At 64.9% G+C, this 54145-nt stretch carries 59 protein-coding genes and 2 pseudogenes (1 of these 61 cut by a window edge); 29 read left to right on the forward strand and 32 right to left on the reverse strand.

Annotated features, from left to right (window positions below; genetic code table 11):
* Window positions 1–244, reverse strand: a 244-nt coding sequence (locus ACOXXX_RS12335) for a transposase (RefSeq protein WP_422826898.1), incomplete at its 3' end; no start/stop codon positions are given.
* Window positions 245–367: 123 nt separating this feature from the next.
* Between ACOXXX_RS12335 and ACOXXX_RS12340 the strand changes: the two genes are divergently transcribed.
* Window positions 368–568: a hypothetical protein gene (locus ACOXXX_RS12340; RefSeq protein ID WP_422826899.1), complete on the forward strand. Its 201-nt coding sequence runs from the start codon at window positions 368–370 to the stop codon at window positions 566–568.
* Window positions 569–584: 16 nt separating this feature from the next.
* Here the strand turns inward: ACOXXX_RS12340 and ACOXXX_RS12345 are convergent, their stop codons facing one another.
* The 3 genes and pseudogenes from ACOXXX_RS12345 to ACOXXX_RS12355 all read right to left on the reverse strand — a co-directional run bounded on the left by ACOXXX_RS12345 (window position 585) and on the right by ACOXXX_RS12355 (window position 2782).
* Complete coding sequence (locus tag ACOXXX_RS12345) at window positions 585–1616, reverse strand: tyrosine-type recombinase/integrase (RefSeq protein WP_422827100.1); 1032 nt, start codon at window positions 1614–1616, stop codon at window positions 585–587.
* Window positions 1617–1688: 72 nt separating this feature from the next.
* Window positions 1689–1937 (reverse strand): annotated as a pseudogene (locus ACOXXX_RS12350) (Arm DNA-binding domain-containing protein); the annotation flags it as partial.
* Window positions 1938–2212: 275 nt separating this feature from the next.
* The gene (locus ACOXXX_RS12355; protein WP_422826900.1) at window positions 2213–2782 is read right to left on the reverse strand and encodes a YcbK family protein; all 570 of its coding nucleotides are present in this window, start codon (window positions 2780–2782) and stop codon (window positions 2213–2215) included.
* Between the two features lie 319 nt (window positions 2783–3101).
* On the opposite strand from ACOXXX_RS12355, the gene ACOXXX_RS12360 reads away from it, so the two are divergent.
* Genes ACOXXX_RS12360 through ACOXXX_RS12375 form a run of 4 tightly spaced genes read left to right on the forward strand, consistent with a single transcriptional unit; the run spans window position 3102 to window position 7344 of the window.
* Complete coding sequence (locus tag ACOXXX_RS12360; RefSeq protein ID WP_422826901.1) at window positions 3102–4718, forward strand: L,D-transpeptidase family protein; 1617 nt, start codon at window positions 3102–3104, stop codon at window positions 4716–4718.
* Between the two features lie 31 nt (window positions 4719–4749).
* Entirely contained in the window at window positions 4750–5841 is a 1092-nt protein-coding gene (gene lpxD, locus ACOXXX_RS12365; protein WP_422826902.1) for a UDP-3-O-(3-hydroxymyristoyl)glucosamine N-acyltransferase, read from the forward strand.
* A 37-nt stretch (window positions 5842–5878) separates the two neighbouring features.
* Entirely contained in the window at window positions 5879–6139 is a 261-nt protein-coding gene (locus ACOXXX_RS12370; RefSeq protein ID WP_422826903.1) for an acyl carrier protein, read from the forward strand.
* The gene (locus ACOXXX_RS12375; protein WP_422826904.1) at window positions 6136–7344 is read left to right on the forward strand and encodes a beta-ketoacyl-[acyl-carrier-protein] synthase family protein; all 1209 of its coding nucleotides are present in this window, start codon (window positions 6136–6138) and stop codon (window positions 7342–7344) included. Before ACOXXX_RS12370 ends, ACOXXX_RS12375 begins: the two co-directional genes overlap by 4 nt.
* Window positions 7345–7653: 309 nt before the next feature.
* Here ACOXXX_RS12375 and mnmA read toward each other — a convergent pair whose 3' ends face one another.
* Complete coding sequence (gene mnmA / locus ACOXXX_RS12380) at window positions 7654–8796, reverse strand: tRNA 2-thiouridine(34) synthase MnmA (RefSeq protein ID WP_422826905.1); 1143 nt, start codon at window positions 8794–8796, stop codon at window positions 7654–7656.
* A gap of 121 nt (window positions 8797–8917) precedes the next feature.
* Here mnmA and ACOXXX_RS12385 point away from each other — a divergent pair, with 121 nt between their 5' ends.
* The 5 genes from ACOXXX_RS12385 to ACOXXX_RS12405 all read left to right on the forward strand — a co-directional run bounded on the left by ACOXXX_RS12385 (window position 8918) and on the right by ACOXXX_RS12405 (window position 14551).
* Window positions 8918–9196 carry a DUF1153 domain-containing protein gene (locus tag ACOXXX_RS12385; RefSeq protein ID WP_422826906.1) on the forward strand — a complete coding sequence of 93 codons (279 nt, stop codon included), beginning with the start codon at window positions 8918–8920 and terminating at the stop codon, window positions 9194–9196.
* Between the two features lie 94 nt (window positions 9197–9290).
* On the forward strand, window positions 9291–10007 hold the full coding sequence (ctrA, locus tag ACOXXX_RS12390) for a response regulator transcription factor CtrA (protein ID WP_422826907.1): 717 nt from the start codon (window positions 9291–9293) through the stop codon (window positions 10005–10007).
* An 89-nt stretch (window positions 10008–10096) separates the two neighbouring features.
* A complete protein-coding gene (gene ligA, locus ACOXXX_RS12395) occupies window positions 10097–12220 on the forward strand; it encodes an NAD-dependent DNA ligase LigA (protein WP_422826908.1) in 2124 nt (707 codons plus the stop codon).
* Complete coding sequence (gene recG, locus ACOXXX_RS12400; protein WP_422826909.1) at window positions 12217–14307, forward strand: ATP-dependent DNA helicase RecG; 2091 nt, start codon at window positions 12217–12219, stop codon at window positions 14305–14307. Before ligA ends, recG begins: the two co-directional genes overlap by 4 nt.
* A gap of 121 nt (window positions 14308–14428) precedes the next feature.
* Window positions 14429–14551 carry a hypothetical protein gene (locus ACOXXX_RS12405; protein ID WP_422826910.1) on the forward strand — a complete coding sequence of 41 codons (123 nt, stop codon included), beginning with the start codon at window positions 14429–14431 and terminating at the stop codon, window positions 14549–14551.
* 204 nt (window positions 14552–14755) lie between these two features.
* Here ACOXXX_RS12405 and ACOXXX_RS12410 read toward each other — a convergent pair whose 3' ends face one another.
* Window positions 14756–15208: an iron-sulfur cluster assembly scaffold protein gene (locus ACOXXX_RS12410; RefSeq protein ID WP_422826911.1), complete on the reverse strand. Its 453-nt coding sequence runs from the start codon at window positions 15206–15208 to the stop codon at window positions 14756–14758.
* A gap of 68 nt (window positions 15209–15276) precedes the next feature.
* Between ACOXXX_RS12410 and hisI the strand changes: the two genes are divergently transcribed.
* On the forward strand, window positions 15277–15645 hold the full coding sequence (hisI, locus tag ACOXXX_RS12415; protein WP_422826912.1) for a phosphoribosyl-AMP cyclohydrolase: 369 nt from the start codon (window positions 15277–15279) through the stop codon (window positions 15643–15645).
* Here the strand turns inward: hisI and gluQRS are convergent.
* The 4 genes from gluQRS to ACOXXX_RS12435 are packed head-to-tail and all read right to left on the reverse strand — an operon-like array spanning window position 15642 to window position 19322.
* Complete coding sequence (gene gluQRS / locus ACOXXX_RS12420; protein ID WP_422826913.1) at window positions 15642–16502, reverse strand: tRNA glutamyl-Q(34) synthetase GluQRS; 861 nt, start codon at window positions 16500–16502, stop codon at window positions 15642–15644. The two genes, hisI and gluQRS, sit on opposite strands and share 4 nt — an antisense overlap.
* A complete protein-coding gene (locus ACOXXX_RS12425) occupies window positions 16499–17113 on the reverse strand; it encodes a class I SAM-dependent DNA methyltransferase (protein ID WP_422826914.1) in 615 nt (204 codons plus the stop codon). Before ACOXXX_RS12425 ends, gluQRS begins: the two co-directional genes overlap by 4 nt.
* A 12-nt stretch (window positions 17114–17125) precedes the next feature.
* The gene (gene trmFO, locus ACOXXX_RS12430; RefSeq protein WP_422827101.1) at window positions 17126–18490 is read right to left on the reverse strand and encodes a methylenetetrahydrofolate--tRNA-(uracil(54)-C(5))-methyltransferase (FADH(2)-oxidizing) TrmFO; all 1365 of its coding nucleotides are present in this window, start codon (window positions 18488–18490) and stop codon (window positions 17126–17128) included.
* Window positions 18491–18533: 43 nt separating this feature from the next.
* Window positions 18534–19322: an enoyl-CoA hydratase gene (locus ACOXXX_RS12435; RefSeq protein WP_422826915.1), complete on the reverse strand. Its 789-nt coding sequence runs from the start codon at window positions 19320–19322 to the stop codon at window positions 18534–18536.
* Window positions 19323–19378: 56 nt separating this feature from the next.
* Here ACOXXX_RS12435 and ACOXXX_RS12440 point away from each other — a divergent pair, with 56 nt between their 5' ends.
* Entirely contained in the window at window positions 19379–19801 is a 423-nt protein-coding gene (locus ACOXXX_RS12440; RefSeq protein ID WP_422826916.1) for a PaaI family thioesterase, read from the forward strand.
* A 94-nt stretch (window positions 19802–19895) separates the two neighbouring features.
* Here ACOXXX_RS12440 and ACOXXX_RS12445 read toward each other — a convergent pair whose 3' ends face one another.
* Window positions 19896–20123, reverse strand: a complete 228-nt coding sequence (locus ACOXXX_RS12445) for a DUF1127 domain-containing protein (RefSeq protein WP_422826917.1) — start codon at window positions 20121–20123, stop codon at window positions 19896–19898.
* A 95-nt stretch (window positions 20124–20218) separates the two neighbouring features.
* On the opposite strand from ACOXXX_RS12445, the gene ACOXXX_RS12450 reads away from it, so the two are divergent.
* The 4 genes from ACOXXX_RS12450 (at window position 20219) to ACOXXX_RS12465 (ending at window position 23491) form a co-directional block, all read left to right on the forward strand.
* The gene (locus tag ACOXXX_RS12450) at window positions 20219–21640 is read left to right on the forward strand and encodes a PLP-dependent aminotransferase family protein (RefSeq protein ID WP_422826918.1); all 1422 of its coding nucleotides are present in this window, start codon (window positions 20219–20221) and stop codon (window positions 21638–21640) included.
* 246 nt (window positions 21641–21886) lie between these two features.
* Window positions 21887–22345, forward strand: coding sequence for a 50S ribosomal protein L13 (rplM, locus tag ACOXXX_RS12455; protein ID WP_422826919.1), 459 nt, complete (start codon window positions 21887–21889; stop codon window positions 22343–22345).
* Between the two features lie 2 nt (window positions 22346–22347).
* Window positions 22348–22836, forward strand: coding sequence for a 30S ribosomal protein S9 (gene rpsI, locus ACOXXX_RS12460; protein ID WP_422826920.1), 489 nt, complete (start codon window positions 22348–22350; stop codon window positions 22834–22836).
* 103 nt (window positions 22837–22939) lie between these two features.
* A complete protein-coding gene (locus ACOXXX_RS12465; RefSeq protein ID WP_422826921.1) occupies window positions 22940–23491 on the forward strand; it encodes an antibiotic biosynthesis monooxygenase family protein in 552 nt (183 codons plus the stop codon).
* On the opposite strand, the gene ACOXXX_RS12470 is transcribed toward ACOXXX_RS12465, so the two are convergent.
* The 5 genes from ACOXXX_RS12470 to ACOXXX_RS12490 form a co-directional block, all read right to left on the reverse strand.
* The gene (locus tag ACOXXX_RS12470; protein ID WP_422826922.1) at window positions 23488–24342 is read right to left on the reverse strand and encodes a sulfotransferase family protein; all 855 of its coding nucleotides are present in this window, start codon (window positions 24340–24342) and stop codon (window positions 23488–23490) included. The two genes, ACOXXX_RS12465 and ACOXXX_RS12470, sit on opposite strands and share 4 nt — an antisense overlap.
* Before the next feature lie 28 nt (window positions 24343–24370).
* Window positions 24371–24988 carry a TetR/AcrR family transcriptional regulator gene (locus tag ACOXXX_RS12475; RefSeq protein ID WP_422826923.1) on the reverse strand — a complete coding sequence of 206 codons (618 nt, stop codon included), beginning with the start codon at window positions 24986–24988 and terminating at the stop codon, window positions 24371–24373.
* Complete coding sequence (gene ppk2, locus ACOXXX_RS12480) at window positions 24981–25850, reverse strand: polyphosphate kinase 2 (protein ID WP_422826924.1); 870 nt, start codon at window positions 25848–25850, stop codon at window positions 24981–24983. The genes ACOXXX_RS12475 and ppk2 overlap by 8 nt, the downstream gene beginning before the upstream one ends.
* Window positions 25851–25954: 104 nt before the next feature.
* Entirely contained in the window at window positions 25955–26935 is a 981-nt protein-coding gene (locus ACOXXX_RS12485; protein ID WP_422826925.1) for an alpha/beta fold hydrolase, read from the reverse strand.
* Window positions 26919–27839 (reverse strand): homoserine O-succinyltransferase, encoded by a 921-nt coding sequence (locus ACOXXX_RS12490; RefSeq protein ID WP_422826926.1) that lies wholly within the window; start codon window positions 27837–27839, stop codon window positions 26919–26921. Before ACOXXX_RS12490 ends, ACOXXX_RS12485 begins: the two co-directional genes overlap by 17 nt.
* Before the next feature lie 354 nt (window positions 27840–28193).
* Here ACOXXX_RS12490 and ACOXXX_RS12495 point away from each other — a divergent pair, with 354 nt between their 5' ends.
* Window positions 28194–28763 (forward strand): hypothetical protein, encoded by a 570-nt coding sequence (locus ACOXXX_RS12495; protein WP_422826927.1) that lies wholly within the window; start codon window positions 28194–28196, stop codon window positions 28761–28763.
* Here the strand turns inward: ACOXXX_RS12495 and ACOXXX_RS12500 are convergent.
* The 7 genes from ACOXXX_RS12500 to guaA form a co-directional block, all read right to left on the reverse strand.
* Complete coding sequence (locus ACOXXX_RS12500) at window positions 28760–29617, reverse strand: ATPase (protein ID WP_422826928.1); 858 nt, start codon at window positions 29615–29617, stop codon at window positions 28760–28762. The two genes, ACOXXX_RS12495 and ACOXXX_RS12500, sit on opposite strands and share 4 nt — an antisense overlap.
* A gap of 61 nt (window positions 29618–29678) precedes the next feature.
* Entirely contained in the window at window positions 29679–30590 is a 912-nt protein-coding gene (locus ACOXXX_RS12505) for a DMT family transporter (RefSeq protein WP_422826929.1), read from the reverse strand.
* A 241-nt stretch (window positions 30591–30831) separates the two neighbouring features.
* A complete protein-coding gene (locus ACOXXX_RS12510; RefSeq protein WP_422826930.1) occupies window positions 30832–32115 on the reverse strand; it encodes an outer membrane protein transport protein in 1284 nt (427 codons plus the stop codon).
* 111 nt (window positions 32116–32226) lie between these two features.
* Window positions 32227–33096: a DMT family transporter gene (locus ACOXXX_RS12515; protein WP_422826931.1), complete on the reverse strand. Its 870-nt coding sequence runs from the start codon at window positions 33094–33096 to the stop codon at window positions 32227–32229.
* A gap of 31 nt (window positions 33097–33127) precedes the next feature.
* Window positions 33128–33400, reverse strand: a complete 273-nt coding sequence (locus tag ACOXXX_RS12520) for a putative quinol monooxygenase (protein WP_422826932.1) — start codon at window positions 33398–33400, stop codon at window positions 33128–33130.
* A 462-nt stretch (window positions 33401–33862) separates the two neighbouring features.
* Window positions 33863–34000, reverse strand: a complete 138-nt coding sequence (locus ACOXXX_RS12525; protein ID WP_422826933.1) for a hypothetical protein — start codon at window positions 33998–34000, stop codon at window positions 33863–33865.
* 19 nt (window positions 34001–34019) lie between these two features.
* Window positions 34020–35582 (reverse strand): glutamine-hydrolyzing GMP synthase, encoded by a 1563-nt coding sequence (gene guaA, locus ACOXXX_RS12530; protein WP_422826934.1) that lies wholly within the window; start codon window positions 35580–35582, stop codon window positions 34020–34022.
* A 68-nt stretch (window positions 35583–35650) separates the two neighbouring features.
* Here guaA and ACOXXX_RS12535 point away from each other — a divergent pair, with 68 nt between their 5' ends.
* The 3 genes from ACOXXX_RS12535 (at window position 35651) to ACOXXX_RS12545 (ending at window position 38061) form a co-directional block, all read left to right on the forward strand.
* Window positions 35651–35995 carry a Lin0512 family protein gene (locus ACOXXX_RS12535; protein WP_422826936.1) on the forward strand — a complete coding sequence of 115 codons (345 nt, stop codon included), beginning with the start codon at window positions 35651–35653 and terminating at the stop codon, window positions 35993–35995.
* Window positions 35992–36348 (forward strand): Lin0512 family protein, encoded by a 357-nt coding sequence (locus tag ACOXXX_RS12540; protein ID WP_422826937.1) that lies wholly within the window; start codon window positions 35992–35994, stop codon window positions 36346–36348. Before ACOXXX_RS12535 ends, ACOXXX_RS12540 begins: the two co-directional genes overlap by 4 nt.
* A gap of 168 nt (window positions 36349–36516) precedes the next feature.
* Complete coding sequence (locus ACOXXX_RS12545) at window positions 36517–38061, forward strand: trimethylamine methyltransferase family protein (RefSeq protein WP_422826938.1); 1545 nt, start codon at window positions 36517–36519, stop codon at window positions 38059–38061.
* A gap of 66 nt (window positions 38062–38127) precedes the next feature.
* Here the strand turns inward: ACOXXX_RS12545 and ACOXXX_RS12550 are convergent, their stop codons facing one another.
* Window positions 38128–38424, reverse strand: coding sequence for a DUF6477 family protein (locus ACOXXX_RS12550; RefSeq protein WP_422826939.1), 297 nt, complete (start codon window positions 38422–38424; stop codon window positions 38128–38130).
* A gap of 228 nt (window positions 38425–38652) precedes the next feature.
* On the opposite strand from ACOXXX_RS12550, the gene ACOXXX_RS12555 reads away from it, so the two are divergent.
* On the forward strand, window positions 38653–39765 hold the full coding sequence (locus ACOXXX_RS12555; RefSeq protein ID WP_422826940.1) for a DUF6456 domain-containing protein: 1113 nt from the start codon (window positions 38653–38655) through the stop codon (window positions 39763–39765).
* 143 nt (window positions 39766–39908) lie between these two features.
* Window positions 39909–40862: a lipoyl synthase gene (gene lipA, locus ACOXXX_RS12560; RefSeq protein WP_422826941.1), complete on the forward strand. Its 954-nt coding sequence runs from the start codon at window positions 39909–39911 to the stop codon at window positions 40860–40862.
* A gap of 82 nt (window positions 40863–40944) precedes the next feature.
* Here lipA and ACOXXX_RS12565 read toward each other — a convergent pair whose 3' ends face one another.
* The 4 genes from ACOXXX_RS12565 to hpt all read right to left on the reverse strand — a co-directional run bounded on the left by ACOXXX_RS12565 (window position 40945) and on the right by hpt (window position 43127).
* Entirely contained in the window at window positions 40945–41832 is an 888-nt protein-coding gene (locus ACOXXX_RS12565) for a c-type cytochrome (protein ID WP_422826942.1), read from the reverse strand.
* Between the two features lie 9 nt (window positions 41833–41841).
* A complete protein-coding gene (locus ACOXXX_RS12570) occupies window positions 41842–42297 on the reverse strand; it encodes a c-type cytochrome (protein WP_422826943.1) in 456 nt (151 codons plus the stop codon).
* Between the two features lie 94 nt (window positions 42298–42391).
* Complete coding sequence (locus tag ACOXXX_RS12575) at window positions 42392–42577, reverse strand: hypothetical protein (RefSeq protein WP_422826944.1); 186 nt, start codon at window positions 42575–42577, stop codon at window positions 42392–42394.
* Window positions 42578–42581: 4 nt separating this feature from the next.
* A complete protein-coding gene (hpt, locus tag ACOXXX_RS12580; protein WP_422826945.1) occupies window positions 42582–43127 on the reverse strand; it encodes a hypoxanthine phosphoribosyltransferase in 546 nt (181 codons plus the stop codon).
* A 69-nt stretch (window positions 43128–43196) separates the two neighbouring features.
* On the opposite strand from hpt, the gene ACOXXX_RS12585 reads away from it, so the two are divergent.
* Window positions 43197–43640 (forward strand): type II toxin-antitoxin system RatA family toxin, encoded by a 444-nt coding sequence (locus ACOXXX_RS12585; RefSeq protein WP_422826946.1) that lies wholly within the window; start codon window positions 43197–43199, stop codon window positions 43638–43640.
* Window positions 43641–43679: 39 nt separating this feature from the next.
* Here ACOXXX_RS12585 and ACOXXX_RS12590 read toward each other — a convergent pair whose 3' ends face one another.
* The 4 genes and pseudogenes from ACOXXX_RS12590 to ispF all read right to left on the reverse strand — a co-directional run.
* On the reverse strand, window positions 43680–44858 hold the full coding sequence (locus ACOXXX_RS12590) for an ammonium transporter (protein ID WP_422826947.1): 1179 nt from the start codon (window positions 44856–44858) through the stop codon (window positions 43680–43682).
* A gap of 156 nt (window positions 44859–45014) precedes the next feature.
* Window positions 45015–45494 (reverse strand): CinA family protein, encoded by a 480-nt coding sequence (locus tag ACOXXX_RS12595; protein WP_422826948.1) that lies wholly within the window; start codon window positions 45492–45494, stop codon window positions 45015–45017.
* On the reverse strand, window positions 45491–45976 hold the full coding sequence (locus ACOXXX_RS12600) for a phosphatidylglycerophosphatase A (RefSeq protein ID WP_422826949.1): 486 nt from the start codon (window positions 45974–45976) through the stop codon (window positions 45491–45493). The genes ACOXXX_RS12595 and ACOXXX_RS12600 overlap by 4 nt, the downstream gene beginning before the upstream one ends.
* Window positions 45973–46446 (reverse strand): annotated as a pseudogene (gene ispF / locus ACOXXX_RS12605) (2-C-methyl-D-erythritol 2,4-cyclodiphosphate synthase); the annotation flags it as partial. The gene ACOXXX_RS12600 and the pseudogene ispF, both read right to left, overlap by 4 nt.
* Window positions 46447–46682: 236 nt before the next feature.
* On the opposite strand from ispF, the gene dusB reads away from it, so the two are divergent.
* From dusB to ACOXXX_RS12635, 6 genes are all read left to right on the forward strand, one after another.
* Window positions 46683–47666 (forward strand): tRNA dihydrouridine synthase DusB, encoded by a 984-nt coding sequence (dusB, locus tag ACOXXX_RS12610; RefSeq protein ID WP_422826950.1) that lies wholly within the window; start codon window positions 46683–46685, stop codon window positions 47664–47666.
* Window positions 47663–48745, forward strand: a complete 1083-nt coding sequence (locus tag ACOXXX_RS12615) for a two-component system sensor histidine kinase NtrB (RefSeq protein ID WP_422826951.1) — start codon at window positions 47663–47665, stop codon at window positions 48743–48745. Before dusB ends, ACOXXX_RS12615 begins: the two co-directional genes overlap by 4 nt.
* Window positions 48745–50115, forward strand: coding sequence for a response regulator (locus ACOXXX_RS12620; protein WP_422826952.1), 1371 nt, complete (start codon window positions 48745–48747; stop codon window positions 50113–50115). The genes ACOXXX_RS12615 and ACOXXX_RS12620 overlap by 1 nt, the downstream gene beginning before the upstream one ends.
* A 100-nt stretch (window positions 50116–50215) precedes the next feature.
* Complete coding sequence (locus ACOXXX_RS12625; RefSeq protein WP_422826953.1) at window positions 50216–52513, forward strand: ATP-binding protein; 2298 nt, start codon at window positions 50216–50218, stop codon at window positions 52511–52513.
* 15 nt (window positions 52514–52528) lie between these two features.
* The gene (locus ACOXXX_RS12630; protein ID WP_422826954.1) at window positions 52529–53947 is read left to right on the forward strand and encodes a sigma-54-dependent transcriptional regulator; all 1419 of its coding nucleotides are present in this window, start codon (window positions 52529–52531) and stop codon (window positions 53945–53947) included.
* A gap of 19 nt (window positions 53948–53966) precedes the next feature.
* A protein-coding gene (locus tag ACOXXX_RS12635) for a lipoprotein (RefSeq protein WP_422827102.1) crosses the window boundary here: on the forward strand, window positions 53967–54145 show its beginning. The gene runs 415 nt beyond the window's last position; 179 of the gene's 594 nt are visible here — the first part of the coding sequence; its start codon is at window positions 53967–53969; the stop codon falls past the right edge of the window.

Below are 54145 nucleotides of genomic sequence, written 5' to 3' on the forward strand. Positions count from 1 at the left end.
CCTTCAGCACGACGTTGTCCAGCATCGTGTCGGCCAGCAGCCGCTTGAGCTTGGCATTCTCGTCTTCCAACGACCTCAGTTTGGCTGCGTCGGACACCTCCATGCCCCCATACTTCGATTTGAACTTGTAGAACGTGCCCTGGCTGAGACCGTGCTTGCGGCACACCTCGGCCGTCGGCATTCCAGCTTCCTGTTCCTTGATCATCCCGATGATCTGCGCCTCGGTGAAACGGCTCTTTCGCATTCGTTTGCTCCTTCAGAAGGTTGAGCAAACTCTACATCACAACGAGGGAAGTTTCGGGGGGCAGGTCATCCACGCTACAACATCTACAAGGAGGGTGCCCTCAAACCAACGCCGTCGCCGCTCTTGCTGCGACGTTTCTCTGGAGATGGCGGCTGGCATGAAACTGTCAACGGCATCCTCGCGCTGACCAAAATGGATTGGAACAACAATACACTCTATAAGAAACTGCCGGTGACGATGGTGTATTCGGGCCGTTTCGCAGAGATCATTCAGCAAAACCCTGAGCTTGTAGACCAGGTGTTCGACTTCCGGTGCTTCATGTGAAGGGCGTCCTGTCAGGCTACACGCTCGATTGCGCTATAAAGCTGGATAGAGCTTCGCGTCGCGCAGTCCGATCAAGCGCATAGGCGGTTCGCTCGAACTGAGCGCCGTCGAGCAAGCCTTGAATATATCCAGCCACGGTATCGGCCGCCATGACGAGTACGCTATCGAGGGAGTGGATATACTTGCTCGTGATCGAGTGGGTGGAATGGCCGAGTAGCGTGGCGATTGTGCTCTCGGTAAATCCAAGGTCGTTCGCGACACTGGCGAAACTGTGTCTCAAGACATGAGCGGTGAGGTCTGACAATTCGGAGTCACCGAACATCTTCCGCCATTGTCTCGGCAGGCCGCCATAGGTGTCCGCCCCACGCTTGCCTGGAAAGACGAAATCGCTCGTCGCTGTTTCGCGAAGCACTTCCAGCAACTCGATGGCGGGCAAGCCAAAGGGTCGGACGGAAGCGCCTTCTTTCGATTCTTCCAAGCGCAGACAGCTGTTCTCGAAGTCCACTTCGCTCCATTTCAGCGAGATGACTTCGCCGCGACGACAGCCCGTTAGAGCCAATAGGCGGGTGATCCCGACAGTCCATGCAAGGTCGGCGTCTTCTTCCGCTTCGCTCAGCATGCGCCCAAGTTCGCGATACTCGTCTTCGCTCAACCTGCGGTCTCGCACTATATCTTTGGGCTTCCGTATCCCGTGAGCGACATTGTGTTCAATAATCCCCATGCTGATGGCATATGTGAGCATCGAGCTGGTGAGGCCGACACATTTGCTGGCTGTGCCCCGGCCGCCGCGTAGGATGGATTTTCCGCGCTTCTTCGTTTTCTTCACCGCCTTCGTCTTCCCGGTGATGACGTCGTTCATCATTTTCGTCACATCGGCCTTGGTCAGATCCTGGACGCGGCGTTGTCCTATCAGGGGTATGATGTGGCCACGCAGCTGGCCCTTGTTCACGTAGATCGTCGATGGTCGTTTTGGGCGACCGCCTTTGCCCATGATGAGGCCAGCGTCCATGGCTTCGATATAGCGTTCGGCAAGCTCACCCACCGTCATCGCATTAGGGTCCGCTTGCCTGGCTTCGGCTGGGTTCTCGCCTTGTGCGATCTTGCCGAGTTGGACTCTTGCCTCATTCCGGGCCGTGACTGGCGTCCAGATGCCATGACGTCCGATACTGTAGCGGCGCGATCGACCGGCGGCGCGGTATTGGAGGACGTAGCTGCGCTTTCCTGACTTGAAGACACGCAGCCCGAACCCGGGGCAGTTCGTCGTCCCAGATGACGTAGTCTTTTTCTCGAACCTCGGCCGCGTCCACGACGCGCTTGGTGAGTTTTGGCATGAGAAGTCGCACCTTTCCGGTCGGTCCCGCGTAAGCACTGCGTAAGCAGTAGGGCGGAAATCGCGACCTGCGTTTGGATAGAGACTTCGGCGGAGCGCATTAGAAAAACAATTTCTTTCAACGCTTTACCGTATAAAGACGTGCTCTATCGCGTGTTTCGGATAGGTGCAATTAAATCCTCCGAAGGCAGAGGCCAGAGGTTCGAATCCTCTCAGGTGCGCCAAATATTCCCTTGTATATGCAGCGTCGGCGTGAGACCGAAAAAAAGACGCCCGAAGGCGTCTTTTCCGTGTCTTTGTTTGGCTGGCGCGGGTTACCGGCCCCAGCTGCGGACTGGGCCGCAGTCCATGTGCACGAAATCCGAGCCGGAGTAGCGGCCGACGCCGCCGGCGCGGCAGGCCGATGCGGCCTTGGCCACCTGGCTGACCGAGCGCGACTGCAGCCGCAGGTCCGCCGCTTCGCCTCGCAGGTGGCGAGAGTTCTTCGCCACCCCGGACGAGCGCGCCCGCAGCATCGCGTTGGTCTTCGGGCTGCGGTAGCCGGAAATCAGCATGTAGGGTTCGGATACATCGAGCATGTTGTGCGCGGCGGCCATGATGTCGATGGTGCGCAGGTCGATGGATTTCACGTCATCGGTGCGCCAGTCGCGCATGAAATAGTTCACTTCCTTCACAGCGTCGGCGATATAATTGCCCTCGACCCAGTAGATCATGTCGATGCGTTCGCCGGTCCGGCCCGAAAACATTCGAATTCTACGAATATCTCCGCCACCGCGAAGGAACCCTGCGGCGTTTGAGTACGTTGGTGCTGCAGTTACCAGTGTTGCGGCGAATGCGCCAAGAAGGGCGCGCCGCGAAAGGCTGCAAGAGCTTGCGTCAGTCATGAGAATGCCTGTCCCGTTCGTTCACTGCTGTGTGCACGACGTTGCGCGCGTGTGGTCACCCTATCCCCAAGGTGTTTACAACCTATGACACATCTCGATTCCTGTCGAAAGGCAGAAGTTCCCGGATTTCTGCGCCGCAAGCGATTTCGGCAAGAATCTGCTGAAATCGCTGTCAGTGTGACCAGGGCAGCGCATCTGAAGTGCCGCGATGCATCAATTCATCCTGAACCGCAGCACCTGTTGCAAATGTGAATGGACATGAGGCAAATGCTTATGTGTCATGGAAAAACTCGGTTGCTTGAGAAGGTTTGATTTGAAAATGCGAAAGAATTTCTGGCGTCTGTCGGGACGCGGCATCGGCGTAGCGCTGGCCGCAAGCTGGATTGCGCTCGCGGCGCCGCAATACGCGCAGGCGCAGGTGACGGCGTTCAAGCAGGCCGTCGCAGAGAGTGCCGCACGCGAAGATGGAATCGCCGCCTTTTACCGCGCCCGCAATTTCGAGCCGATCTGGACCGGGGCGGGGGCCGATCATCAGGCCCGCCGTGCGGCGCTGATCGAGGCGCTGGACATGGCCGGGGCGCATGGCCTGCCTGTCGGGCGCTATGACGACCGCGTTCTGATGAACCAGATGCGCGCCGCCCGCACCGCCCGCGACATGGGCGCGGTCGAGGTGGCGCTGAGCCGGGCGTTTCTGCAATTCGCCCATGACATCCAGACCGGCGTGCTGGAGCCGGGCCGGGTCATTCCCGCGATCAAGCGCGAGGTGCCAAAGCGGCCGGACGATGAACTTCTTCAGGCGATGGCCGACGGTGATCCGCGCCAGGTGATGCGCAGCCTGGCACCCCAAAGCCCGGAATATACGCGGCTGATGCGCGCCAAGATGATGATGGAAAAGCAGATGCAGCGGGGCGGCTGGGGGGCCACGGTGAACGCGTCGAAGCTGGAACCGGGGCAGAGCGGCGCCGCCGTCGTGGCGCTGCGTGACCGGCTGATCGCCATGGGGTATCTGCGCGCCACCGCGTCGGCCGTCTATGACGATGCCATGAAGGCGGCGGTAGAGGCATTCCAGGCTGACAACGGCCTTGAGGTCGACGGCGTGGCCGGGAGCAGCACGCTCAAGGAAATCAACGTGTCCTTGCAGCAGCGGCTGCAATCGGTTCTTGTCGCGATGGAGCGGGAACGCTGGATCAACCTGCCCGAGGGGCTGGGCAAGCGCCACATCCGGGTGAACCTGACCGATTTCACCGCCAAGATCATCGACGACGACAAGGTCACCTTTGAAACGCGCTCGGTGATCGGTGCGGGCAGCTACGACCGCCAGACGCCGGAGTTTTCCGACGTGATGGAGCATATGGTGATCAATCCCAGCTGGTATGTCCCCCGGTCGATCATCGTGAAGGAATACCTGCCGCTGCTGCGCCGCAACCCCGGCGCCGTGGGGCATCTGGAAATCACCGATTCCCGGGGCCGCCGGGTCAACCGCGGCCGCGGCTTTTCCCAGTATTCCGCCAGCAGCTTTCCATTCTCGATGCGCCAGCCGCCGGGCCCGCGCAACGCGCTTGGAACCGTGAAGTTCATGTTTCCCAACAAATACAACATCTATCTGCATGACACGCCTGCAAAAAATCTGTTCAGTCGCGAGGTGCGCGCCTACAGTCATGGCTGCATCCGCCTGAACGATCCGCATGACTTTGCATACGCGCTGCTGGCCCGGCAGACCGCCGATCCCAAAGGCTTTTTCCAGGCGCGTCTGCGCAGCGGGGCCGAAACCAAGGTGGATCTGGAGCAGGACGTGCCTGTGCACCTGATCTATCGCACCGCCTTTACCACCGCGAAGGGTCAGACCAATTTCCGTCGCGACATCTACGGGCGCGACGCGCGGATCTGGCAGGCGCTGCGCGGCGCGGGGGTGGCCCTGACCGGGCAACAAAGCTAACACTGCCTCCGGAGACATCCGGGGGACCCTCATGGCCTACACGATCCGCGATATTGCCACGGCGCTTGGCCTGCAGGCCGAGGGTGATGCCGATTTGCGCATCACTGGGGTGGCAGAGCCTGCGACGGCGGCCCCCGATCAAATCGCGCTGGCGATGCGCCCGGCCTATGCCGAAGCGCTGGCCCAAGGCCAGGCCCGCGCCGCCCTTCTGTGGGACGGGGCCGATTGGCAGGGGTTCGGGCTGAGCGCCGCGATCCTCGCGCCGCGGCCGCGGTTCGCCATGTCGGGCCTGTCGGCGATGATGGACCCCGGGCAGGGCTACGGGCCCGGGATTCATCCTTCGGCCGTCGTTGATCCGACCGCGACCCTTGGCGAAGATGTCGCCATCGGCCCGCTTTGCGTGATCGGGCCGGGCGCGCGGATCGGTGCAGGTTCGGTCATCGGGCCGCAGTGCCATGTCGGATGGGACGTGTCGCTGGGCGAAGGTGCGCTGCTGCACGCAGGTGTCCGGCTGAGCGCGCGGGTGCGCATCGGCGCGCGGTTCGTGGCGCAACCCGGCGCGGTGGTCGGCGCAGACGGGTTCTCCTTCGTTACTCCCGAAGTGTCGGGGGTCGAGCGGGCGCGTGAGTCGCTGGGCACCGAAGGCTCTGACGCGGCGCAATCCTGGGCGCGTATCCATTCGCTGGGCTCGGTGCGGATCGGTGACGACGTGGAACTGGGGGCCAATGCCTGCATTGATCGCGGATCGGTTCGCGACACGGTGGTGGGCGACGGCTGCAAGTTCGACAATCTGGCCCAGGTCGGACACAACGTCGCCATCGGCCGCGATTGTCTGATCTGCGCGCAGGTCGGCATCGCCGGATCGACCCGGATCGGCAACAACGTGGTCCTGGGGGGGCAGACCGGCGTGTCCGACAACCTTGTGATCGGCGACAACGTCATCACCGGCGGCGCGACCAAGGTTCTGGCCAATGTGCCAGCAGGCCGTGTCATGCTGGGCTACCCGGCGATGAAGATGGACAACCACATCGAGTCCTACAAGGGCCTGCGCCGTCTGCCGAGGCTTTTCCGCGACGTGGCGGCGCTTCAAAAAGCGGTTTCAAAGCTGACCGGGAATGACTAAATCACCCGTGACCGATGCAGGGTAGAGGGCCGGGGCAATGGATGTAGACACCCGAGTGCGTGAAATCATCGCCGAGCAGGCGCTTGTCGAGGTTGAGGACGTCAAGCTCGAAAACACGCTCGAAGAGCTAGGCATCGATTCCCTCGGGCTGGTGGAAAGCATTTTCGCGATCGAGGAAGCCTTTGACATCTCGATCCCGTTCAACGCCAACGACCCGCAAGAGAGCGATTTCGACATCTCGACGGTCGGGTCGATCGTGACGGGCATAGAGCGGCTGGTGGCCGAGCAGTCGTCGTGAACCGCGTTGTCATAACCGGCGCGGGCACGATAAACGCGCTGGGGCATGACGTGCCGCAAACGCTTGCCGCCATGCGCGAGGGGCGGTGCGGTATCGGGCCACTGGAATTTCGCGATGTCGACCGGTTGTCGATCCAGATCGGCGGACAGGTCACGGATTTCGACCCCGAGGCGGTGTTCAACCGCCAGCAGATGATGCTGTACGACCGGTTCACCCAGTTCACCCTGATCGCGGCAGAAGAGGCGATTCGACAGTCGGGGCTGAGCTTTACCGGTGAACTGGCGGCCAGGGCGGGCGTCGTGCTGGGCACGGCGGGCGGCGGCGTCAGCACCTGGGACGACAACTACCGCTCGGTCTACGAGGCCGGCAAGAACCGCGTACATCCCTTCGTGGTGCCCAAGTTGATGAACAACGCCGCCGCCAGCCACGTGTCGATGCAGCACAACCTCAAGGGTCCGAGCTTTACCGTCTCGACCGCCTGTGCGTCGTCGAATCACGCGATGGCGCAGGCCTTCCAGATGGTGCGGTCGGGCATGTCGCAGGCGATGATCACCGGCGGATCGGAATCGATGCTGTGCTTCGGCGGGGTCAAGGCCTGGGAAGGGCTGCGCGTCATGAGCCGCGACGCCTGCCGCCCGTTCTCGGCCAACCGCAACGGCATGGTGCAGGGAGAAGGCGCCGGGATCTTCGTCTTCGAGGCCTATGAGCACGCCCGTGCCCGCGGCGCCGATATCCTGGCCGAGGTTGTGGGCTATGCGATGTCGTCGGACGCCGCCGATATCGTGATGCCGTCGAAACAGGGGGCGGCGCGCGCCATTTCCGGCGCGCTGGCCGATGCAGGGATCAACCGCGACGAGGTCGGCTACATCAACGCCCACGGCACCGGTACGGCGGCCAATGACAAGACCGAATGCGCCGCGGTGGCGGATGTCTTCGGCACCCATGCCGACCGGCTGATGATGTCGTCGACGAAATCCATGCACGGTCACCTGATCGGCGGCACTGGCGCGGTGGAGCTTCTGGCCTGCATCATGGCGCTGCGCGACGGGGTTATCGCGCCCACGATCGGATACGAGGAAGCGGATCCCGAATGTGCGCTGGACGTGGTCCCCAACGAGGCGCGCGAGGCAAAGGTGACCGTCGCGCTGTCCAACGCCTTTGCCTTTGGCGGCCTGAATGCGGTTCTGGCGCTGCGCCGCGTCTGAGCGTGATCCGGCGGAGCGGGCCTGCGGCCCGCACAGGTTTTTTCAGGGGGCGCTGCCCCCCGTCACGGCAAGCCGCGACTCCCCCGAAGTATTTTCGGGCAGATGAAAACGCTTTGTTTACCAGGATCGGATCATCTGTCGCTGCGGTACAGGCGGAAGCGCCGATGACCGCGGCAGGTGAAGCCATGCTTCATCGGGGCTCGTGGTGTAGATCGCGGGCCCTTGCCTGTTTCATCTGTCCATAAATACTTCGGGGAGCGCGAGGGGCTGGCCCCTCGCTGCCGCAGTGGCCACAAGCGCTGCGGCAGGTCAGTGGCCGCGCCAGATCCAGCCGCCGCCCAGGATGCGGCTGCCTTCGCTTTCGTAATAAACGCAGGCCTGTCCCGGCGACACGCCTTCTTCGGGCGTCAGAAGCTCAACCTCGGCTTCGGTGTCCGACACAGGGCGGATCACCGCCGGGCGCGGCGGCCGGGTGGAGCGGACCTTGACCGAGACGTGCCATTCGGCTTGCGACGTGAAAGGCGCGTCGCCCAGCCAGTTGACCTCGCGCACCGGGATCGTGCGGGTCGAAAGCAACTCTTTCGGGCCGACGATGACGCGGCTCGTGTCGACATCGAGCTTGACCACATATAGCGGGTCGGCGAGGCCGCCGATGCCCAGGCCCCTGCGTTGGCCGATGGTGTAGTGGATGACGCCGTTGTGCCTGCCCAGCACCCGGCCATCCGCATGCACGATCTCGCCGGGCTCCGCCGCGCCGGGGCGCAGTTTCTCGATCACCGCGGCATAGTTGCCATCGGGGACGAAGCAGATGTCCTGGCTGTCGGGCTTGTCCGCCACCCTCAGCCCGAATTTCGCCGCCAGCGCCCGTGTCGCATCCTTCGACGGCAGGTGCCCCAGCGGAAAGCGCAGGTAGTCGAGCTGTTCCGGCGTGGTGGAGAACAGAAAATAGCTCTGGTCGCGGTTGGCATCGGCGGCGGAATGCAGCTCGGCTCCGGCGGCACCCATCTTGCGCTGGATGTAGTGGCCCGTCGCCATGCAGTCGGCATCGAGGTCGCGCGCGGTTTCCAGCAGATCCTTGAACTTGACCCGTTCGTTGCAGCGGATGCAGGGCACGGGGGTGGCGCCACCCAGGTAGCTTTCGGCGAATTCGTCGATCACCGCGTCGCGAAAGATGTTCTCGTAATCCAGCACGTAATGGGGAAAGCCCATTTCCTCGGCCACGCGGCGGGCGTCGTGGATGTCGATGCCCGCGCAACAGGCGCCCTTTTTGGCCAGCGCCGCGCCGTGATCATATAGCTGCAGCGTCACGCCGACCACGTCATAGCCTTCGGATGCCAGTTGCGCCGCCACGACGGACGAGTCCACGCCGCCCGACATCGCCACGACCACGCGGGTTTCGGACGGCGGTTTGGCAAAGCCCAGCGAGTTCAGCTTGGGGGCGTCGAGCGGCATGACAATCTCCTGATGATGGGCGCGAATATAGGAAAATCCTAAGCACTCTCAAGGGGTGGTTTCATCCCGCGTTAAGCGTGGACCGGTCAGATGGCGGCGCGCTTGAAACGGGGAACTGCCCATGTATCTGAAGAAAATCGACGGGCCAAGGGCCGTGACCTTGCCGGACGGGTCGGTGATGACGCGCGCGGACCTGCCGCCGCAGGGCGTCCAGCGCTGGGTCGCCTCGCGCAAGGCCACCGTGGTGCGCGCGGTGCTTTACGGTCTCTTGACGCAGGAACAGGCGATGCAGCGCTACCAGCTCAGCAGCGAGGAACTGACCGAGTGGATCCGCGCCGTTGCATTTCACGGCGAAGATGCGCTCAAGGCGACGGCCTTGCAAAAATATCGACAACCATAAGTTGCAATTCAATTCGGGGCGGTTATGGTAAGAGCCGGTTAACCTATTTTGTTCAGGTTTCCGGAATAGCGATGCAATTTAGTGGAGACAGCCCATGCGCGTTCTTCTGGTGGAAGACGATCCGACGACCTCGAAGAGCATCGAACTGATGCTGACGCATGCCAATCTGAACGTCTATGCCACCGATCTGGGGGAAGAGGGGATCGATCTGGCAAAGCTCTATGACTATGATCTGATCCTGCTGGATCTGAACCTGCCGGACATGAACGGGCACGAGGTGCTGCGCCAGTTGCGGCTGGCGCGGATCGAAACGCCGATCCTGATCCTCTCGGGGTCCGACGACACCGAAAGCAAGATCAAGGGATTTGGCTTCGGCGCCGACGATTACCTGACCAAGCCCTTTCACCGGGACGAACTGGTCGCCCGCATCCACGCGATCATCCGTCGGTCCAAGGGGCATTCGCAATCGGTGATCAACACCGGCAAGATCTCGGTCAACCTCGATGCCAAGACGGTCGAAGTTGCGGGCAAATCTGTGCATCTGACCGGCAAGGAATACCAGATGCTGGAGCTTCTGAGTCTGCGCAAGGGCACAACCCTGACGAAAGAGATGTTCCTCAACCATCTTTACGGCGGCATGGATGAACCGGAGCTCAAGATCATCGACGTCTTCATCTGCAAGTTGCGCAAGAAACTGTCAGAGGCGACGGGCGACGAGAGCTATATCGAAACCGTCTGGGGCCGTGGATACGTGCTGCGCGATCCCGAACCGAAAGACGACAGCGTGACGAAGATCGCCATCGGCGCCTGAGATTGCAGGACGGCGTCTGACCTCTGGACCTGACATTCCCGCGCGCCTATCACTGGTGCCGAATACCGGGCGGAACGGGGCAGGGGTGGATGTCGAAAAGTCGGACGGCTGTCGAGGATCTGAGCGAGGACGCGGCGCGCGAGGAACTGGCGGCGCTGGCCAGCCAGTTGGCGGCGGCCAACACCGCATATCACGCCGAAGACGCGCCAGAGCTGTCGGATGCGGAGTATGACACGCTCAAGCGCCGCAATGCCGCGATCGAGGCGCGGTTTCCCGAACTCAAACGGGAGGACAGCCCGTCGGACCAGGTCGGCGCCGCCCCGGCCGACGGCTTTGGCAAGGTCAATCACGCGGTGCGGATGCTGTCGCTGGGCAATGCCTTCGAGGCGGAGGAGATCGCGGAGTTCGACACCCGGATTCGGCGCTACCTGGGGCTGGCAGATGATGCGCCGCTGCCCTACACGGCAGAGCCCAAGATCGACGGGCTGTCGCTGAGCCTGCGCTACGAAGGCGGCACGCTGATGCAGGCCGCCACCCGTGGCGACGGCGCGGTGGGCGAAAACGTCACCGCCAATGCCCGCACCATCGACGATATTCCCGTTACCCTGAGCGGCGCGCCTGAAATGCTGGAGGTGCGCGGCGAGGTCTACATGAGCCACGCGGATTTTCAGGCGCTGAACGCGCGGCAGGCCGAACGGGGCGGCAAGACGTTTGCCAATCCGCGCAATGCGGCGGCCGGCAGCTTGCGGCAGCTTGATCCGCAGATCACCAAATCCCGTCCACTGCGCTTTTTCGCCTATGCCTGGGGCGAGGTGTCCGAACCGCTGGCAGACAGCCAGATGGGCGCGATCCGCAGGCTGGAGGAACTCGGCTTTCAGACCAACCCGCTGACCGCGCTTTGCGACGGACCGACCGAAATGCTGGCGCACTACGCCAGCATCGAGGAACAGCGCGCCACGCTCGATTACGATATCGACGGGGTCGTCTACAAGGTCGACGATCTGGACCTGCAGCGGCGGCTGGGCTTTCGGTCCACCACACCCCGCTGGGCCATCGCGCACAAGTTTCCCGCCGAACTGGCCTGGACCCGGCTCGAGGCAATCGACATCCAAGTGGGCCGGACCGGCGCGCTCAGCCCCGTGGCGCGGCTGCTGCCAGTGACCGTGGGCGGTGTCGTGGTCAGCAATGCGACGCTGCACAACGAGGATTACATCGCCGGGCGCGATGCCAAGGGCGAAGCGATCCGCGACGGCAAGGATATCCGCGTGGGCGACTGGGTGCAGGTCTACCGCGCGGGCGACGTCATTCCGAAAATCGCCGATGTCGATCTGTCCAAACGCCCGGAGGATGCGAAACCCTATGCCTTTCCCGCGACCTGCCCGGAATGTGGATCGGATGCCATCCGGGAGGAGGGGGACGCGGTGCGCCGCTGCACCGGCGGCATCGTCTGCCCGGCGCAGGCGGTCGAAAAGCTCAAGCATTTCGTCAGCCGCGCCGCTTTTGACATCGAAGGGCTGGGCGCCAAGCAGGTCGAACAGTTCTACCGCGACGGCTGGATCAAGGAACCGAGCGATATCTTTGACCTGGAGAAGAATTACGGCGCGGGGCTGCAACAGCTCAAGAACCGTGAGGGTTGGGGCGAGAAATCCGCCAGCAACCTCTTTGCCGCCATCGCCGAGAAAAGGACCATTCCTCTGGGCCGGGTGATCTTTGCCCTGGGGCTGCGCCATGTGGGCGAGGCCGCGTCGAACCTCCTGGCGCGCCACTACGGCACTTGGGACGCGTTCGAAACGGCGATGCGCGCCGCGGCGGACGAAACCGGGACGGCCTGGGACGATCTGCTGGGCATCGACGGGGTGGGCGCGGTGATGGCGCGTTCGCTCGTGACCAGCTTTGCGCAGGAGGCCGAGCGCGCCTCGATCGAGCGGCTGGTCGCGCATCTGACCATTCAGGCGGCGGCCCGCCCCGACACCGAGGGCAGCCCGGTCGCGGGCAAGACCGTGGTCTTTACCGGCACGCTGGAACGCATGACCCGGGCCGAGGCCAAGGCCCGGGCCGAGGCGCTGGGGGCCAAGGTATCGGGCTCGGTCTCGGCCCGGACCGACATCGTCGTGGCGGGGCCGGGCGCGGGGTCCAAGGAAAAGAAGGCCCGCGACCTGGGGGTCGAGCTGATGGACGAAGACGCGTGGCTGGCGCTGATCGGTCAGGCATGACCGGCCGGCCCGAGGTACTGTTCCCGCTGTTCGGAGAGCTGACGGCGCTGGACGGAATCGGGCCGAAGACCGCGCAAGCCCTTGAACAGCTTGATATCCTCGCGCCGCGCGACCTGCTGCTGACCTTGCCGCATTCCGGCATCGACCGGCGCCTGCGCGACACGGTGCAGGGCGCGGATCTGCCCGGCGTGGTCACGGTCGAGGTTGAGATCGGCCAGCACCGCGCGCCGCGCAGCAAGGGCGGCGCCTACCGGATCACCGTGACCGATGCGCAGACCGCGTTTCAGGTGGTGTTCTTTCACGCCCGGGGCGACTACCTCGCGCGGATTCTGCCCACCGGCCAGCGGCGTTTGCTGTCAGGCCGTGTCGAGTATTTCGACGGCATCGCACAGATGGTCCATCCCGATCACATCCTGCGCCCCGACGAGGCCGATGCGCTGCCGCAGTTCGAGCCGGTCTATCCGCTGACCGCCGGGGTGACGCAAAAGCTGATGGCCAAGGCGATGGCCGACGCGCTGACCCGCGTGCCGACGCTGGAGGACTGGATCGACCCTGCACAGAAGGCCAAAGAGGGCTGGCCCGACTGGCACGCGGCATTGGCGCAGGCCCATGCCCCGGGGGGCGCGTCGGACCTGTCCGCCACAGCGCCCGCGCGGGCGCGGTTGGCCTATGACGAGCTCATGGCGCATCAGTTGACGCTGGGCCTTGCCCGGATCAACCGCCGCCGTGGCAAGGGGCAGGTGAGCCAGGGCAACGGTGCGCTGCGGTCACGGGTTCTGGCGGCGCTGCCGTACCGGCCCACCGGGGCGCAGCATCGCGCGATGGAAGAGATCGCCGACGACATGGCGCAGCCGCAGCGGATGAACCGGCTGCTGCAGGGCGACGTGGGCGCGGGCAAGACGCTGGTGGCCTTCATGGCGCTGCTGGTCGCGGTCGAATCCGGCGGCCAGGGGGTGATGATGGCGCCGACGGAAATCCTTGCGCGCCAGCATCTTGAGGGGCTTCAGCCGCTTGCCGCCGCGGCTGGTGTCGTGCTGGAGCTTCTGACCGGGCGCGACAAGGGCGCCGAACGCCGCGCCAAGCTCGAGGCGCTGGCCCGGGGTGACATCCAGATCCTTGTCGGGACGCATGCGGTCTTTCAAAAGGACGTGGCGTTTCATGACCTGCGGCTTGCGGTGGTCGACGAACAGCATCGCTTTGGCGTCCGTCAGCGGCTGGAGCTCGGCAAGAAAGGGCAGGGGGCCGACGTGCTGGTGATGACCGCGACGCCGATCCCGCGCAGCCTGGCGCTGGCGCAATACGGCGACATGGATGTGTCGGTGCTGGATGAAAAACCGCCCGGTCGCAAACCGATCCGCACCGCGCTGGTGTCCTCCGAACGCATGTCCGAAGTGGTCGACCACCTGCGCCGCGCCATCGCCGAGGGTCGGCAGGCCTATTGGGTCTGTCCGCTGGTCGAGGAAAGCGAAAACGTCGATCTGACCGCCGCGCAAGAGCGGTTTCGCCAGCTGCGGGCTGTGCTGGGCGAACACGCTGTCGGGTTGGTGCACGGGCAACTCGCCCCGTCGGACAAGGACGCCGCGATGGCGCGCTTCGTGGCCGGAGACACCGCCGTGCTGGTCGCGACCACGGTGATCGAGGTGGGTGTGAACGTGCCAAATGCGACGATCATGGTGGTCGAACGGGCCGAAAGCTTTGGCCTTGCGCAGTTGCATCAGTTGCGAGGTCGCGTCGGGCGCGGCACGCAGGAGTCGACCTGCCTGCTGATGTATCAGCCACCGCTGTCCGAAACCGGGACGAAGCGGTTGACCACCCTGCGCGAGACCGAGGATGGCTTTCGTATCTCCGAGGTCGATCTGGAAATGCGCGGTTCGGGCGATCTGATCGGCACGGCGCAATCGGGCCTGCCGCGGTTCCGCGTGGCGGATCTGGAACGGCAGGCCGGGCTGATGGCCGTGGCGCAAAGCGATGCCCGCCGCCTGCTGGCCGAAGACCCGGCGCTGACCAGCCCGCGCGGAGAGTCGGCGCGCGTTCTGCTGTGGCTGATGCGCCAGGACGAGGCAATCCGCCTGATATCAGTGGGTTAGCTGCTGGGACACAGGGTATGTTCCAGTATGTTCACGAATGTTCTTAAAAAGTTCTTTACTTGCTGCGGGCAATATGAGAACAAAGAGGCAACAGAGTTAACCAAGCCCGGAGTGACCCGCCATGCTGACCCAGATCAAAAGCACCGTCGCCCGCAGCCACGACACGCTGCTGCAGGATGCCATCGGGGCGGTTTCGCTGATCGTCATGCTGATGGTGGCGCTGCACCTTCCGGTCCTCGCCTGATCGTACCCTTTCTGCCTGCGTGCTTGTGCCGGGCGTTCCTGCATCCTGTCCCAAATTCGATGCAAGCGACTGACACTGCCTGTTCCGTCCTCTTCCGGGGTTGTCCCACCCCATTGAGCGTTCCCGGGAACCCACAAGCCACGCCACTGACCGCCGCCTTCGTTCCCGAAGTGCGGCGGTTTTTTTAGTCCGAAGCCAGGGATTTCAGGCGCAGTGGGCCTTTTGCGCGATCTCTGCCGCCTCGACCGCGGCATCGAGCGTCAGCATGATCGACGCATGGCGGTTCTTGTAGGCGGCGGCCGGGCGCAGCACCTCAAGCCCGTCAAAGGGGGCGGGCGGGGTCGGCCCGTCGGATTTCAGCATCGCCTTCAACGCGTCCCGCGCCGCGGCGATCTGTGCCGGGGTGGTGCCGATGATGGCCCCGCCCACGACAGACGCCGCCGCCTGTCCCAGCGCGCAGGCCTTTACGTCCTGGCCGAAGTCGCTGACCACGCCGTCATTGATCTGCAGATCCACCGTCACCGTCGATCCGCACAGGGGCGAGCGTTTCTTGACCGTCGCGTCGGGGCTGTCCAGCCGGTCGGTATGGGGAATGTCCGACGCCAGCGCCAGGATGCGCGTCGAATAAAGCTTGATCAGATCGTTTTCGCCGGACATGGCTTTCCCTTCGTTGCCGTGCCTCTTAAATAGGGGCTCGGCCCCTCGTTGCAAAAAGGTTTTTGCCCATGTCCTTCGATCCTGCGACCTTGGTCTATGATGAAAAGGGCCTGATCCCGGCGATTGCGCAGGATGCGCAGTCGGGCGAGGTGCTGATGATGGCCTGGATGAACGCCGAAAGCGTGGCGCAAACCCTGGAATCGGGGCGCGTGACCTACTGGTCGCGGTCACGTCAGAGCTTCTGGATCAAGGGCGAAACCTCGGGCCATGTGCAGAAGCTGGTCGATCTGCGCGTCGATTGCGACCGCGACTGCCTGCTGGTGCTGGTCGATCAGACCGGCCCGGCGTGTCACACCAACCGGCGCAGCTGCTTTTATACTGGCATCCGCGACGGGGCCGAGGTCGAGCTTGCCCAGCCCATGACCGTCTCATCCTAGGGCAACCCAACGCGTCTTCGGATGTCGGCGGGTGTGTCGCCCTGATCGCGATAGGTGGCGATGGCCCGGGCATCGTCGCGTTTCGCCAGCCGCTTGCCCGCGGCGTCGCGGATCAGCCGGTGATGGTGGTAGACGGGTGAGGGAAGGCCCAAAAGCCTTTGCAAAACCACGTGAATTCTGGTCGCGTCAAAAAGGTCCTGACCGCGAACCACATGGGAGATGCCCTGCGCCGCATCATCGACGACAACGCTCAGATGATACGAGGTGCCCATGTCGCGGCGGGCAATCACGATGTCACCAGTGTCATTGATCAGGTCATCATGGGTGATGCTCACCTTTCGAGGCGTCTGTCCGGTTTCCTCGAACTCCAACGTCCTTGCGCCCAAATGCCCAAGGGCACGGCGCATGTCCAGCCGCAGGGCCTGGTCGACGGGCATCTGACCCGAGGGCGGCGTTCGGGGCCGACAGGTGCCAGGATAGATCAGCCCGTCCGGCCCGACGGCCGGTTCGCCCCCTTCCTGCGGGGCAGAAGCCGCGGCCAGGATGTCGCGCCGGTTGCAGCCGCAGGGGTAAAGCAGGCCCAAAGACCAAAGGGTTTCAAGCGCTTGCCGGTAGGCGTCCAGATGCTCTGACTGCCGCCGCACCGGCGTTTCCCAATCCAGGCCAAGCCAGCGCAGATCGTCGTAAATCCGCGCCTCCCATTCAGGACGGGCGCGGCTTTGGTCGATATCCTCGATCCGCAGCAGGAATCGCCCCCGCGCCGCGCGCGCCATCTCGTGCGCCATAAGCGCCGAATAGGCATGGCCAAGGTGCAGAGGGCCGGTCGGGGATGGTGCGAAACGGGTCGTGAATATCACGTTTTCTCAAGAACGTAGACGGACGACTTCAACCCGATCCCGGGCAGGTGCGGCCCGTGTTTGGCGTGCAGCAATCGCGCCGATCCGGTGTCGATATGTTCGTTCATCCGTCCCTTGTTGCGGCGATCCTTGAGCGCATGATCGTTGAGCGAAAAGACCAGCAAGCCTCCGCTGTCCAAAAGCGCCATCAGGTCGTCCAGCAGCCCGATCGGCGCGGCCCCGGCACCGATGACCCCCACCGCGGCGATTGCCGCGTAGGCACCCTTGTCAAAGGGCGGCGGGGCTGACGGGTCCAATTCGCTCAGGTCGCGATAGATGTTTTTGGCGCGGGCCTGCGCCAGCATCTCGGTCGAGATATCGGCGCCATCCAAGACCGCAAAGCCTTCGAGCTTCAATGCAAGGCCGGAAAGCCCTGTCCCACAACCGTAATCCAGCACCGGACCGCCTGGATCAGAGATGTATTTTCGCAAGGCTTTCGCCGCCCGGCCGGGGGTGGCATAGCCGTTTTCGGCGATTTCGGCATCATAGCTGGCGGACCAGCTGTCGTAGAGATCGCGCACGCTGTCGGGGTCGTCGACGCCGTACGCTTTGTCCAGAAATTTTTCAACCATGACAGGAGTAAATCACTCCGCGGCGCGGGCGTCCAGCTTTTGCGCATCAAGCCAGGCGGTCCAGACCTCTTTGGCGCGGTCGGTGTAGCCTTTGTAGCGGTCCTTGCGGCCACGTCGGCCCCCGCGCATTCCGTCCAGCGGCCGGAAGAGGCCGAAATTGACGTTCATCGGCTGAAAGGTCTTGGCCTCGGCGCCGCCGGTGATGTGATGCACCAGCGCGCCATGAGCACTGTCCTGCGGCAGGTCGGGCAAGGTTTGCCCGCACAACTCGGCCGCCGCCATGCGCCCGGCCAAAAGCCCCATGGCAGCGGATTCGACATAACCCTCGACCCCGGTGATCTGCCCGGCAAAGCGGATATGCGGCTTTGATTTCAGACGCATCTGCGCATCAAGCAGGGTAGGCGCGTTCAGAAAGGTGTTGCGGTGGATGCCGCCCAGCCGGGCGAATTCCGCAGACTCGAGCCCCGGGATCATCCTTAGCACCTGTTTCTGCGCGCCATATTTCATCTTGGTCTGGAAGCCCACGATATTGTAGAGCGTTCCCAATGCGTTGTCCCGGCGCAGTTGCACCACCGCATGGGCTTTGACCTCGGGCTGGTGCGGATTGGTCAGGCCCACCGGCTTCATCGGGCCGTGGCGCAGGGTTTCGCGCCCGCGTTCGGCCATGACCTCGATGGGCAGGCAGCCGTCGAAATAGCCCGCCGTCTCGCCCTCGTGAAACTCGGTTTTCTCGGCGGCCAGAAGCGCGTCGATGAAGGCCTCGTAAGTGTCTTTGTCCATTGGACAATTAAGATAGGCCTTCTGCTCTTCCTCGGTCTCGCCCTTGTCGTAGCGCGACTGCATCCAGGCCTTCGACATGTCGATGCTGTCGAAATAGACGATGGGCGCGATGGCGTCGAAAAACGCCAGCGCCTCGGCCCCGGTTTCGGCCTGAATGGCACGGCCCAGCGATTCCGACGTCAGCGGGCCGGTGGCAAAGATCCACTTCCCCTCGTCCGGCAGCGCGCTGATTACCTCGTGCGAGATCCGGATGTTGGGATGCGCCTTCAGCGCCGCGGTCACGCTTTGCGCGAAAGGATCGCGGTCAACCGCCAGCGCGCCACCGGCGGGCAGGCGGTGGCGATGGGCCGTGTCGATGATCAGCCCGCCCGCGGCGCGCATTTCCCAATGCAGCAGTCCCACGGCATTCTGTTCGGAATCGTCTGACCGGAAGGAATTGGAACAGACCATTTCTCCAAGGTTTTCCGTGCGATGCGCAAAGGTCTTCACCTTCGGGCGCATCTCGTGAATGACCACGCGCGCGCCCATGTTGGCCGCCTGCCAGGCCGCTTCGGATCCGGCCATGCCGCCGCCGACGATATGCAATTCCTCTGTCATGCGGCGCATCTAATCCTTCGTTGGGGGCTTGTCGACCGTGCCGTCAGGGCTGGTTCCAGTCGGGGTCGCGCTTTTCCAGGAAGGCGGCGATGCCTTCCTCGGTGTCGCGCCAGAGCATGTTTTCGACCATCACGTCGCCCGTAAAGCGATACGCCTCGTGCAGCGGCATGTCGATCTGGTCGTAAAAGGCGCTCTTTCCGATCTTGACCGCGGCGCCCAGCTTGGCGGCGACGGTCCGGGCCAGTTCGGTCGCGCGGTCCTCAAGCGCATTTTCGGGCACGACGTGGTTGACCAGCCCGAGCGCCTGCGCACGGTCGGCGTCGATGAAGGCGCCGGTGGTCAGCATCTCGAACGCCTGTTTGCGCGGGATGTTGCGCGACAGGGCAACCATCGGGGTCGAACAGAACAGCCCGATATTGACCCCGTTCACGCCGAACCGCGTGCCGGTCGCCGCCACCGCCATGTCGCAGGTCGCGACAAGCTGGCACCCTGCCGCTGTGGCGATGCCGTGCACCTGTGCGATCACCGGCTGGGGCAGGGCGCGCAGGCCGGTCATCACTCCGGCGCAGCGGTCGAAAAGATCCTTGAAATAGGCGCGCCCGCCATCTTCGGCCTGCCGTCCCTGGGTCATCTGCTTGAGGTCATGGCCCGCGCAGAACGCCTTGCCTGCGCCCGAGATCACCACCGCGCGGATGCTGCGATCTTCCTTCAGCGCGCCGATCTGTTCCTGCAACGCCGCCAGCATCTCGTCCGACAGCGCGTTCAGCCGTTCGGGCGCGTTCAGGCGCAGATGCGCCACGCTGTCCGCGTCGTGACGTTCCAGAATTCCCATCTTGTCCTCCATCAGGTTCCCCGGCAGCTTAGCGCTGCGACAACGGAGTGAAAAGCATGGCGCTGAAAGTCACGGCAGAAGAAATGGGCCCGTTCCTGGACGAGGTCTTTCCGCAGGTGCGCGGCATGTTCGGGATCGACCGGCTGGACGAGGATCTGCTGGTGATGCGATTGTACCAGAACGAACGCCATTTGCGTCCCGGCGGCACGGTGTCGGGCCCGGCGATGTTCGGATTGGCGGATGTGGCGGCCTATGTGGCGACGATGGCCCGCATCGGGCAGGAGGCGCTGGCGGTAACGACCAACTGCTCGATCGATTTCATGCGCAAGCCGATTGCCGGTCGCGACGTGCTGGTGGAATGCCGGGTGCTGAAGCTGGGTCGCAGCTTGTCGGTCTGCGACTGCCTGCTTTATTCCGAAGGGGATTCCAGGCCCGTGGCCCGCGCGTCGCTGACCTATTCGCTGCCGCCCAAGGCGTGAACTGCTTTGGGTGAGCCGTCTATGTCATTGAAGTTATGTAAAAAAGGGGCGCAAGGTCGACCTCGCGCCCAGAGTTGATCCGGCGGGCCAGGGATCAGCCGCGCCAGAACCTGCGGGCCGCTTCGGCGCGCGCCTCGGCCGGTGTGATGCCGACATCCTTCAGCAGGTGCGGATCAAGCTTGGCCAGCGCGCGTCGGGTGCGGTACCGGGTCGACCACTTGGTCAGAACCACAGCCACATAGAGCGCGACAGCCGCCTGCGGGGCGAGCGCGGTTTCATTGCCGAGAAAGGCAAGGTGCGGGGCATGTGATGTCTGTGCCATGGGTCACTCCTGTAATTGTATTGACACAATGTAGCTGTCTCGCTATGAGATTATTGATACAAAGCGTTTCGCGCAGGGTCGAGGGAAACATTGTAATGGATACAATTTTGCAGCGCTTCGAAGCCGCCGGCGGCCCCAAGTATCGCGCCGTCGCCGGTGCGATCCGTGGTGCGATTCAGGACGGCGCCCTGGATATCGGCGCAAAGCTGCCGCCCGTGCGCGAACTGGCCTGGGCGCTTGAGATCACGCCCGGCACGGTGGCGCGGGCCTATACCATCCTCACCGACGAAGGCGCGTTGCGCGCCGAGGTCGGGCGCGGCACCTTCGTGGCCGATCCGCAGGCCAAGGCTCGCGCCCTGCTGCCCGATCCGCCCTGGCCGTCGATCCCCGCGGGCGACAGCACCGATGCGGATCTGGCGTCCGGCAACGTCAGCTTTGTCGCGCCCAAGCTGCCCGACAGCGGGCAGGCGGCGCTGGTGCGTCAGGCCTTTCACCGGCTGGCGGATCAGCCGGTGTCGCGGCTGCTGAACTACCCCAGCCGCGCGGGTTTTCGCCCAGCGCGCGAGGCGGTGCTGCACTGGCTGTCCGACACCCCGCTGGGCAGCGCGACCGAGGCCGACCTGGTCCTGAGCCACGGCGGCCAGAACGGCATCGGGTTGGTGATGCAGGCGGTGCTGCGTGGCGCGCGCCCCGTGGTGCTGGTCGAGGAGCTGTCCTATCCCGGTTTCCGCCGCGCGGCCGAGCTCCTGCGGGCTGAGGTCGTGGCGGTGCCGATGGACGGGCAGGGCGTGATTCCCGAAGAACTGGACCGGCTTGCGCGTCAGCACGATGCGCAGCTCTTGTGTACCTCCTGCGAGGTGCACAATCCGACGGTGATGGTCACGCCGCTGGCCCGGCGGCAAGAGATCGCGGCGGTGGCGCAGCGGCGCGGGCTTCATGTGCTCGAGGACGACTGCTACCGCATCGGCGCGCGTGCGGCGCTGGGGTATCGGGCGCTGCTCCCGGACCGGGGGTGGCACGTCGCCTCGATTTCAAAATCCATCACGCCGGCGCTGCGGATCGGTGTCGTCGTGGCGCCCGAGGGGCGGGGTGGCGATCTGCGCCGGGTGGCAGAGCATGGGTTCTTTGGTCTCGCGCAGCCGCTGGCCGATCTGGCCGCAGACGTGCTGCGCCATCCCGATCTGCCGCGGGTGCTGCAAGCGGTGCGGGCCGATTATGCCCGCTACATCCGCGCCGCGGTCAACGCGCTTGGCGGGTTCAATCTGCATTGGCGCGAGGATGTGCCGTTCCTTTGGCTGCCACTGCCGGCGGGCTGGCGTGCGGCAAGCTTTGTGCGGGCGGCCGAGGCGCAGGGCGTGCAATTGCGCGCCGCCGACGAATTCGCCCTGCGCGACGGGATGGCGCCCAATGCGGTGCGCATCGCGGTGAACGCGCAGGTGCCGCTGCCGGTTTTCGAGGCGGCACTTGGACGTCTGCGCGGGCTGCTCGACAACCCGCCTGAACAGATCATGGTGTAGGCCCGACGCCCGTCTTTGACCGTACCCCGACGCTGAAAAGCGATATGCTGCACCAGCGTCGGCGGGGAGGCAGAGCAGATACATATGGGGTATCTGGATACCTAATTTTTAAGCCACTGAAATCGCTTGTGAATATCCGATATCCGCGTCTTGACGCGCGTTCTGCAATGCTTATAACCCGCCCATCAGATACCGGGGCCGTGCCGTTTGGGGCGGCTCTTCACGATAGAAACAGGGTCATCCCATATGAAAACCTTCTCTGCGACTCCGGCAGATATCGAGAAGAAATGGATCCTCATCGACGCCGAAGGTGTCGTGCTGGGCCGTCTTGCCTCGATCATCGCCACCCGCCTGCGCGGCAAGCACAAGCCGTCGTTCACCCCGCACATGGACATGGGCGACAATGTCATCGTCATCAACGCCGACAAGGTGCAGATGACCGGCAACAAGCGGAACGAAAACTTCTACTGGCACACCGGTCACCCCGGCGGGATCAAAAGCCGCACCAAGCAGCAGATCCTTGATGGTGCGCACCCCGAGCGCGTGGTGACGCAGGCCGTCAAGCGCATGCTGCCGGGCAACCGTCTGAGCCGCGGCGTCATGACCAACCTGCGTGTCTACGCGGGCGCCGAGCATCCGCACGAGGCGCAAAGCCCCGAAGTGCTGGATGTGAAGTCAATGAACTCCAAGAACACGCGGGTGTAAGAATGGCTGAGCAAATCAATTCGCTGGAAGAGCTGGGTTCGGCCGCAGGCGTCGAAACCCCCGCCGTGGAAATGGAAGCGCCGCGCGAGCCGATGCGGGACGCGCTGGGTCGCGCCTATGCCACCGGCAAGCGCAAGGATGCGGTTGCCCGCGTCTGGATCAAGCCGGGGTCGGGCAAGGTCGTCGTGAACGGCAAGCCGATCAACGAATACTTCGCACGCCCCGTGCTGCAGATGATCCTGCGCCAGCCCTTCACCGTTTCGGGCACCGAGGATCAGTTCGACGTGATGGCCACCGTCAAGGGTGGCGGTCTGTCCGGCCAGGCCGGCGCGGTCAAGCACGGCGTGTCGAAGGCGCTGCAGCTTTACGATCCGTCGCTGCGCGCAGCACTCAAGGCCGCAGGCTTCCTGACCCGCGACAGCCGCGTGGTGGAACGCAAGAAGTTCGGCCGTGCGAAGGCCCGCAAGAGCTTCCAGTTCTCCAAGCGTTAAGCTGGAATCTGGTTCGAACGTTTGGAAAAGCGCGGCCCCCCGGGGTCGCGCTTTTTGCTGTCGGGGTCAATGTCGCTTAGGGTGCTTCAAAAGGGGGTGCGCGATGCATGCGCTGTTTTTCGAGATGACGCCCCGGCCCGGGCATCTGGAGCATTACTTTGATCACGTGGCGCGCCTGCAACCGGCGTTGGCGCGGCATGAAGGGCTGTTGTTCCTGGATCGCTACGGCGCGCGGGGCCGCGACGATCTGCTGCTGTCGCACCAGCTTTGGCGCAGCGAGGACGACATCATCGCCTGGCGGAAGGATGCCGATCATCGCCGTTCGCAATCGGCGGGGTATGCCAAACATTTTGCCGACTACCGCATCCGCGTCGGGGAACGCATCGATCCTGCCGCGCCGGGCGCCAAAGGCGGGCACTGTGTGCTGGCGGTTTATGGTATGCGGGCCCCGGACGATCCGCAGTTCCGGGTTTTCGACAGTTTCAAGCGGGAAGGGCAGACCGTTGCCCTGGCCGACCTTGACAGCCCGGACCGGGCCGCCGCGGTTTTCGAAGTCGTGAACGGGACGGCGGGCGTGGAGGAGGTGGCGCTTTACGCCATCCTGCGGGACTATGGTCAGCATGACCGCGCGCAGGCACCGCAGGCCTTTGGTTAGGCCAGATGCCCCGCGTGGGGCCAAAGGCGCAAGACCTCGGGGAACCGCTCTGCGCAGGCGGCGTAATCCGCTTCGAAATGCGGAAAGGCCGCGCGGGCCAGGTCCGGCGGAACCGATGACGTGTCCCCGGCGGCATTGACCCGTTGTGCGCCGGCCTCGGGCCGCGACGGCACCCCGGCAAAGCGGCTGAGCCGGTCGATGGTGTCGGGCGCGAAGAGCGTCTCATAAAGCGTGACAAAACGCCGGTCGGCGGGGAACACCGCCTCGATCGTCTTGAGCGTGTGGCGATAGGTGTCCTCGGTCGGGGCGCTGGTGCCGGGCCTATGCCGCTCGGCGAAGCCTGCGGCCAGATCGGCGTCGCTTAGTCGGCCCTTGCGCTGTTGCATCTTCAGGATCGACCAGGCGCGCTCGATCGGGTCGCGCAAGGACAGGATCACCTTGACGGCGATGCCACGGTCGGCAAATCGCTGGTCGATGTCACGCAGGACAGGCGCGGGCAGGCGGGCATAGACCGGGGTGATGTCACCCGTAAGCGCGATGCCGGGTTGCGCCAGCAGCGCGGCGAAATAGTCGAAATACCGCGCCGGATCGCTTTGCAGCTCGTAGCGGAACACATCCGCCTTCTGCGGCAGGCCGACCGCCTTGGCCAAGGTGTTTTCCAGCCGCCGCAGCGGCGACGGGCGCGGCACCCGGAAGCGCGCGGCACTGGGCACGTGCAGCGCGTCCCAGACCTGGTATTCCCCCAGCCGCCCGAAATCCGCATGCGGCGCGGCGTTGAGGTAGGCCTGCACCCAGGTGGTCCCGCATTTCGACGCACCGACGCCCAGAATGAATGTCTTGTCATCTGTCATGCCATCCGGCCCCGCATGCCCTTGATCCTCAGTCGTCCGGTGCGATCAGCCCCAGCCCGCGCAGGTAGACGCCGATGCCCGATTCCAGCAGATCCTCGGGCGGAAAGGGCGACTGGCGACCGGGCGAGTTGCGCGCGAAAAGCTCGACCACCCCGTGGCTCAGCGCCCAGATATGGGCCGAGAACATCGCGGCGGGGGGGCGTTTTTCAGGCGGAATATGCTCGGACAGTTTCTGCGCCGCGCGTTCCAGCACGCCCCATGCCAGGCCCGCGACCTCGGCCAGTTCGGGCGAATGGTTGATCGAAATGCCGCTTTCGAACATCGCGATGTAATGGCCCGGATACTTGCGCGCAAAGGCCAGATAGGCGCGGCCCGTCGCCTCGAACGACGCGAGCGCCGAGGGCTGGCCGGTCTCGTAGGCGTATTCCATGAGATCGACGAAAATCTCGTAGCCCTGTCGCGCGGCCTCGGCGATCAGCTCTTCGCGGCCGTCAAAATGCCGGTAGACGGCGGCAGGGGTGACGCCTGCGGTCTTGGCCGCCTCGGACAGGGTAAAGCCGGTGGGGCCCTTGTCCTCGATCAGCGTGAGCGCGGCATCGACCAGCGCCTGGCGCAGGTTGCCGTGGTGATACCCGCGTTTAGGCATCCCACATCTCGGGCCCGCCGCAGATCGACCGGTCGATCTGGCCAAGCGCCTTTTCGTCCTTGCTGGGATACTCCAGCTGGCTCAGCACGGTGCGGATCGCGACCAGCCGCGCGCGGCGCTTGTCATCCGACCGGATCACCGTCCAGGGGGCTGGCTGGGTGTGGGTCAGCGTCAGGGTTTCGGGGATCGCACGGCTGTAGGCATCCCAGCGTTTCAGCCCTTCGACGTCGATCCAGCTGAGTTTCCACTGCTTCAGCGGATCTTTTTCACGGTCCAGAAAGCGGCGCAGTTGCTCGGCGCGTCCAACATTGAGCCAAAGCTTGAAAAGCCGGATGTCATCCTCGACCAGCATCTTTTCGAAATCCGGCGCCTGGGAAAAGAAGTGCTGGCGCTGCTCGGGGGTGCAGAAGTCGAACACATGCTCGACCACGCCGCGATTGTACCAGGATCGGTCGAAGAACACGATCTCGCCGCCCGCGGGCAGGTGCGGCACGTAGCGCTGGAAATACCACTGCGTCTGTTCGGTGTCCGACGGTTTCGACAGCGCCACGTTGCGTGCGCCGCGCGGGTTGAGGTTTTCGCGGAACCGCTTGATCGTGCCGCCCTTGCCGGCGGCATCGCGGCCTTCGAACACGATGGCGATGCGCTGGCCGGTTTCCTTGGCCCAGCTTTGCATCTTCACCAATTCGATCTGAAGCCTTTCAAGCTCTTTCTCATAGGCCTTGCGCGGCATCCGTTCGGAGTAGGGATAGGCCGGGTCAAGCACGTCGTCCTTGTCCGCGCGCTTGATCGCGTCGCGGATCGGCTTGGGCGCGTCGTCGTTGAAAAAGGCGCTGATCGCGCCGTCGAAAGGTAGGGTCACGGGGGGGATCTCCGGCGTCTGCTCGTGCCCGGGCAATATGGGATGTTAAGCCGCTTAACGCAATCGCTCAGGGTGGGCGAGAATTCGGCGCCCGCGACGGCGTGTCAACGCACCCCGGCGCGGCGGGCGACGCGGTTGATGGCGTCGACGGTGGCCTGGGGCGCGATGTGGTGCGGCATGTGGCCGAGGCCGGGCAGGACGGTGAGGGTGGAGTTGGGCAGCAGCTTGTCCAGCGGGCGCGAATGCACGTCGAGCGGCACGGTGGTGTCGGCATCGCCGTGAATGAGCTCGACCGGCAGGGTGAGCGAGGGATAGCGCTCTGACATCTCGACCACATGCGGGCGCAGGGTGTTGACCTGCCGGGCGTTGGCGCGCAGGGACTCGCGTCGCAGGGTCAGGCCGGGGCCCACGTATTGCGCATAGCCTGCGGGGGCCGGATTGGGCGCGAAGATCGATTCGATGGTTTCGTTGATCGTCTCTTCGGTGGCGAAGGCGGTGACGAAGGGCGGCACCACCGCACCACCCAGGCCCGAGCCCAGGACGGTGTAAGATGCGCCCAGACTGCCCGGCCAGGGCATCGTCGCCCCCGCCACGATCACCAGCCCGGCGGCGGGGTGGTTGAGGCCCCAGGCCATGGCCACCGACCCGCCGTAGGAATGGCCCAAGACGATGGGGTTGGTCACACCCAGCTTTTGCGCCGCGGCGTTCAGCATTGCGGCCTGTTCGGCGGGGCTTTCGGCGGTGTTGGTAAAGGCGCTGTCGTAGCGGTCGGCGGCGCGGTCGGTATAGCCCAGTCCGGGCCGGTCGAAGACGATGACGCGGTAGCGGTCCTTGACCCGGTTAACAAAATCGAAGGTGAAGTCACGAACATTGCCGCTGGCCCCGTGGATCAGCACCAGATCGGGGCCGCTGCCGGTGACGACCGCGTGCACGCGGCGACCGTCAACCTCGACGAACTGGCCCAGGGGGGGCCATTCCTCGATTGCCTGCGCTTCGCGCTTGTCGGCGCGGTTATCGACGAGGGCGGTGCAGCCGGCCAGCAGCAGCAGGGCAAGGACGGAGAGGGCTTTAGTGGCGGCTGTCATGGTAATCGTACGGCGTTGACTGATAAATCTCGTTGATCCAGTTGCCATATAGAAGGTGCGCGTGGCTGCGCCAGCGGTTCTGCGGATTGTTGCCGGGATCGTTACCGGGATAGTAATTGTCCGGCACGTTGATCGGCGTGCCCGAGGCCACGTCGCGGTCGTATTCCTGTTTCAGCGTGTCGCTGTCATATTCCAGATGATTGAAGATATAGAGCGCCCGGTGCGCCGGATCCTCGACCAGGCAGGGGCCGGTCACGTCGCTGTCGATCAGGATCGGCAGGCCCGCCGCCGCGATCTCGTCCCGGCGCAGTTCGGTCCAGCGGCTGACCGGGATCACCATGTCGTCGGAAAAGCCGCGCAGGTAGGGCGAGGCGGGGGCGAGGTTCTGGTGCCGGATGCAGCCGAAGGCCTTCTGCGCGAGCATGTGCTTGGGCACGCCATGGAAATGGTGGATCATCGCCATGCCGCCCCAGCAGACGCCGAATGTGGAATGCACATGGCTTTGCGTCCAGTCGAAGACCTGGGTGAGCTCGTCCCAATAGGTCACTTCTTCAAAGGGCAGGTGTTCGATGGGGGCGCCGGTGATGATCAGACCGTCGAATTTCTCGCCCGTGGCCACGACCTCGGAGAAGGGGCGATAGAACGTCTCCATATGGCTCGCGGCGGTGTTGCGGGTCTGGTGTTCGGACATGCGGATCAGGCTGAATTCGATCTGCAGCGGCGTGGCGCCGATCAGCCGGGCAAACTGGTTCTCGGTCTGGATCTTCTTGGGCATCAGGTTCAGCAGCCCGATCCGCAGCGGCCGGATGTCCTGCCGGGCCGCGGCATCCTCGTCCATGACCATGACGCCCTCGCGGTTGAGGACGTCATATGCGGGCAGGTCTGAGGGCAGTCTGATGGGCATGCGCGGCGTCTTTTGCTGTGGGGTCGGCGACAGATAGGACAGGGGCGCGCGGGGTACAAGTCCGGGCGCCGCGGATCGCCCGTGCGGGCGATACGAGAGACGCTGTCTCTCGTGCTCTCTGGAGTTTCAGCCAAGAAGAAGGGGGGGCGCGGGCGGTCAGCGGTCGGCGAATACCGTGTCGACCTCCGCCGGGCCGCGGACCGTCGCCGTGAAGGCGGACCGTATCGTCCTGCCCTCGTTCCGCGCCAGCGCCTGGGCATCGGTCCAGCGGAGGACGGTATCGGTGTCGTTGGAGTTGACCGGTGTCCCTGCGTCGTGTGCAATTGCCTCGATTCTGACAAAAAGGGCTTTGCAATGAAAAAGACAGTTTACGCGGTTCTCCTTGTGCTGATCGGCCTTCCGGCGGCGGCGCAACAGGATCCTATGGAGGTGCAGCGATGCGTCTGGTCCTGTCTGGCCAATCATGGGCCGAATACCAATCCGGCCTATCACCAATGCGTAGAGCGGGTGTGCGTGCCGATGCAGCAACAGCAGCAGGCCCCCGCCGCACAGGCCGATGCGCGCGAAAGATGGATCGCCGCGCGCACCAGCGCGGGTGTGGGCTATGCGGGTGTGGACGGGCGGCGCGATGGCACCGGCCTTTACTATTTCTGTGGGCAGGGGCAGAGCTTTCTGCGCGTGGTCGGCATCGACGGCGGCGAACGCGGCATGATCATCGATGTGGATGGTCGGCAGTTTCCGCTCAGCTTTCGGCCCAACGCCCGGAACCAGCCGGAATCGACCCTTGCGCCGCACGCTCCGGTGATGCAGGCGCTGCAAAGCGGCAACCGGGTCAAGGTGCTGTCCTACGAACTTGGCGCGATTGTCGATGCGCCGCTTCGTGGATCAAGCCGGGCGCTGGCTCAGGTGATTTCGGGCTGTTAGCCGGGCAAGGCGGCGGCGATCACCGCCTCGAAATCCGCCGGATCGCGGACCGACGCCATGTCGGCGGCCTGCACGGTCACGCCCCAGGTCTGTGCCATCGCCCTGTAGCGCGGCTGGCGATGGGCCAGCGCCTGGGCGTAGGTCCAGCGGATGAAGGCATCAGGGTCGACCGCGTCTTCGCGCAGGCCGTTGCGGTCGAGGTAGTCGGCCCAGACCCGGGCCAGGAATTCCGGCTGGTAGGCCATCGGCTTGGGCGCGCGGTCGAAGCGGCGGATCAGCTCCTCGGTATGGGCGGCGGTGCCTTCGATCCAGACCATCAGGCAATGTTCCGACAATGCCGTGAGGATCGGATCGTCGGCATCCTCGGGATCGACCCATTCGCAGATCGACCCGCCGGTGTCGCAGACGAAATGCGGGTAGCCGTAAAGATCCTGCGCGCGGTCGATGAAATAGGCGGTATCGAGCAGCGCCTGCACCTCGGCCCGTTTGAACTGGTCCTGGCGGCGCTGATAGTCGGCCATCGGCATGCCGCCCTTTGCCGGATCGCCCGGCTTGCCCAGGTAGGTCGAGACCGGCGTGAGGTTGTCGAAGGTGATGTTGGAGCCGATGTAGATCGAATCCGTCATCAGCAGATCGCGCAGAAACGGCACCTTCATCGCCTCGCGCTTGGCGTTGTCGACGATGTATTCGCCCATGTAGCGGGTGCCGATGCGGTAATCGATGGAGTAGTGGAACCAGTCGCCGCCGTCGCGCAGCAGGTTCGACACATGCGTCTTGCCCAGCCCCGACATGGCAAAAAGCACGACGCGCTTGGCGGGCGCGCGGCGCCAGTCATCTGCGGAGGCGTAGATCATCGCGGGAGGCCTTTTGCACCGGGGTCAGCGCCGCCCTTGGTATCCAGCGCCGGCTGTGGCGTCAAATGGTTCGGCGCAACCGGCCCAGAATGCGCCCGTCCAGCACCAGCAGCCCCAGCGCCAGCAGGGCAAAGCCCGCGTAGGCGTTGACGCTCAGGCTTTCGTCGCGCACCAGCGCGCCCAGGGTGATCGCCACCGGAGCGATGAGCAGCGTGACGAGCAGCAGATTGCCCGATCCCGCCACGGCCAGGACGCGGTAGTAGAGCAGGTAGGCAAAGGCCGTGGCGATGAGCGCGTAATACCCGATGGCGGCCCAGGTGCGTGGCGCGAGGTCGAGCGATGGCACGCCTTCGGCCCAGAGCGTCAGCGGCGCCATGATCAGGGTCGATCCGGTCAGCATGCCCGCCGCGGCCACCACCGGCGGCACGCCGCGCAGGCGCGCGCGGCCCCAGGCCCCGGCGCAGGCATAGCTGAGCGTGCCCGCCAGCACCGCCAGCTGCGCGGCGCTGCGGATGTCGAACTGCGCCAGGTTCTGCACCCCAATGGCCGTGGCCACCCCGGCGAAACCAAGCGCGACGCCCACGCCCTTGCGCAGGCTCAGCCGTTCGTCGGCAAAGACCGCCGCCGCCACCAGCACGCCGAAGATCGCGGTGGTGGCGTTGAAGATCGAGGTAAGGCCGGTCGAGATATGCAATTGCCCCCAGGCCATCAGCGAAAACGGCAGCACGTTGTTGAGGAGGCCCATGATCAGGAACGCCCCCCACAGGCGCGGATCACGCGGCAGGGGCAGGCGGCGCAGGCCGACCACCAGCCAGAGCACGCACATCGCCCAGAACGTGCGGTGCAGGACCGAGGTGATGGGGCCGACCTCGTCCAGCGCCACCCGGATCGACAGGAAGGACCCGCCCCAGATCAGCGCCAGCAGGCCAAGTTCACCCCAGGCGCGGGGGGAGAGGGAGGTTTGTGGTGTCATGCATAGGTCTTAGCCGGTCGCCACGGGCCGCGCGATCCGAATCCTGCGCGAAAGGATTCCGGCCATGTTTGACGGTTCGCCATCAGGTGACGACGCTGGGGACTCCGGCTGATCTCCGGGCGCAGTCATGAGGCGTTGGAACAGAGCCTGATCGGGCTGAACGCGCAGCCCCGGGCAAAGAAAAACCGCCCGACAGTGCAGAACTGACGGGCGGTTCTTTCGTTGCGCCAAGGGCCTCTGATCAGAAGACCATCTGCGCTTTGAAACCGATGCCCACGACGTGGTTGTCCTCGAATGACGTGACAGCACGCCCGGCCACGCCGGCATCCGCATCGCCGACCCAGCTGTAGTTCAGGCCGCCCGAGATGTTGAAGGGACCGTCGACATAGCGCATGCCGACCGTCACACCGAACAGACCGTCGGTCGGTCCCAGCGGCGATACGGTGGCGCCGTTGCCTTCGGGTTCATAGGTCAGCGTCAGCGATCCGGCCAAGGCATCGCTGAACTGGCGTCCGATCCCCAGCGTGTAGCGTTCGCTGTCGTCGAGGTTCACAAGGTCCGAACCCAGTGCGGTCGGGATCACGTCAACGGCGGAAAACTCGGTCCAGCGGTAGCTTGCGGTCAGCAGCGTGCCTTCGGCGATGCCGGTCTGGAATTCCACATTCAGCGACTGCGGGGTGACGTAGTCGACTTCGTCCTGCACGATCAGGCCAAAGATGTTCTCTGTCGTGTCGGCGGTGTGGTCGATTTCGGGGCTGTAGGTCACGGCAAAGCGCAGCGCGATTTCCGGGATTTCGTAGGCCGCGCCGATGACGTAGCCCAGGCCGTAATCCTCTTCCATCTCGAAGTCGTAGCCGCCATTGGTGAAGAAGCTGCCGATCTGACCGGTTACCGCGCCGCCCAGGGCCGCGGTCGTGCCCGCGCCATAGGTGCCGTCGATGGCGCCTGCGGCAGCGGCGCTGCCGCCCAGGGCGGCGCCCAGGGTATCGGTGCTCAACGCCGGGGCGCCCGCGGGCAGGCCGCTGTTGAACGTGCCGGCCACCGCCGCGGTCGAAATCGCCTGTGCATAGGCTACACCGTTGAGCTGCACATCTGCCGACACCCGCTCGGCCCGCAGGCCGCCGAAGACGCTGAAACGCTCGGAGAAGGCATAGCGGCCCACGAAGGTCAGCCCGTTGCTGCGCAGGTCGGCGCCGGTGCCGCCAAGCGCGCTGGTGGCGGGGTTGTTTTCGTAGCTGACGTTCGCGCCATACGGCTGATCCAGGATCAGCGTGTAGTTCAGGCGGTCGTTCACCTGGTTGGTGAAGCTCATTCCGAACTGGCTGTAGGTGTCGCCGACGTCGTAGTCGTTGCCCGCGGCATCCGAGCCGGTCACGCTGGGCGTGACAAGGCCGAAGGACACCGACCCTGTGTTGTCGGCATCGAAGATCGACATCACGCTTTGTCCCGACCGGTCAAGCCCGCCCGCCGACGCCGCGCCAGCGGCAAGTGCAAGCGCTGATGCGCCCAGCAGTATTCTGTTCATGGTGGTGGCCCTCATCCCTAAAAGTCCGTTCTCCTCATGCGGGCAATACGTGGCGGGGCAGGCACCGGTCAATTTTGACCGTACGTCAGGTTTACCTATTGCGCCGTAACGTCACGTTTTTGTAACAGGATGCGTTTCGTGCCAGATATTATAGTAATTCGCGCCGAAAATGATCGCGGCGCCCAGCAGCACCAGCGGGTCGAGAGCTTCGGCATAGACCAGTACCCCGACGATGGCGATCACCGGCAACCGGACAAAATCGATGGGCATCACAACCGTAGCGGGAGCGATCCCCAGCGCCGTCGTCAGGCAGAAATGCGCCACCAGCCCGGCGCAGGCGATGAGCGTGATCCACGGCCAGCTGGCCGTGGCGGGCCAGGCGATGTCGCCGTCGATCCCGGCGCAGATGACGCCGAAAACCGCCTGCATGACCGTAAGGTAGAAAAGGATGCAGGTGATGGTTTCGGTCCGCGTCAGCTTGCGGGTAAATACCGCCGACCCGGCAAAGCCGATGGCCGCCAGCGCCGCGGTGACCAGCCCGATGTGAAAGGTCTCTGGACTGGGGCGGGTCACGATAAGAATCCCGATAAAGCCAAAGACGGCGGCGATGCCGCGTGTCCGGGTCAGGCGTTCACCCAGGATAAGCGGCGACAGCACCATCACCCAGAGCGGCGAGGTGAATTCCAGCGCAAAGACCTGCGCCAGAGGAATCACGGTGATCGAATAGAACCACAGGTTCTGTCCGGCAAAATGGCTGAGGTTGCGCACCAGATGCGTGCCAAGGCTGCGCCCAGTGATCTGATGGCGGGTGCGCGCGAGGCTCGAGACGACGACCACGATCAGAACGCCGATCAGGCTGCGGTACATCATGATCTCGAAGGTATCGAGGTCATAGCTGATGGCGCGCCCGGCCACGGCCATCGACGTGAACGAGACGATGGCCCCGATCATCCAGAGACAGGCCCGGATCGTATCGCTCATCTCGGGTGTCTCCTGCTCATTCGGTGCGGCGTCATGCTTCGCTGATCTTGTAGGCGCGGGCAAGCCCTGCGGTGATCTGTCCCCAGGGGCTTTCCGCCGCCCGCGCCTGGTGCGCGTCAAAGGCGGCGCGGTCGGTGAACCGCTCCGACACGGCAAATATGCCTGGCGCGGTTTCCGTCACCTCGAAGCTTTCGCACCCCGGTTCGGCACGGGTGAGCCGGATGTGGTCGGGCAGGGCGGCGCGGACCGCATCCAGCCGGTCGGTCGGGCATGTCAGCGTTCCGGTGAGGTGGATTTTCGGCATGGGGCCGTCCTTGTCGGAGTCATCTTTCGGGCCGGATGGCCCTTGGTACGGGGCGGTAGCTGCCGCTTTGGCAGAGCGCGAGAGTATGGGCGATCAGCGCCGCTGCGGTACAGCAGCCCGCTCAGCCTGTCGAGGGTACCCGGCCGGATGTCGTCAAACAGCCCTGTCAACGACACCTGATCGCCGCAGGTCTCCGGCATCAGAGGGCGGCCCAGAGGCACCTCCATGCAGCCCACATCGTCGGTCTTTGTCTCGTCCAGCCCGCAGGGCTGCGCAAATTCCGCCAGGATGTCGCCATCGCGCAGGCTAAACCGGTCCTAGAGCCGCAGATCGACCGCGCGCAACAGATCGCGCCCAGCCCTTCGACCACTGCCCGGTAGGCCGCGCGCCTCGCCGTCCGCGCTGTCGGAGAAGGCCCCGGCTTGGCGAAGCTGTGAAAGCTTTGCTAGGCGCCGCTGTCGGCTACATAAAACGCGGCGGAATCGTTCTCGGCTCGGCGAGCGGCGCAAAGAGGCTGCGCCCGTCGTCATTGCCCTGAAGGCTGCGCTGGATCGTCGAGGTGCCGGTTTTATGCATCCCGATATGCAGGGTGACGCGCATCAGGCCTGGCTCGCGCGGATCACTCCCATTCGATGGTGCCCGGCGGTTTGGAGGTAATGTCGTAGGTCACGCGGTTGATGCCCTGCACCTCGTTGATGATGCGGGTCGCGGTTTCGCCCAGGAATTCGTGGGTGAAGGGATAGTAATCCGCCGTCATGCCGTCCACGGAGGTCACGGCGCGCAGGGCGCAGGCGAAGTCATAGGTCCGACCGTCGCCCATCACGCCCACGGTGCGCACGGGAAGGATCGCGACGAAGGCCTGCCAGATTTCATCGTAAAGCCCGTGCTTGCGGATCTGGTCGATATAAACCGCATCCGCCTTGCGCAGGATTTCGAGCTTTTCGCGGGTGATCTCTCCGGGGCAGCGGATGGCCAGGCCCGGACCGGGGAAGGGGTGGCGCCCGATAAAGCTGGCGGGCAGGCCCAGTTCGTGACCAAGGGCGCGCACCTCGTCCTTGAAAAGCTCGCGCAGCGGTTCGACCAGCTTCAGCCCCATCTTTTCCGGCAGGCCGCCAACGTTGTGGTGGCTTTTGATCGTGACGCTGGGACCGCCGGAAAAGCTGACGCTCTCGATCACATCCGGGTAAAGTGTGCCCTGAGCGAGGAATTCCGCGCCCTCGATGTCGTTGGCGTATTTCTGGAAGACGTCGATGAACAGCCCGCCGATGATCTTGCGCTTGGTCTCGGGATCGCTGACGCCATCCAGCCTGCCAAGGAACAACTCGGATTCGTCGGCATGGATCAGCGGCAGGTTGTAATGCTCGCGGAACATCGTCACGACTTCCTGCGCCTCGTTCAGACGCATCAGCCCGTGATCGACAAAGACGCAGGTCAGCTGCTCGCCGATCGCCTCGTGGATCAGCACGGCGGCGACGGAGCTGTCGACGCCGCCCGATAGGGCACAGATCACTTTCTTGTCGCCGACCTGTTCGCGGATCTTGCGGATCGCTTCCTCACGGTAGGCATCCATCGTCCAGTCACCGGTAAAGCCTGCATCCTTGACGAAGTTTTCGTAAAGCGTCCTGCCGTTAGGGGTGTGGTGCACCTCGGGGTGGAATTGTACGGCGTAGAACCGCCGCTCCAGATCGGCGGTGACGGCGAAGGGAGCGTTGGGCGAGGTGCCGTAAACGGCGAACCCCGGCGCGATCTTCGAAACGTGGTCGCCGTGGCTCATCCAGACCTGTTCGCGCTCTTCCAGGAACCAGCCCTTGAGCAGGTCGATCCGGTCGGCGCTGGGCGTGACATAGGCGCGGCCGAACTCTGCGGTGCCGTGGCCGCGTTCGACCGTGCCGCCCAGCATCTGCATCATGACCTGTTGGCCGTAGCAAATGCCCAGCACCGGCACGCCCAGCTCGAACACCTTGGCAGGCGGGCGGGGCGATCCTTCGTCGATGACCGACGCAGGCCCACCGGACAGGATCACCGCCTTGGGCGCGAAATCGTCCAGAAAGGCATCCGTCACCAGGTTGAAGGGGTGGATTTCGCAATAGACATTCAGCTCGCGCAGGCGGCGCGCGATCAGCTGCGTCACCTGAGAGCCGAAGTCGATGATAAGAAGGCGGTCATGCTGGGACTGAATCATACGCTCTGATAGGCAGGCCCCGGCGAAAGTGCAATAACGCCTGCAAGGCCAGAACGGGGAATCGCGCGATGCGGCTGCTGACGGAATTCGGAATGGGCACATCGCTGCGCCGGGGCGACTATACAGAGGCCGCGGCGCGTGCGGTGCGCGATGCGCTGTGGCACAATTCGATCAACCTGGCGGAGCTTTTCGGCTTTGACAAATCGGCGATGCAGATCGACGTGCAGATCGGTGTGGCGCAACCCGACGCGGTGGATGTGGAGGCCATCGCGGCGATCTTTCCCTATGGCCAGCCAGTGGTGCGCGTCATGCGGGGCGGGCTCGACATTCCGCGGCCCGACGGCGACGGCCACGCCACGGTCATCGCCAATGCCGCCCTGTCGGTCAGCTTTGACATGGAGCGCGCGACATGAGGCGGATGATCATCGAGATGGGCATGGGCAACGACCTGCACGGGCAGGATTACACCAAGGCCGCAGGCCGGGCCATCGAGGACGCGATGCGGCATTCGTCGCTGCCGATCCTGCCCGCGCTGGGCCTGGATCATGCGGCGATGGAGGTGCGCGTGACCGTGGGCGTCGCGCAGCCGCAGGCGGTGGATTGCGACGCGCTCGCCGCCGCGATGCCGCGCGGTACGGTGACGGTGCGGGCGGTGCGGGGCGGCATGGATGTGACCAACCCCGACACCGGCGAGGTGACGGTCGTGGCCGCTGCCGCGATCGAGGTGTTTTTGCCGCCGCAGGGCGGCTGGCGCCTGCGCGCCTAGGCGGCGGGCAGGGCGCCGGCTGTCAGATCACGACCTTCGCCGCACCTTGACCGGATGTCGCTTTCTCCACTCAAACGGCGCAAACCGCACAAACCGCTTTCTCAGGTCACGATAAACCCGAATGAATCGAACACCCCGGAGTCGTCCGGATACGAGAGGGTTGGGCACATGGCAGAAGCAGAAGCGCGGCGCAGATCCCGGGGAGGCGGCGGTGCCGCACGCCGGGCGGAACGGTCCGCCGTCAGCGTCGAGACCGCCAAGTATATCGAACGCAACATCCCGAACTTCGAGGTGCTGACCGAAGAGGCGCTGGAGATCATCGAAACCAACGCGGAAACCGTGCTGGCCGAGATCGGCGTGAATTTCGTCAACAATCCCGAGGCGCTGAAACGCTGGAAAGACGCGGGCGCGGATGTCGACGGAGAACGCGTGCGCATCCCGCGCGGCCTGGCGCGCGAGCTGTGCAAGACCGCACCGTCGCACTACACCCAGCACGCCCGCAACCCGGCGCGCAACGTCGTGGTGGGCGGCAAGAACCTGGTGCTGGCCCCGGTCTACGGCCCGCCCTTCGTGCACGATGTCGAAAAGGGCCGTCGTTACGCCACGATCGAGGATTTCCGCAACTTCGTGAAGCTGGGCTACATGTCGAAATGGCTTCACCATTCGGGCGGCACCGTGTGCGAGCCGACCGATCTGCCGGTCAACAAGCGGCACCTCGACATGCTGCAGGCCCACATGACCCTGTCCGACAAGCCGTTCATGGGGTCGGTCACCGAACCCAGCCGCGCGCAGGACAGCGTCGAGATGTGCGAGATCCTGTTCGGTAAGGATTTCGTGCAGGACAACACGGTGATGACCAGCCTCATCAACATCAACTCGCCGATGACCTTCGACGACGTGATGATGGGCGCGCTTGAGGTTTATGCCCGCAACAACCAGGCCTGCATCATCAGCCCGTTCATCGTTGGCGGTGCCATGGCGCCGGTGTCGGTGGCGGGCACGCTGACGCAGGTGATGGCGGAATGCCTGGCGGGCATCGCCTACAGCCAGATGATCCGCCCCGGCGCGCCCGTGATCATGGGCGCGTTTGTGACCTCGATCGACATGAATTCGGGCGCGCCCACCTTCGGCACGCCCGAGGCCGCGCATATCACCTATGGCGCTGGCCAGCTGGCGCGGCGCATGGGGCTGCCCTACCGGTCGGCGGGGTCGTTCTGCGGATCGAAGCTGCCCGACGCGCAGGCCGCCTACGAGACCGCGAACAGCCTCAACATGGGTCTGCTGGCGGGCGTCAACTTCATGCTGCATTCCTGCGGCTGGATGGAAGGCGGGCTGGTCAGTTCCTACGAAAAGTTCGTGATGGACGCCGATCAGCTGGGCTGCCTGCATCACCTGGCGCGCGGCGTATCGATGGATGAAAACGCCCAGGCCATGGATGCCATTGCCGAGGTCGGCCCCGGCGGACACTACCTGGGCTGCGCGCATACCCAGGCGAATTTCAAGACGGCCTTCTGGCGGTCGGATCTTTTCGACTACAAACCGTTCGAAACCTGGAGCGAGGAGGGCGCGCGCGACACCATCGCGCTGGCCGGCCTGCGGGTGAAGCGGCAGCTCGAGACCTACCAGCAGCCGCCGCTCGATCCCGGCATCGCCGAGGCACTGGACGCCTACGTCGCCCAGAAGAAAGAGTCGATGCCCGACGCCTTCATGTAGGCTGTCGGGCCGCGGGCCCCCGCGTAGCACGGCGGGCCTGCCACACGCAGGGCGTGCATTTTGCGCTCATGGCGTGACCAGCGTCTGGGTCCGCAGCAGCCGCGCCTCGCCCAGAAGCGCGCACATCACTTCGACGTGCTGGCTGACCCGGTAATCGCCGTTGCGCTGCCGTCTGCGCTGGTCCAGCTCGGCCTCGATCTCCATCAGCTGCATCAGCGCAGGCCCGCTGCGCGGCAACAGCGCATGGCCTAGGATACGCGCGAGGTGCGTCCTGCGATTGTACCCGTCCGCACCGATGCGGGCGGCGCGCAGCAGCAGACGCGGGCGGCGGATGGCGTCAAGCTGGCTCAGAATGTCTTGCATTGAAGTGCTCCCCTTGGCTGTGCGGCAGTGTTTGCACGGCGGGCAGGGGTGTTGCGCCGGGACCGCAGGCAGCGAACGGCGCCTTCAGCACTGTTTACCGTTTTAACACAATCATAAGCTTTGTGCGGCGTTGTTAACGAACAGGTAACAGACGCAACTCAAGGTTGCTCCTTGCCGATATCCGCACGGGGACAGAATTTTGCGGGTCAGGCCAGAAGGGACGAAAAGATGACGAGTTGTGACCACCAGCCCGGGGGCGGAGGATTGCCCGGATGGGTGCCCATAAGCGCGCGGCACTACCTCGCCCATGTGGAAAACGGATTGCCGATCCGGGCGCTGGCCCGCCGCGCGGGGTGCCATGCGTCGACCGTGCTGCGCCAGGTGCGCCGGATCGAGACGCGGCGCGACGACCCTCTGGTCGATGCCGCCCTGCGCCGCCTTGGCGCCACCCACTGCCAGCCCGTTTCCCAGCAGCAAGATCAGGACAAACCCGCCATGAGCTATCAAGATCCCGACGGACCTACCCTGATGGACGATGCCCGACTGACCCGCGAGGCGCGCCGCATCCTGCGCCGCCTGTGCGAAACCGGCGCCGTGCTGGCGGTGGCCGAAGGCATGGAAAACGCGGTCGTGGTCCGCGACACCGGCAACGGCGGCACGACCCGCACCGGCGTCGTGGGCAGTGACGTGGCCCAGGCCATGGCGCTCAAGGCCTGGATCGCCTGCGATGCGCCGGGGCGGATCGCGCGCTACCGGATCACCGCCACCGGGCGGTCGGCGCTGAACCGGATGATCGCGGAACAGGAAAGCCGGGTGCGCGGCTTTGCCGAAAGCCAGACCGGCTTTGCATCGGGCATCGCGCTCGATGCCGCGCTCGACGACACGGATGCGGTGCCCGCACCGGTCAAACCGCGTTATGCGCTGACCGACAGCCCGCTGGCCGCGCTGGCCCGCCGCCGCGACAAGTCCGGCGCGCCGTTCCTGAGCTCGGAGCTGGTCAGCGCCGGCGAACGCCTGCGCGAGGATTTCGAACTGTCGCAACTGGGCGGGCAGGGGATGAACCGCGCCGATGACTTCCTGACCGCGCGCCCTGATCCCGCAGCCCCCGACCGCGGCCCCAAGGCGGCGGAAAACCGGGTGATCCGCGCCATTCAGGACCTGGGGCCCGGGCTGGCCGAAATCGCGCTGCGCTGCTGCTGCCAGCTGCAGGGGCTGGAAACGGCGGAACGGCGCATGGGCTGGTCGGCGCGGTCCGGCAAGATCGTGCTGCGCATCGCGCTGCAGCGGCTCAAGCGCCATTATGAACGCGCGCGCCCGCCCGGCGGCGGCCTGATCGGCTGATCCGCCGCGGGCCCCGGGGGCGCAGGGGGCACTCGTCACCTCGGGGATCCACATGACTGCATAGCGGCCATGCGCCACTGGTACTCCCCCCTGCGATGACCTATGCTATTGGACAAGCATCGGAACTTCGCGGGGAAAAACCAGTGCGCGACCTCAAGATACCGCAGCAGCGTCATCCGGAAAAAGCCCACCGCCCGGACAACGCCCAGCCCAAGAAACCCTCTTGGATCCGGGTCAAGGCGCCCGGGGGGCAGGGCTATGCCGACACGCGCAAGATCATGCGCGAACACAACCTCGTCACCGTCTGCGAAGAGGCGGGCTGCCCCAACGTCGGCGAATGCTGGAGCCAGGGCCACGCCACGATGATGATCATGGGCGAGGTCTGCACCCGCGCCTGCACCTTCTGCAACATCGCCACCGGCAAGCCGCCGGAACCGCTCGATGCCTTCGAACCGGGCCGGGTCGCCGACGCGGTGCAGAAACTGGGGCTCAACCACGTAGTGATCACCAGCGTCGACCGCGACGACGTGACCGACGGAGGGGCCGAACATTTCGCCCAGACCATCCGCGCGATCCGCCACCGGGCGCCCGGCACAACGATCGAGATCCTGACGCCGGACTTCATCAAGGCCGATCCCGAGGTGCTGCGCGTGGTCGTCGATGCCAGACCGGATGTCTTCAACCACAACCTCGAAACCGTGCCGGGACTTTATCCCGAGGTGCGCCCGGGCGCGCGCTACTTCCATTCGCTGCGGCTGCTGCAGCGGGTCAAGGAGCTGGATCCGCGCATCTTCACCAAATCCGGGATCATGGTAGGCTTGGGCGAGGATCGCCAGCAGGTGGTGCAGGTGATGGATGACATGCGCGCCGCGGATGTGGATTTCCTGACCATTGGGCAGTATCTGCAGCCGACGCCCAAACACCACGCGGTCAATCGCTTCGTCACGCCCGAGGAATTCGCGGGCTACGAAAAATCCGCCTATGGCAAGGGTTTCCTGATGGTGTCGGCAACCCCGCTCACGCGGTCGTCCTACCACGCCGGCGACGATTTCGCCCGCCTGCGCGATGCGCGCGAGGCCAGACTGGCGCGCGGCTGACCCTTCTTCTTGGCTGAAATTCCAGAGAGCACGAGAGACAGCATCTCTCGTATCGCCCCGGCAGGGGCGATCCTCCGCGCGCTCACCCCCCGGGCAACGCCTTGAGATAGGCCGCCACCGCGGCGCGATCCTCGCCGCTCAGCTTGGCGAAATTCTCGACCACCGCCACCATGTGGCCGCCGGCGGAATCGAAATCCGGGGTGAAGCCAGTTTCCAGGTAATAGGCGATGTCGGTCGCGCTCCAGTCCAACTCATCCGGGGTCAGCGCCGGGATCGTGCCCTTGCCGTTGGGGTTGGGCGCACCCGCCAGCCAGCGGTCGCGGTCCAACCCGCCAAGCGCCGTGCGCGGCGTGTGGCATTCGCCGCAGTGGGCCAGCGCCTCCACCAGTTTTCGGCCGCGCTGCACCTCAGGCGTTTCGGCGGCGGTCACAACCCAGTCGTCGCTGAGGTAGAGCGTTTTCCAAACCCCCACCGACCGGCGGATGTTAAACGGAAAGCCGACCTCGTGCGGCTGGCTGGCTGTCCCGTCGGCGGGCAGGGTCTGCAGATAGGCCCAAAGATCGGCCACGTCCTGCGGCGGCAGATGCGTGTAGGCGGTATAGGGAAAGGCGGGATAGTAATGCTGCCCGCCGGGTGACACGCCGCGGGTCACGGCGCTGGCGAATTGCGGCAGGCTCCAGCCGCCGATCCCGGCGTCGGCGTCGGGCGAGATGTTGGGTGCGATGAAGGTGCCGAAATCGCTCGCAAAGCGCTGCCCACCCGCCAGCACCAGCTTGGCGTCGCCCTCGGCATCGGGGGCATGATGGCAGGACGCGCAGCCCGCGGCGGTAAACAGCGTCTCGCCCCGCGTCACATCCCCGCTGAGCGACGTATAGTCCGCCGCCTCCACCGGGACCGCCCGCGTCAGCCAATGACCGGCGCCGACCAGGCACAGCCCTCCCGCCGCCAGCGCGATCAGCGCTTTGCGCATCTACTGCCCCTAGTTGTCGGAGGCGCGGTAATCGTCGTGGCACGCCTTGCAGGCACCGCCGACCTTGCCAAGCGCGGGTCCGATGGCCTCTTGCCCGGTACCCGCCACTTCGGCCATGGCAGCGGCCTGGGTGCCGAATCCTTCCCATTTGCTCAGGAAATCATCGAAATTGTCCCAGATCGCCGGCAGGGCGCGGGTGCCGTCGATGGACATTTCGTCCGACCCTTCGGGCCAGTGCGGCCCCTGCTGGATCATCGACACCGCGACCAGCGTGTCCGCGGCGGCCTGCGCCTCTTCTGCGTTGTATTCGACCTCGCCCTTGGCCATACCGCCAAGGATGCCGAGGTTGATCGCCATGATCCGGAACTGCCCTTGGCGGGCTTTCTTTTCGGCGGAAAAATCCTGCGCCAAGGCCGGGGTTGCGGCCAGCAGCGCGGCACAGGCCAAGAGGGTCGGTGTCTTCATGATCAAAACTCCCTGAAAAATCGATTGTCTTCAGGTAGTCTGCCCTAACGCGGCGGCAACCATTCTCACAATCCTGCGAGCGTGCCGCGCGCGGTCAGGGGCTCAGGCGCATCGGCGGGCGGGCGCGCTCGACGCTCAGCGCGTCGGGCCAGCCGATCCAGCGTTCGATGCCGTAAAGCACCAGGCAGACCGCGATGATTGCCAGCACCAGCTTGACCTGCCGGGCCGAGGGCGGATTGCGCGCCCAGCGGGACATCCGCAAGAGCCAGAACCAGTTCACCGGCTCACGCCTCGTCGGTAAAGCGCACCTTGCCGATGTAGGGCAGGTTGCGGTTGCGCTGCGCAAAGTCGATGCCATAGCCCACGACGAATTCGTCGGGGATCTCGAATCCCGTCCAGTCGGCCTTGAAATCGACCTCGCGCCGCGATGGCTTGTCCAGAAGCGCGATCGTGCGCAGCCGCGCGGGGCCGCGTGATTTCAAAAGGTTGGTGACATGACTTAACGTATACCCGGTGTCGACGATATCCTCGACCACCAACACGTCGCGCGCTTCGATGCCCGAGCGCAGATCCTTGAGAACCCGCACCTCGCGGCTCGACACCATGGCGTCGCCATATGACGACACTTCGAGGAAATCGACCTCGACCGGCAGGTTCAGCTCGCGCACCAGATCGGCGATAAAGACGAAGGATCCGCGCAGCAGCCCCACGACCACCAGCTTGTCGGTATCGTCGAATTCGTCGTGGATTTTCACGCACAATTCTTCGATCCGTGCGGCGATGGCCTTGGCCGAGATCATCTCGTCGATGACATAAGGACGCTGAGGCATGGGTTTCCCTTGATTTTCCGCGCGCAGAATACGACATGCACGCCCACTGTCATCACGAAACGGGGCCAAATGCCAACCCATTCCGAAACCAGAACGCTGCCCTATACGGCGCAGCAGATGTACGACCTTGTGGCCGATGTCGGGTCTTACCCCGAGTTTCTGCCATGGTGCGCCGCCGCCCGGGTGCGGTCCGTGACGCCCGAGGGGGATGCCGAGGTGATGCTTGCCGACCTGGTGATCAGCTTCAAGGTGTTCCGCGAACGGTTCGGCAGCCGGGTGACGCTCTGGCCCGACGACATGAAGATCGACACCGAATACCTGGACGGGCCGTTTCGCTATCTCAAGTCGAACTGGGCCTTCCGGGACGTGGAGGGTGGCTGCGAAGTGTCCTTCTTCGTGGATTTCGAATTCAAGAACGTCGTGCTGCAGCGGATCATCGGCCTGGTCTTCAACGAGGCGATGCAGCGGATCGTGCGCGCCTTCGAACGGCGCGCCGCCCAGCTTTACGGCTGAGGGGCGGCGCAGGCCGCCCCTCGTGCAACCGCGCTGAGATCAGCTGGCGTGATCGTAGGCGCGTTCGCCGTGCACCATGATGTCGAGCCCGTTGTGCTCGGTCTCGGCATCGACGCGCAGCGGCGTGACCAGCCGAACCACCAGCACCAGCACCACCGTCACCACCGTGGTAAAGACGCCGACGATGGCCAGCGATCCCAGCTGCGCCGCCCAGGCCCCCGCACCGAAGGCCGCGATCATGATCGTGCCGAAGATGCCGCCCACGCCGTGCACCGCAAAGACATCGAGCGTGTCGTCGATCCTCAGCGTGTTGCGGATCAGGTTCACCGCCTCCTGGCACAGCACACCCGCGACCGCGCCGATGATCAGCGCCTCGACCGGGCCGACGAACCCCGAGGCAGGGGTGATGGAGGCCAGACCCGCGATGGTGCCCGTCACCATGCCCACCATGGACGCCTTGCCGAACTTAATCCGTTCCCACAGCGCCCAGGTCAGCGACGCGGTCGCGGCCGAGATATGCGTGACCGTCAGCGCCATTGCCGCCCCGCCGTCGGCGGCTAGCTGCGAGCCGCCGTTGAAGCCGAACCAGCCGACCCAGAGCATCGCCGCACCGATCATCACGTAGCCCGGATTGTGCGGCGGTGTCGTCGCGTTTTCGCGCTTGCCCAGGAACACCGCGATGATCAGCGCCGCGATCCCGGCGGTTTCATGCACCACGATGCCACCGGCGAAATCGCGCACGCCGGTCTCACCGAAAACGCCGCCATCGGCAAGGAACCCGCCGCCCCAGACCCAGTGCACAACCGGAGCATAGCACAGCAGCATCCACAGGCCCGAGAACAGGAGCACGAAGCCAAAGCCCACCCGTTCCACGTAGGCGCCGACGATCAGCGCGGGCGTGATGATCGCGAACGTCATCTGAAAGGCGAAGAACAGCACCTCGGGCAGGGTGCCCGCCAGCGCGTCGGCATCGACGCCCAGCAGGAACATCTTCCCCAACCCACCCCAGTAGGCCCCGCCGTCGCCGAATGCGATGGAATAGCCGAGGGCCAGCCACAGCACGCTCATCAAACAGGCGATGGCATAACAGTGCATGAACACGCTCAGCACATTACGCGCCCGCACCAGGCCGCCGTAAAACAGCGCCAGCCCCGGCAATGTCATGAACAACACAAGTGCCGTCGCCACGATGATCCAGGCGGTATCCGCTCCGTTCATGGTCTTTCTTCCTTCCCTCAGACTCGTTTCGGCGGGTCAAAGCGGAAAGGCGGCGCGGAAAAAAGCGGCAAGTGGCCCTGTGCGCGGGTGTTTTGCGGGCAGTTTTTGAATTGCCCGCAAATTAGGCGGAAAATCTGGCCGATGATGGATTTTCGGTCAGAGCGCGTTCAGCGCCTCCTGGATAAGCACAAGCGCATGCCGCGTCGCGGCGGCGCGCACCTCTGCTCGGCCCTGTGCGCCGTGTTCGACGGTTTCGCTGGTCGTGCCCCGAGGCGTGGAGACCGAATAGCACACCCGGCCTTCGGGCTTGAACTCCGACCCGCCGGGCCCGGCGATGCCGCTGATCGCCACGGCGACATCTGCGCGGGCCGCCGTCAGCGCGCCCCGCGCCATGGCCTGCGCCACCTCTTCGGACACCGCGCCATGGGCGTCGAGCAGCGCGGCGGGCACGCCCAGCATGTCGGTCTTGGCGGCGTTGGAATAGGTGACGAATCCCCTCTCGAAAATGGCCGAGGATCCTGCGATGTCGGTCAGCGCCGCGGCCACCATGCCGCCCGTGCAGCTTTCCGCGCAGGTCACCGTCAGCCCCTTGGCGCGCGCCAGATCGAGGATCGCGGCGGCAAGCTCCTGCGTCACATCAGCACCATGTGGTAAAGCCCGCCCAGTATTATCACGCCAAGCGCGGCAAAGACCCCGGCGATCACGTCATCAAGCATCACCCCAAGCGCATCGCCGCGCGCATCCGCGGCTCCGATCCAGAGCGGTTTCCAGATGTCGAAAAGCCGGAAGAGCACAAAGGCCGCGACCCAGCCGGGCCAAAGCCGGGTGATGTCGACGCCCATCATCATCGCACCGTAACTCACTGGAAAGAGGGCGATCCACTGGCCCACGACCTCGTCAATCACGACCCATGACGGGTCGTGATCATCGCCATGCGCCGTGACCTTCTGGGTCGCCATCCAGCCGGTGATGAAGACAAAGACCGTGACGTTGACCAGAAACCAGAAGCCGCCCAGCTGGTGCAGGCCCCAGGCCATCGGCAGCGCCGCAAGCGACCCCCAGGTGCCCGATGCGGGCCGCAGGAAGCCGATGCCCAGAACCGATGCGACCCACCTCATGCCGGCACCAGCGCGGCTGTGGCAAGGGCGGCGATGCCTTCCTCGCGGCCGGTAAAGCCCAGCCGTTCCGACGTGGTGGCCTTGACCGATACCTGATCGGCGCGCACCTGCATGATGTCGGCCAGCGCGGCGATCATCGCCTCCGCGTGGGGGCCGATCTTGGGTTCTTCGCAGATCAGCGTCACGTCGACATTGCCGATCCCGTAGCCGCGTTCCGCCGCGCGCGACACCGCGTGGCGCAGGAAGATATGGCTTTCCGCGCCTTTCCACTGCGGGTCCGACGGGGGGAAATGCTGGCCGATGTCGCCATCGGCCAGCGCGCCATAGATCGCGTCGGTCAGCGCGTGCATGCCCACATCGGCGTCGGAATGGCCCACCAGCCCGCGCCCGTGCGGCACCGCGACGCCGCATAATGTCACGTGATCGCCGGGGCCGAACCGGTGCACGTCGAACCCGTTGCCAAGCCTCATGGTCCTGCATCCTTTCGTCGCCTGCTGCCCCGTGGTGTGCCCCCCGCGCCGCGGCGCCGTCAAGCCCTGTCGGACAGGGCCGTGTCACGCGGTCGGCTGGCCTGGGGCGGATGGATGCTCTATATCTGCGTAAAGATTAGGCATCCGGGTTTTCGACCCGTGGGAATGTATCGTGGAATATTGTATGCACCACAGGGGCGCGGTAGCCCGGAAGACACCGCACAAGGAATAGGCGTTTGACCGTCACCGCCCCCGCTTTGGGTTTCACCCCTCCGGTTTTGCTGGCCCCGCTTGCGGGAATCACCGACCTGCCGTTCCGCACGCTGGTGTCGGGCTTTGGCGCCGGCCGCGTGGTGAGCGAGATGGTCGCCTCACAGGAAATGGTGCAGGGCAAGACCGGGGTACGGGAAAAGGCCGAACTGGGCTTCGGGCAGGCCGACACCGCAGTGCAGCTGGTGGGGCGCGACCCCTATTGGCTGGCCGAGGCGGCGCGCATGGTCGAAGCGAACGGCGCGCGGGTCATCGACATCAACATGGGCTGTCCCGCGAAAAAGGTCGTGGGCGGCTATTCCGGATCGGCGCTAATGCGCGATCTGGATCACGCGCTGCGGCTGATCGAGGCGGTCGTGGGTGCGGTGGACGTACCGGTGACGCTCAAGACCCGGTTGGGCTGGGACGACGACACGCTGAACGCGCCCGAGCTTGCCCGACGGGCCGAGGCGGCAGGCATCGCGATGATCGTGATCCACGGGCGCACCCGCTGCCAGTTCTACAAGGGCCGGGCCGACTGGGCCGCGATCCGCGCCGTCAAGCAGGCGGTGCGCATTCCGGTCATCGCCAACGGCGACATCACCGATGCGGCCAGTGCGCGGCGCGCGCTCGAAGCCTCTGGCGCCGATGGCGTGATGATCGGGCGCGGCGCGCAGGGCCGACCGTGGCGGCTGGCGGAAATTGCCCATGCGCTCTTTGGCGCGCCCGCGCCAGAGGTGCCGACGGGCGCGGCGCTGGTCGATCTGGTCGCAGGGCATTACGAGGCGATGCTGGATTTCTACGGCGCTGACCTGGGCCTGCGCGTCGCGCGCAAGCACCTGGGCTGGTACATGGATCACGCGGGCACTCCGGCGGCGCTGCGCCGCCCGATCCTGACCGCGCGCGATCCGGGCGTCGTTCTGCAACGCCTGCCAGAGGTGCTTTGCACCGATCAGAGGGCCGCGGCATGAGCCCCGACACCGACATGGCGATCTGGTCGTCGCTGCCGGTTCCGGCGATTCTGCTGGATGCCGAACAGCGCATCGCCGACATGAACCCCGCCGCCGAAGGGTTCATGAACAATTCCACCAAATGGCTGCTGGGTCAGCCGATCTGGGACCGGCTGACCGTCGACAGCCCGCTTGAGGAAAGCCTGCAGCGCGCCCGCGCCAACGGCACGCCGCTTTTCGTCAACGATGTCGATGTCGGCCCGGGCACACGTGCGCCGCTGGTGTGCAACCTGCAGATCGCGCCGATCCAGGGGCGGCCCGGCTGGATGATCCTGCTGATCAGCCCGCGCGAACTGGCCGGGCGCATGACGCAAAGCCATTCGGTGAAATCCGCGGCCAAGTCCGCGATCGGCATGGCCGAGATGCTCGCGCATGAAATCAAGAACCCGCTCGCGGGTATCGCCGGCGCGGCGCAGCTGCTCAGCATGAATCTGGGCAAGGACGATCTGGAACTTACCGACCTCATCGTCGCGGAAACCCGCCGCATCGTGAAGCTGCTGGAGCAGGTCGAACAGTTCGGCAACCTCAGCCCGCCCGAGCGCAAGGAGGTCAACGTGCACGACGTGCTGGACCGCGCGCGGCGGTCGGCGCTGTTGGGATTCGGCGCGCATATGAAGATCATCGAGGATTACGACCCGTCCCTGCCGCTGGCCTACGGCGATCCCGACCAGCTGTTGCAGGTGGTGCTGAATCTGCTCAAGAACGCATCCGAGGCGGCGGGCGGCCAGCCCGGCAAGATCCGGCTGCATTCGTTTTATGAACACAGCTTCCGGCTGCGGCGCAAGGACGGCACCGGCCAGTCGCTGCCGCTGCAGATTGAGATCATCGACGACGGCCCCGGCCTGCCCGAGAACATCAAGGGCGATATCTTTGATCCCTTCGTGTCGGGGCGCGAGAACGGCACCGGCCTGGGCCTCGCGCTGGTGAGCAAGATCATTTCCGACCACGACGGCTGGATTTCGGTGGAATCGATCCCCGGCCGGACGGTCTTTCGCATTTCCCTTCCCATGGCCCCCCGCGAGACAGAGGAGAAACACTGATGGACGGTACAGTCCTGGTCGCAGATGACGACCGCACGATCCGCACGGTTCTGACACAGGCGCTCACGCGGGCAGGGTGCAAGGTGCACGCCACCTCCAGCCTGACCACGTTGATGCGCTGGGTGGGCGAGGGCAAGGGCGACGTGGTGATTTCGGACGTGGTCATGCCCGATGGCAACGGGCTCGAAATGCTGCCGAAGATCAGCCAGGACCGTCCCGGCCTGCCGGTCATCGTGATCTCGGCCCAGAACACGATCATGACGGCGATCCAGGCGGCCGAGGCCGAGGCCTATGATTACCTGCCCAAGCCCTTTGACCTGCCGGACCTGATGAAGCGCACCGCGCGGGCGCTGGAAAACCGCAACCGCGCGCCGCGCCGCGATGATCCGGTGGAAAATGCCGACGGGCCGGACGAACTGCCGCTGGTGGGCAAGACCGCGGCGATGCAGGCGCTTTACCGGCTGGTGGCACGGGTGATGAACACCGACCTGCCGGTGCTGATCTGCGGGGAATCGGGCACCGGCAAGTCGCTGATCGCGCGGGCGATCCACGATTTCTCGGACCGGCGCACGCTGCCCTTCGTGACCGCCAACGCCACGGACCTTTCCGAGCTTGAAGGCCCGGCGCGGCTTTTGGCGCGGGTCAAGGGCGGCACGCTGCTGTTGGACGAGATCACCGATTTCGATGACGAGATCCAGGCCCGGATCGTGCGGATGATGGACGTGCCGGGCGAACACGTGCCGCGCTTCATGGCCACCAGTCAGGGCGATCTGAGCCAGGCGATGGAAGCGGGGCGGGTGCGCCAGGACCTGTATTACCGGCTGGGTGGCGCCACGATCACCGTGCCGTCCCTCCGTGAACGGGTCGAGGATATCGCGCTTCTGACCGACCATTTCCTGCAACGGGCCGAACGCGACGGCGCGCCGAAACGCTGGTTGTCCAAGGAAGCGACCGAGCTTTTCCGCCAGTATTCCTGGCCCGGCAACGTGCGGCAGCTGGAAAACGCCGTGCGGCGGCTGAGCCTCACCAGCCGCGCTGAAGAGATCACCCGCCCCGAGGTCGAGACCGTGCTGGGCAACCAGCCCGACACCGGCCCGATTCTGCGCGGCGGTGAGGGCGAAAAGCTGGGCACCTCGGTCGCGCGGCACCTGCGCCGCTATTTCGACCTGCACGGCAACATGCTGCCGCCGCCGGGGCTTTACACCCGAATCCTGCGCGAGGTCGAGGCGCCGCTGATCGAGATTGCGCTGGATGCGACGGGCGGAAATCAGGCAAAATGTGCCGATCTTCTGGGGATCAACCGCAATACCTTGCGCAAGAAGATCACCGATCTGGATATCCGCGTGACACGACGCCGCAAGTTGATGTAAAAGGGCCACATAACTGTGGCCACGCTGCCTTGTGCCGCGAAGAGACCACAAGATATGGCGGTTCGCTGCGGGAAGCAGCACATTGATGCGGGGTTAGGCTGTGGCCACTTGGGCACGCTCGTGGAATTGGTCGCGGCTGAGCCGTCTGCGGCGCACGCGTCGGGTGCAGAACACCTTCACCCTGGGCCTTGTCCTTTTGGGGCCGATCCTTGCGGGTGCCACCTTTGCGGTGCTGGGGCCGCTCGACAACGGGGGCGGGTCGCAACTGGCGCTGCGGCTGGTCTTGCTGGCCGACCTTGTCTACGTGCTGCTGCTGGCGGCGCTGGTGTTGCAGCGGGTGGCCAAGATGATCGCCGCGCGGCGGGCCAAATCCGCCGGATCGCGGCTGCACCTGCGCCTTACGGGCGTGTTCGCGCTCATGGCGCTCTTGCCGACCGTAACCGTCGCGATCTTTGCGGTGCTGACGATCAACATCGGGCTCGAGACGTGGTTTTCCGAACGGGTGCGCAACGTGGTGGGCGCGTCGCTGTCGGCGGCAGAGGCCTATGAGCAGGAACATCGCGAGGATCTGATCCAAGACGCGCAGGCGCTTGGCAATTACCTCGACATCACCCGCCGCGCCGCGTTTGTGATGAACGACGGCGAATTGCGGCAGATCCTGAGTCAGGGCCAGGCGCAAATCCAGCGCGGCCTGCGCGAGGCGTTCGTGATCGACGGCACCGGCGAGATCCGCGCCCGGGGCGAACGCTCGTACCTCTTCGACTTCGAACAACCCAGCGACGCCCAGATCGCCGAGGCCAACGAAGACGGCATCGCGGTGATCGAGGATTGGGACAATAACGAATTCCGCGCGCTCCTGCCGCTCGACGCCTTTGTCGACCGCTATCTGTACGTCAGTCGCGAGGTCGACGGCGCCATCCTGAACCTTCTCGACGACACCCAGGAAACCGCGCGGTTCTATCAGCAGCAGGAAAGCGAACGGGGCAGGCGGCTTTTTGATTTCGCGCTTTTATATCTTGGCTTCGCGGTGCTGCTGATCCTGGCCGCGACTTGGCTGGGCCTGTGGTTCGCCGAACGGCTGTCGCGTCCCGTGGGTCGGCTGACCGGCGCGGCGCAGCAGGTCGGTGCGGGCGATCTGGACGTACAGGTGGTCGAGGATGAAGGCGACGACGAGATCGCGCTTCTGGGGCGCTATTTCAACCAGATGACCCGACAGCTCAAGGCGCAGCGCCAGACCCTGCTGGACAACACCCGGCAGATCGAACGCCGCCAGCGGCTGTTCGATTCCGTGCTGGGGTCGGTCACCTCGGGGGTGGTGGGCCTTGATGCGCAGGGCAAGATCACCTTCGTGAACCGGTCGGCGGAAAAGCTGCTTGCCTGGGAAGGCGATCGGCAGGCGGTGCCGATTCACCTGGCGGTGCCGGAATTCGGGCCGGTTTTCGACCGGTTGCGCGAAATCCCCGCCGAAACGGTGCAGGAAGAGGTCAAGGTCAGCCGCGAGGGGCGGCTTGAGAACCTGCTGGTGCGGGTCGCCACGCGGCGGCGCAACGACGGCAGCCTTGAAGGCTATGTGATGGCCTTTGACGACGTGACCGACCTTGTCAGCGCGCAGCGCATGGCGGCCTGGGGCGACGTGGCGCGGCGCATCGCGCATGAGATCAAGAACCCGCTGACGCCGATCCAGCTGTCGGCCGAGCGCATCAACCGCCGGTTCCGTCGCCAGATTGACGACGAAGAGGCGGTGAAGCTCGACCAGATGACCGAGGTGATCGTGCGCCAGACCGGCGACCTGCGCCGGATCGTCGACGAATTTTCAAAGTTCGCGCGGATGCCCGAACCCGACCGCAAGCCCGAGGATCTGGTCGATCTGCTGCGCGGCGCGGTGTTCCTGCAGGAAAGCGGCCAGCCGAACGTGCGTTTCGTCACCGATCTGCCGGACGCGCCGATGGCGGCGGAACTGGATGCGACGATGCTGTCGCAGGCCCTGACGAACTTGATCAAGAACGCCGGGGAAGCTACGGAAACCCTTATCGAAAACGGACCGCCCGCGGGCTATGCGCCGCAGATCCGCATCACCTGCGCAGAGGTCGAGGGCAAGGCGGAAATCCGCATCATGGACAACGGCATTGGCCTGCCCGAAGACCGCGCGCGGCTGTTCGAGCCTTATGTGACGACCCGCGACAAGGGCACGGGGCTGGGCCTGCCCATCGTCAAGAAGATCATCGAGGAACACGGCGGCACGCTGAGCCTTGAGGATGCGCCGGTCTTTGAAGACGGCGCGCATGCGGGGGCCATGGCGGTGATCCGCCTGCCGCTGGCGCAGGACATCCGCGTGATCCGCGACGTGGCGGATGCGGGCGACGGAACCAACGACGAGACGACAGAAGAAACGGTGTAAAGAGGTGAGGGAGCCATGGGCGACATTCTGATTGTGGATGACGAGCGCGACATCCGGGAACTGATCGGCGATATCCTCGAGGACGAGGGCTACACGACCCGGCTGGCGGGCAATTCCAACGACGCGATGACCGAGATCAACGCCGAACCCCCGGCGCTGATGATCCTGGATATCTGGCTGAAAGACAGCAAGATGGACGGGATCGACATCCTCAAGACCGTGAAACGCGACAACCCGGACGTGCCGGTGGTGATCATCTCGGGCCATGGCAACATCGAAATCGCCGTGGCTGCGATCAAACAGGGCGCCTACGACTTCATCGAAAAGCCATTCAACATCGACCAGCTGCTGGTGGTGATCCGGCGCGCGATGGAAACCAGCCGCCTGCGCCGCGAGAACCAGAAGCTCAAGCGCAAGGATGCGACGGCGGCGGAAATGGTCGGCGAAAGTGCCGGCTTCCGCACGTTGGTAGGGCAGCTAGACAAGGTCACGAAATCCAATGGCCGGGTGATGCTGACAGGCCCTGCTGGCTGCGGCAAGGAGGTGGCGGCGCGCTATATTCACGCCAATTCCAACCGCGCCTCGGCCCCCTTCGTGACGGTGAACTGCGCCGGTGTCGCGCCCGAGACCATGGAAGAGGTTCTCTTTGGCCGCGAAACCCCGGACCGGGGGATCGAGCCCGGGCTGCTGGAGCAGGCCCATGGCGGCGTGATCTACTTTGACGAGGTCGCGGACATGCCCACCGGCACGCAGTCCAAGATCCTGCGGGTGCTGGTCGATCAGCAGTTCACGCGGGTGGGCGGCGCCGACAAGGTGCGGGTCGATCTGCGGGTCATTTCCTCGACCAACCGCGACCTCAAGCTCGAGATCGAGGCCGGGCGCTTTCGCCAAGAACTGTATCATCGCCTGAATGTCGTTCCGATCGCGGTGCCGAGCCTTGAGGACCGGCGCGAGGATATCCCGCTGTTGGCGCAGTATTTCATCGCGCAGTGCAACAAGACCCAGGGCCTGCCGCTGCGCAAGCTGAGCGAGGATGCGGTGGCGCTGATGCAGACGATGATCTGGCCCGGCAACGTGCGCCAGCTCAAGAACCTGATCGAGCGGGTGCTGATCCTGGGCGACGGCACCGGCGACATCGAGGCGCGCGAACTGCCGCAGGAAACCGGTCCGGCCAGCGACGGCGAAGAGGGCCGCGTGGTGCTGTCGGGCACGCTCGCCACCCTGCCGCTGCGCGAGGCGCGCGAGGCGTTCGAACGCGAATACCTGCTCACCCAAATCAACCGGTTCGGCGGCAACATCAGCCGCACCGCGAGTTTTGTCGGCATGGAACGCTCGGCCCTGCACCGCAAGCTGAAGTCGCTGGGGGTCGTGACCTCGGCCAAGGGCGGCGCGCGGATCGCGCAGTTCGAGGATGAGGTGGAAGAGACCGGCTGAGGCTCTGCCCGTGATCCTTATGAGGCGGTTCCGCCCCTGGGCGGCGGTCATTCTTGCCACGCTGTTTCTGGCGGCCTGTGGCGGGCCCGCGCCAGATCCCGCTGCGGCTTCTGACCCGGACGCGCGCGAGGCGCAGATCGCCGAAGTGACCAAGGCGCTGATGGCGCTTGGCCCCGGCGTGAACCCCAAGGAGGCGTC

The organism is Thalassococcus sp. BH17M4-6, assembly GCF_049323015.1.
Lineage (GTDB): Bacteria > Pseudomonadota > Alphaproteobacteria > Rhodobacterales > Rhodobacteraceae > Puniceibacterium.

Excerpts from the sequence above, each read along its gene's own strand:
- guaA (WP_422826934.1), bottom strand. The coding sequence starts at position 35,582 with ATGATTCAGTCCCAGCATGACCGCCTTCTTATCATCGACTTCGGCTCT.
- ACOXXX_RS12525 (WP_422826933.1), bottom strand. The coding sequence starts at position 34,000 with ATGCGCGTCACCCTGCATATCGGGATGCATAAAACCGGCACCTCGACG.
- ACOXXX_RS12545 (WP_422826938.1), top strand. The coding sequence starts at position 36,517 with ATGGCAGAAGCAGAAGCGCGGCGCAGATCCCGGGGAGGCGGCGGTGCC.
- ACOXXX_RS12620 (WP_422826952.1), top strand. The coding sequence starts at position 48,745 with ATGGACGGTACAGTCCTGGTCGCAGATGACGACCGCACGATCCGCACG.
- ACOXXX_RS12405 (WP_422826910.1), top strand. The coding sequence starts at position 14,429 with ATGCTGACCCAGATCAAAAGCACCGTCGCCCGCAGCCACGACACGCTG.
- ACOXXX_RS12615 (WP_422826951.1), top strand. The coding sequence starts at position 47,663 with ATGAGCCCCGACACCGACATGGCGATCTGGTCGTCGCTGCCGGTTCCG.
- ACOXXX_RS12445 (WP_422826917.1), bottom strand. The coding sequence starts at position 20,123 with ATGGCACAGACATCACATGCCCCGCACCTTGCCTTTCTCGGCAATGAA.
- ACOXXX_RS12630 (WP_422826954.1), top strand. The coding sequence starts at position 52,529 with ATGGGCGACATTCTGATTGTGGATGACGAGCGCGACATCCGGGAACTG.
- ACOXXX_RS12495 (WP_422826927.1), top strand. The coding sequence starts at position 28,194 with ATGAAAAAGACAGTTTACGCGGTTCTCCTTGTGCTGATCGGCCTTCCG.
- mnmA (WP_422826905.1), bottom strand. The coding sequence starts at position 8,796 with ATGCCGCTCGACGCCCCCAAGCTGAACTCGCTGGGCTTTGCCAAACCG.
- ACOXXX_RS12465 (WP_422826921.1), top strand. The coding sequence starts at position 22,940 with ATGCATGCGCTGTTTTTCGAGATGACGCCCCGGCCCGGGCATCTGGAG.
- ACOXXX_RS12500 (WP_422826928.1), bottom strand. The coding sequence starts at position 29,617 with ATGATCTACGCCTCCGCAGATGACTGGCGCCGCGCGCCCGCCAAGCGC.
- ACOXXX_RS12425 (WP_422826914.1), bottom strand. The coding sequence starts at position 17,113 with ATGGTTGAAAAATTTCTGGACAAAGCGTACGGCGTCGACGACCCCGAC.
- ACOXXX_RS12440 (WP_422826916.1), top strand. The coding sequence starts at position 19,379 with ATGGCGCTGAAAGTCACGGCAGAAGAAATGGGCCCGTTCCTGGACGAG.
- ACOXXX_RS12345 (WP_422827100.1), bottom strand. The coding sequence starts at position 1,616 with ATGACGGTGGGTGAGCTTGCCGAACGCTATATCGAAGCCATGGACGCT.
- hisI (WP_422826912.1), top strand. The coding sequence starts at position 15,277 with ATGTCCTTCGATCCTGCGACCTTGGTCTATGATGAAAAGGGCCTGATC.
- ACOXXX_RS12520 (WP_422826932.1), bottom strand. The coding sequence starts at position 33,400 with ATGCCGAAAATCCACCTCACCGGAACGCTGACATGCCCGACCGACCGG.
- ACOXXX_RS12470 (WP_422826922.1), bottom strand. The coding sequence starts at position 24,342 with ATGACAGATGACAAGACATTCATTCTGGGCGTCGGTGCGTCGAAATGC.
- ACOXXX_RS12505 (WP_422826929.1), bottom strand. The coding sequence starts at position 30,590 with ATGACACCACAAACCTCCCTCTCCCCCCGCGCCTGGGGTGAACTTGGC.
- ACOXXX_RS12410 (WP_422826911.1), bottom strand. The coding sequence starts at position 15,208 with ATGTCCGGCGAAAACGATCTGATCAAGCTTTATTCGACGCGCATCCTG.
- ACOXXX_RS12570 (WP_422826943.1), bottom strand. The coding sequence starts at position 42,297 with ATGAAGACACCGACCCTCTTGGCCTGTGCCGCGCTGCTGGCCGCAACC.
- ACOXXX_RS12535 (WP_422826936.1), top strand. The coding sequence starts at position 35,651 with ATGCGGCTGCTGACGGAATTCGGAATGGGCACATCGCTGCGCCGGGGC.
- ACOXXX_RS12475 (WP_422826923.1), bottom strand. The coding sequence starts at position 24,988 with ATGCCTAAACGCGGGTATCACCACGGCAACCTGCGCCAGGCGCTGGTC.
- ACOXXX_RS12450 (WP_422826918.1), top strand. The coding sequence starts at position 20,219 with ATGGATACAATTTTGCAGCGCTTCGAAGCCGCCGGCGGCCCCAAGTAT.
- ACOXXX_RS12360 (WP_422826901.1), top strand. The coding sequence starts at position 3,102 with ATGCGAAAGAATTTCTGGCGTCTGTCGGGACGCGGCATCGGCGTAGCG.
- ACOXXX_RS12370 (WP_422826903.1), top strand. The coding sequence starts at position 5,879 with ATGGATGTAGACACCCGAGTGCGTGAAATCATCGCCGAGCAGGCGCTT.
- ACOXXX_RS12550 (WP_422826939.1), bottom strand. The coding sequence starts at position 38,424 with ATGCAAGACATTCTGAGCCAGCTTGACGCCATCCGCCGCCCGCGTCTG.
- rpsI (WP_422826920.1), top strand. The coding sequence starts at position 22,348 with ATGGCTGAGCAAATCAATTCGCTGGAAGAGCTGGGTTCGGCCGCAGGC.
- ACOXXX_RS12355 (WP_422826900.1), bottom strand. The coding sequence starts at position 2,782 with ATGACTGACGCAAGCTCTTGCAGCCTTTCGCGGCGCGCCCTTCTTGGC.
- ctrA (WP_422826907.1), top strand. The coding sequence starts at position 9,291 with ATGCGCGTTCTTCTGGTGGAAGACGATCCGACGACCTCGAAGAGCATC.
- lpxD (WP_422826902.1), top strand. The coding sequence starts at position 4,750 with ATGGCCTACACGATCCGCGATATTGCCACGGCGCTTGGCCTGCAGGCC.
- ACOXXX_RS12585 (WP_422826946.1), top strand. The coding sequence starts at position 43,197 with ATGCCAACCCATTCCGAAACCAGAACGCTGCCCTATACGGCGCAGCAG.
- ACOXXX_RS12590 (WP_422826947.1), bottom strand. The coding sequence starts at position 44,858 with ATGAACGGAGCGGATACCGCCTGGATCATCGTGGCGACGGCACTTGTG.
- ACOXXX_RS12555 (WP_422826940.1), top strand. The coding sequence starts at position 38,653 with ATGACGAGTTGTGACCACCAGCCCGGGGGCGGAGGATTGCCCGGATGG.
- ACOXXX_RS12490 (WP_422826926.1), bottom strand. The coding sequence starts at position 27,839 with ATGCCCATCAGACTGCCCTCAGACCTGCCCGCATATGACGTCCTCAAC.
- ACOXXX_RS12435 (WP_422826915.1), bottom strand. The coding sequence starts at position 19,322 with ATGGGAATTCTGGAACGTCACGACGCGGACAGCGTGGCGCATCTGCGC.
- ACOXXX_RS12485 (WP_422826925.1), bottom strand. The coding sequence starts at position 26,935 with ATGACAGCCGCCACTAAAGCCCTCTCCGTCCTTGCCCTGCTGCTGCTG.
- trmFO (WP_422827101.1), bottom strand. The coding sequence starts at position 18,490 with ATGACAGAGGAATTGCATATCGTCGGCGGCGGCATGGCCGGATCCGAA.
- hpt (WP_422826945.1), bottom strand. The coding sequence starts at position 43,127 with ATGCCTCAGCGTCCTTATGTCATCGACGAGATGATCTCGGCCAAGGCC.
- ACOXXX_RS12540 (WP_422826937.1), top strand. The coding sequence starts at position 35,992 with ATGAGGCGGATGATCATCGAGATGGGCATGGGCAACGACCTGCACGGG.
- ACOXXX_RS12515 (WP_422826931.1), bottom strand. The coding sequence starts at position 33,096 with ATGAGCGATACGATCCGGGCCTGTCTCTGGATGATCGGGGCCATCGTC.
- ACOXXX_RS12385 (WP_422826906.1), top strand. The coding sequence starts at position 8,918 with ATGTATCTGAAGAAAATCGACGGGCCAAGGGCCGTGACCTTGCCGGAC.
- ligA (WP_422826908.1), top strand. The coding sequence starts at position 10,097 with ATGTCGAAAAGTCGGACGGCTGTCGAGGATCTGAGCGAGGACGCGGCG.
- ACOXXX_RS12600 (WP_422826949.1), bottom strand. The coding sequence starts at position 45,976 with ATGAGGTGGGTCGCATCGGTTCTGGGCATCGGCTTCCTGCGGCCCGCA.
- ACOXXX_RS12510 (WP_422826930.1), bottom strand. The coding sequence starts at position 32,115 with ATGAACAGAATACTGCTGGGCGCATCAGCGCTTGCACTTGCCGCTGGC.
- ACOXXX_RS12565 (WP_422826942.1), bottom strand. The coding sequence starts at position 41,832 with ATGCGCAAAGCGCTGATCGCGCTGGCGGCGGGAGGGCTGTGCCTGGTC.
- rplM (WP_422826919.1), top strand. The coding sequence starts at position 21,887 with ATGAAAACCTTCTCTGCGACTCCGGCAGATATCGAGAAGAAATGGATC.
- recG (WP_422826909.1), top strand. The coding sequence starts at position 12,217 with ATGACCGGCCGGCCCGAGGTACTGTTCCCGCTGTTCGGAGAGCTGACG.